General features: G+C 67.9%; 59 protein-coding genes and 1 pseudogene (1 of these 60 running past the window's edge). 41 read left to right on the forward strand and 19 right to left on the reverse strand.

The features are described from left to right. Positions 1–519: 519 nt before the first annotated feature. Positions 520–1113: an NAD(P)H-dependent oxidoreductase gene (locus tag AB0912_RS21765; RefSeq protein WP_366702156.1), complete on the reverse strand. Its 594-nt coding sequence runs from the start codon at positions 1111–1113 to the stop codon at positions 520–522. 154 nt (positions 1114–1267) lie between these two features. Between AB0912_RS21765 and AB0912_RS21770 the strand changes: the two genes are divergently transcribed. Together AB0912_RS21770 and AB0912_RS21775 are read left to right on the forward strand one after the other, a co-directional pair. Continuing rightward, the gene (locus AB0912_RS21770) at positions 1268–1645 is read left to right on the forward strand and encodes a helix-turn-helix domain-containing protein (protein WP_366702158.1); all 378 of its coding nucleotides are present in this window, start codon (positions 1268–1270) and stop codon (positions 1643–1645) included. 225 nt (positions 1646–1870) lie between these two features. Beyond that, positions 1871–2305, forward strand: a complete 435-nt coding sequence (locus AB0912_RS21775; RefSeq protein WP_366702160.1) for a PPOX class F420-dependent oxidoreductase — start codon at positions 1871–1873, stop codon at positions 2303–2305. Between the two features lie 63 nt (positions 2306–2368). Here AB0912_RS21775 and AB0912_RS21780 read toward each other — a convergent pair whose 3' ends face one another. The 4 genes from AB0912_RS21780 to AB0912_RS21795 all read right to left on the reverse strand — a co-directional run bounded on the left by AB0912_RS21780 (position 2369) and on the right by AB0912_RS21795 (position 5651). Then, positions 2369–2842 (reverse strand): DUF6640 family protein, encoded by a 474-nt coding sequence (locus AB0912_RS21780; RefSeq protein ID WP_366702162.1) that lies wholly within the window; start codon positions 2840–2842, stop codon positions 2369–2371. A gap of 247 nt (positions 2843–3089) precedes the next feature. Next, positions 3090–3515, reverse strand: a complete 426-nt coding sequence (locus AB0912_RS21785) for a hypothetical protein (protein WP_366702164.1) — start codon at positions 3513–3515, stop codon at positions 3090–3092. Between the two features lie 74 nt (positions 3516–3589). Continuing rightward, positions 3590–4207 (reverse strand): LUD domain-containing protein, encoded by a 618-nt coding sequence (locus AB0912_RS21790; protein WP_366702166.1) that lies wholly within the window; start codon positions 4205–4207, stop codon positions 3590–3592. 466 nt (positions 4208–4673) lie between these two features. After that, the gene (locus tag AB0912_RS21795) at positions 4674–5651 is read right to left on the reverse strand and encodes an AraC family transcriptional regulator (RefSeq protein WP_366702168.1); all 978 of its coding nucleotides are present in this window, start codon (positions 5649–5651) and stop codon (positions 4674–4676) included. Between the two features lie 353 nt (positions 5652–6004). Here AB0912_RS21795 and AB0912_RS21800 point away from each other — a divergent pair, with 353 nt between their 5' ends. Both AB0912_RS21800 and AB0912_RS21805 read left to right on the forward strand, forming a co-directional pair. Continuing rightward, the gene (locus AB0912_RS21800) at positions 6005–6901 is read left to right on the forward strand and encodes a dioxygenase (protein WP_366702170.1); all 897 of its coding nucleotides are present in this window, start codon (positions 6005–6007) and stop codon (positions 6899–6901) included. After that, the gene (locus AB0912_RS21805; RefSeq protein ID WP_366702172.1) at positions 6898–7971 is read left to right on the forward strand and encodes a maleylacetate reductase; all 1074 of its coding nucleotides are present in this window, start codon (positions 6898–6900) and stop codon (positions 7969–7971) included. Before AB0912_RS21800 ends, AB0912_RS21805 begins: the two co-directional genes overlap by 4 nt. A 143-nt stretch (positions 7972–8114) precedes the next feature. Here AB0912_RS21805 and AB0912_RS21810 read toward each other — a convergent pair whose 3' ends face one another. Then, positions 8115–8729 carry a TetR/AcrR family transcriptional regulator gene (locus AB0912_RS21810; RefSeq protein ID WP_366702174.1) on the reverse strand — a complete coding sequence of 205 codons (615 nt, stop codon included), beginning with the start codon at positions 8727–8729 and terminating at the stop codon, positions 8115–8117. 232 nt (positions 8730–8961) lie between these two features. On the opposite strand from AB0912_RS21810, the gene AB0912_RS21815 reads away from it, so the two are divergent. The 5 genes from AB0912_RS21815 to AB0912_RS21835 all read left to right on the forward strand — a co-directional run bounded on the left by AB0912_RS21815 (position 8962) and on the right by AB0912_RS21835 (position 13378). Beyond that, positions 8962–10035 carry an alkene reductase gene (locus tag AB0912_RS21815; RefSeq protein ID WP_366702176.1) on the forward strand — a complete coding sequence of 358 codons (1074 nt, stop codon included), beginning with the start codon at positions 8962–8964 and terminating at the stop codon, positions 10033–10035. 258 nt (positions 10036–10293) lie between these two features. Further along, entirely contained in the window at positions 10294–10782 is a 489-nt protein-coding gene (locus AB0912_RS21820) for an ester cyclase (protein WP_366702178.1), read from the forward strand. Continuing rightward, positions 10779–11930 carry an LLM class flavin-dependent oxidoreductase gene (locus AB0912_RS21825; RefSeq protein WP_366702180.1) on the forward strand — a complete coding sequence of 384 codons (1152 nt, stop codon included), beginning with the start codon at positions 10779–10781 and terminating at the stop codon, positions 11928–11930. The genes AB0912_RS21820 and AB0912_RS21825 overlap by 4 nt, the downstream gene beginning before the upstream one ends. Continuing rightward, the gene (locus AB0912_RS21830; protein ID WP_366702182.1) at positions 11930–12307 is read left to right on the forward strand and encodes a carboxymuconolactone decarboxylase family protein; all 378 of its coding nucleotides are present in this window, start codon (positions 11930–11932) and stop codon (positions 12305–12307) included. The genes AB0912_RS21825 and AB0912_RS21830 overlap by 1 nt, the downstream gene beginning before the upstream one ends. A gap of 261 nt (positions 12308–12568) precedes the next feature. Beyond that, entirely contained in the window at positions 12569–13378 is an 810-nt protein-coding gene (locus AB0912_RS21835) for an alpha/beta hydrolase (protein WP_366702337.1), read from the forward strand. A 201-nt stretch (positions 13379–13579) separates the two neighbouring features. Here AB0912_RS21835 and AB0912_RS21840 read toward each other — a convergent pair whose 3' ends face one another. Continuing rightward, positions 13580–15043, reverse strand: a complete 1464-nt coding sequence (locus tag AB0912_RS21840) for an FAD-dependent monooxygenase (RefSeq protein WP_366702184.1) — start codon at positions 15041–15043, stop codon at positions 13580–13582. A gap of 109 nt (positions 15044–15152) precedes the next feature. Between AB0912_RS21840 and AB0912_RS21845 the strand changes: the two genes are divergently transcribed. Further along, positions 15153–15776, forward strand: a complete 624-nt coding sequence (locus tag AB0912_RS21845) for a TetR family transcriptional regulator (RefSeq protein WP_366702186.1) — start codon at positions 15153–15155, stop codon at positions 15774–15776. Between the two features lie 310 nt (positions 15777–16086). Here the strand turns inward: AB0912_RS21845 and AB0912_RS21850 are convergent, their stop codons facing one another. Beyond that, a complete protein-coding gene (locus tag AB0912_RS21850) occupies positions 16087–16848 on the reverse strand; it encodes a GntR family transcriptional regulator (RefSeq protein ID WP_366702188.1) in 762 nt (253 codons plus the stop codon). Between the two features lie 132 nt (positions 16849–16980). Beyond that, on the reverse strand, positions 16981–17628 hold the full coding sequence (locus AB0912_RS21855; RefSeq protein WP_366702190.1) for a class II aldolase/adducin family protein: 648 nt from the start codon (positions 17626–17628) through the stop codon (positions 16981–16983). A 90-nt stretch (positions 17629–17718) separates the two neighbouring features. Between AB0912_RS21855 and AB0912_RS21860 the strand changes: the two genes are divergently transcribed. The 10 genes from AB0912_RS21860 (at position 17719) to AB0912_RS21905 (ending at position 27292) form a co-directional block, all read left to right on the forward strand. Further along, on the forward strand, positions 17719–18636 hold the full coding sequence (locus AB0912_RS21860; RefSeq protein WP_366702192.1) for a VOC family protein: 918 nt from the start codon (positions 17719–17721) through the stop codon (positions 18634–18636). A 112-nt stretch (positions 18637–18748) separates the two neighbouring features. Further along, positions 18749–19639, forward strand: a complete 891-nt coding sequence (locus AB0912_RS21865) for a VOC family protein (protein WP_366702194.1) — start codon at positions 18749–18751, stop codon at positions 19637–19639. Between the two features lie 29 nt (positions 19640–19668). Then, positions 19669–20532 (forward strand): alpha/beta hydrolase, encoded by an 864-nt coding sequence (locus AB0912_RS21870; protein WP_366702196.1) that lies wholly within the window; start codon positions 19669–19671, stop codon positions 20530–20532. Positions 20533–20660: 128 nt separating this feature from the next. Next, positions 20661–21056: a YciI family protein gene (locus AB0912_RS21875; protein ID WP_366702198.1), complete on the forward strand. Its 396-nt coding sequence runs from the start codon at positions 20661–20663 to the stop codon at positions 21054–21056. A gap of 8 nt (positions 21057–21064) precedes the next feature. Further along, complete coding sequence (locus AB0912_RS21880; RefSeq protein WP_366702339.1) at positions 21065–21982, forward strand: NAD(P)-dependent oxidoreductase; 918 nt, start codon at positions 21065–21067, stop codon at positions 21980–21982. After that, complete coding sequence (locus AB0912_RS21885; protein ID WP_366702200.1) at positions 21979–22884, forward strand: fumarylacetoacetate hydrolase family protein; 906 nt, start codon at positions 21979–21981, stop codon at positions 22882–22884. The genes AB0912_RS21880 and AB0912_RS21885 overlap by 4 nt, the downstream gene beginning before the upstream one ends. 175 nt (positions 22885–23059) lie before the next feature. Continuing rightward, the gene (locus AB0912_RS21890; protein ID WP_366702202.1) at positions 23060–23803 is read left to right on the forward strand and encodes a GntR family transcriptional regulator; all 744 of its coding nucleotides are present in this window, start codon (positions 23060–23062) and stop codon (positions 23801–23803) included. 11 nt (positions 23804–23814) lie between these two features. Next, positions 23815–24246 (forward strand): heme-binding protein, encoded by a 432-nt coding sequence (locus AB0912_RS21895; protein WP_366702204.1) that lies wholly within the window; start codon positions 23815–23817, stop codon positions 24244–24246. Positions 24247–24249: 3 nt separating this feature from the next. Further along, positions 24250–25992: a CocE/NonD family hydrolase gene (locus AB0912_RS21900; RefSeq protein ID WP_366702206.1), complete on the forward strand. Its 1743-nt coding sequence runs from the start codon at positions 24250–24252 to the stop codon at positions 25990–25992. Positions 25993–26194: 202 nt separating this feature from the next. Next, positions 26195–27292, forward strand: coding sequence for an LLM class flavin-dependent oxidoreductase (locus AB0912_RS21905; protein WP_366702208.1), 1098 nt, complete (start codon positions 26195–26197; stop codon positions 27290–27292). 159 nt (positions 27293–27451) lie between these two features. Here AB0912_RS21905 and AB0912_RS21910 read toward each other — a convergent pair whose 3' ends face one another. The 4 genes from AB0912_RS21910 to AB0912_RS21925 form a co-directional block, all read right to left on the reverse strand. Beyond that, a complete protein-coding gene (locus tag AB0912_RS21910) occupies positions 27452–27766 on the reverse strand; it encodes a flavin reductase family protein (protein WP_366702210.1) in 315 nt (104 codons plus the stop codon). A gap of 188 nt (positions 27767–27954) precedes the next feature. Further along, positions 27955–28962 (reverse strand): 4-hydroxy-2-oxovalerate aldolase, encoded by a 1008-nt coding sequence (gene dmpG / locus AB0912_RS21915; RefSeq protein WP_366702212.1) that lies wholly within the window; start codon positions 28960–28962, stop codon positions 27955–27957. Beyond that, on the reverse strand, positions 28959–29906 hold the full coding sequence (locus AB0912_RS21920; protein WP_366702214.1) for an acetaldehyde dehydrogenase (acetylating): 948 nt from the start codon (positions 29904–29906) through the stop codon (positions 28959–28961). Before AB0912_RS21920 ends, dmpG begins: the two co-directional genes overlap by 4 nt. After that, a complete protein-coding gene (locus tag AB0912_RS21925) occupies positions 29903–30703 on the reverse strand; it encodes a fumarylacetoacetate hydrolase family protein (RefSeq protein ID WP_366702216.1) in 801 nt (266 codons plus the stop codon). Before AB0912_RS21925 ends, AB0912_RS21920 begins: the two co-directional genes overlap by 4 nt. A 182-nt stretch (positions 30704–30885) precedes the next feature. On the opposite strand from AB0912_RS21925, the gene AB0912_RS21930 reads away from it, so the two are divergent. The 7 genes from AB0912_RS21930 to AB0912_RS21960 all read left to right on the forward strand — a co-directional run bounded on the left by AB0912_RS21930 (position 30886) and on the right by AB0912_RS21960 (position 38496). Next, the gene (locus AB0912_RS21930) at positions 30886–31602 is read left to right on the forward strand and encodes an IclR family transcriptional regulator (protein WP_366702341.1); all 717 of its coding nucleotides are present in this window, start codon (positions 30886–30888) and stop codon (positions 31600–31602) included. A gap of 213 nt (positions 31603–31815) precedes the next feature. Beyond that, the gene (locus tag AB0912_RS21935) at positions 31816–32073 is read left to right on the forward strand and encodes a hypothetical protein (protein ID WP_366702218.1); all 258 of its coding nucleotides are present in this window, start codon (positions 31816–31818) and stop codon (positions 32071–32073) included. A gap of 219 nt (positions 32074–32292) precedes the next feature. After that, positions 32293–32844 carry a TetR/AcrR family transcriptional regulator gene (locus AB0912_RS21940; protein WP_366702220.1) on the forward strand — a complete coding sequence of 184 codons (552 nt, stop codon included), beginning with the start codon at positions 32293–32295 and terminating at the stop codon, positions 32842–32844. Positions 32845–32989: 145 nt separating this feature from the next. After that, entirely contained in the window at positions 32990–35140 is a 2151-nt protein-coding gene (locus tag AB0912_RS21945; RefSeq protein WP_366702222.1) for a hypothetical protein, read from the forward strand. 151 nt (positions 35141–35291) lie between these two features. Further along, on the forward strand, positions 35292–36806 hold the full coding sequence (gene ahcY / locus AB0912_RS21950; protein WP_366702224.1) for an adenosylhomocysteinase: 1515 nt from the start codon (positions 35292–35294) through the stop codon (positions 36804–36806). A gap of 181 nt (positions 36807–36987) precedes the next feature. After that, positions 36988–37428, forward strand: a complete 441-nt coding sequence (locus AB0912_RS21955; protein WP_366702226.1) for a flavin reductase family protein — start codon at positions 36988–36990, stop codon at positions 37426–37428. A 60-nt stretch (positions 37429–37488) separates the two neighbouring features. Beyond that, positions 37489–38496 carry a hypothetical protein gene (locus AB0912_RS21960; RefSeq protein ID WP_366702228.1) on the forward strand — a complete coding sequence of 336 codons (1008 nt, stop codon included), beginning with the start codon at positions 37489–37491 and terminating at the stop codon, positions 38494–38496. A gap of 138 nt (positions 38497–38634) precedes the next feature. Here AB0912_RS21960 and AB0912_RS21965 read toward each other — a convergent pair whose 3' ends face one another. Beyond that, positions 38635–39384, reverse strand: a complete 750-nt coding sequence (locus AB0912_RS21965) for an SDR family oxidoreductase (RefSeq protein WP_366702230.1) — start codon at positions 39382–39384, stop codon at positions 38635–38637. Positions 39385–39457: 73 nt separating this feature from the next. Here AB0912_RS21965 and AB0912_RS21970 point away from each other — a divergent pair, with 73 nt between their 5' ends. Further along, on the forward strand, positions 39458–39805 hold the full coding sequence (locus AB0912_RS21970) for a MerR family transcriptional regulator (protein ID WP_366702232.1): 348 nt from the start codon (positions 39458–39460) through the stop codon (positions 39803–39805). Between the two features lie 13 nt (positions 39806–39818). On the opposite strand, the gene AB0912_RS21975 is transcribed toward AB0912_RS21970, so the two are convergent. The 3 genes from AB0912_RS21975 to AB0912_RS21985 all read right to left on the reverse strand — a co-directional run bounded on the left by AB0912_RS21975 (position 39819) and on the right by AB0912_RS21985 (position 43623). Then, on the reverse strand, positions 39819–41378 hold the full coding sequence (locus tag AB0912_RS21975; protein ID WP_366702234.1) for a serine/threonine-protein kinase: 1560 nt from the start codon (positions 41376–41378) through the stop codon (positions 39819–39821). A 477-nt stretch (positions 41379–41855) separates the two neighbouring features. After that, entirely contained in the window at positions 41856–42257 is a 402-nt protein-coding gene (locus AB0912_RS21980; RefSeq protein WP_366702235.1) for a nuclear transport factor 2 family protein, read from the reverse strand. Positions 42258–42690: 433 nt separating this feature from the next. Beyond that, entirely contained in the window at positions 42691–43623 is a 933-nt protein-coding gene (locus AB0912_RS21985; RefSeq protein WP_366702237.1) for a LysR substrate-binding domain-containing protein, read from the reverse strand. An 81-nt stretch (positions 43624–43704) separates the two neighbouring features. Between AB0912_RS21985 and AB0912_RS21990 the strand changes: the two are divergent. From AB0912_RS21990 to AB0912_RS22020, 7 genes and pseudogenes are all read left to right on the forward strand, one after another. Continuing rightward, positions 43705–43971 (forward strand): annotated as a pseudogene (locus AB0912_RS21990) (hypothetical protein); the annotation flags it as partial. A gap of 65 nt (positions 43972–44036) precedes the next feature. Further along, a complete protein-coding gene (locus AB0912_RS21995; RefSeq protein ID WP_366702239.1) occupies positions 44037–44708 on the forward strand; it encodes a 3-oxoacid CoA-transferase subunit A in 672 nt (223 codons plus the stop codon). Further along, a complete protein-coding gene (locus AB0912_RS22000; RefSeq protein ID WP_366702241.1) occupies positions 44705–45379 on the forward strand; it encodes a 3-oxoacid CoA-transferase subunit B in 675 nt (224 codons plus the stop codon). Before AB0912_RS21995 ends, AB0912_RS22000 begins: the two co-directional genes overlap by 4 nt. A gap of 196 nt (positions 45380–45575) precedes the next feature. After that, on the forward strand, positions 45576–46292 hold the full coding sequence (locus tag AB0912_RS22005) for a GntR family transcriptional regulator (protein WP_366702243.1): 717 nt from the start codon (positions 45576–45578) through the stop codon (positions 46290–46292). Between the two features lie 101 nt (positions 46293–46393). Next, the gene (locus tag AB0912_RS22010; protein ID WP_366702245.1) at positions 46394–47689 is read left to right on the forward strand and encodes an MFS transporter; all 1296 of its coding nucleotides are present in this window, start codon (positions 46394–46396) and stop codon (positions 47687–47689) included. Between the two features lie 49 nt (positions 47690–47738). Continuing rightward, positions 47739–49100 carry an acyclic terpene utilization AtuA family protein gene (locus tag AB0912_RS22015; RefSeq protein ID WP_366702247.1) on the forward strand — a complete coding sequence of 454 codons (1362 nt, stop codon included), beginning with the start codon at positions 47739–47741 and terminating at the stop codon, positions 49098–49100. Positions 49101–49105: 5 nt separating this feature from the next. Next, complete coding sequence (locus AB0912_RS22020; RefSeq protein WP_366702249.1) at positions 49106–49420, forward strand: DUF4387 domain-containing protein; 315 nt, start codon at positions 49106–49108, stop codon at positions 49418–49420. A 30-nt stretch (positions 49421–49450) separates the two neighbouring features. Here AB0912_RS22020 and AB0912_RS22025 read toward each other — a convergent pair whose 3' ends face one another. Continuing rightward, entirely contained in the window at positions 49451–50272 is an 822-nt protein-coding gene (locus tag AB0912_RS22025) for a helix-turn-helix transcriptional regulator (protein WP_366702251.1), read from the reverse strand. A 218-nt stretch (positions 50273–50490) separates the two neighbouring features. On the opposite strand from AB0912_RS22025, the gene AB0912_RS22030 reads away from it, so the two are divergent. Beyond that, on the forward strand, positions 50491–51228 hold the full coding sequence (locus tag AB0912_RS22030; protein ID WP_366702253.1) for an SDR family oxidoreductase: 738 nt from the start codon (positions 50491–50493) through the stop codon (positions 51226–51228). Between the two features lie 149 nt (positions 51229–51377). Here the strand turns inward: AB0912_RS22030 and AB0912_RS22035 are convergent, their stop codons facing one another. Continuing rightward, positions 51378–52244, reverse strand: coding sequence for an alpha/beta hydrolase (locus AB0912_RS22035; RefSeq protein ID WP_366702256.1), 867 nt, complete (start codon positions 52242–52244; stop codon positions 51378–51380). A gap of 107 nt (positions 52245–52351) precedes the next feature. On the opposite strand from AB0912_RS22035, the gene AB0912_RS22040 reads away from it, so the two are divergent. The 5 genes from AB0912_RS22040 to AB0912_RS22060 all read left to right on the forward strand — a co-directional run. Further along, entirely contained in the window at positions 52352–52831 is a 480-nt protein-coding gene (locus AB0912_RS22040; protein WP_366702258.1) for a CGNR zinc finger domain-containing protein, read from the forward strand. Between the two features lie 291 nt (positions 52832–53122). Continuing rightward, positions 53123–53683, forward strand: coding sequence for an SMI1/KNR4 family protein (locus AB0912_RS22045; protein ID WP_366702260.1), 561 nt, complete (start codon positions 53123–53125; stop codon positions 53681–53683). Positions 53684–53755: 72 nt separating this feature from the next. Continuing rightward, entirely contained in the window at positions 53756–54292 is a 537-nt protein-coding gene (locus tag AB0912_RS22050) for a MarR family winged helix-turn-helix transcriptional regulator (protein WP_366702262.1), read from the forward strand. A 180-nt stretch (positions 54293–54472) separates the two neighbouring features. Beyond that, positions 54473–54907, forward strand: a complete 435-nt coding sequence (locus AB0912_RS22055; protein WP_366702263.1) for a VOC family protein — start codon at positions 54473–54475, stop codon at positions 54905–54907. Positions 54908–55089: 182 nt separating this feature from the next. Beyond that, positions 55090–55337, forward strand: the 5' end (the start) of a protein-coding gene (locus AB0912_RS22060; protein ID WP_366702264.1) for a N(5)-(carboxyethyl)ornithine synthase. 916 nt of this gene lie beyond the right edge of the window; 248 of the gene's 1164 nt are visible here — the first part of the coding sequence; the start codon lies at positions 55090–55092; the stop codon falls past the right edge of the window.

Below are 55337 nucleotides of genomic sequence, written 5' to 3' on the forward strand. Positions count from 1 at the left end.
GGGTTGTGATGCTCGCCGACCGCGAAGACGTCGAAGCCGGCCTCCTCGGCGTGCACGGCGATCCGCATCAGCGCGTGGATCCGCTCATGCTCCGAGACGAGCACACCACTGACGGGGTCCCGCGTGATGTCACCGATGCTCGATATCCCGAACTCCATGCTCATGCCTCCGTGCAGTCAATACCAGTCAGATCGTTCATGGAGTTGAGGTCACGTGCTGTAAGGGACGGCTCGGGTGCGCGGCGCGCACCCGAGCCGGGGAAGTCGGTCTCGCTTGGTGAAGACGGCACGGCCGTCGACGTCGGTCCGGCTGACCGTCATGCGGAGCCGCGATGGTCAATGCGCCGTGGACGGCCCCTTCACCGGACACCTCGCCTGTGCCCGCGACGGCGGTGAACCGGCCCCTGGCCGTGGTCAGTCCCCAGAGGGTCTTGTGCCCGACCGAGACTGTTGTCAGATCGCTGTCCAATAGCCAATAGCGGTGGGCGCATCCTTCGCCTCCCTGTTCAGCCCCTTGCTTCTACTCCGCGGCGGGCCGCGCTGCGCGCAGCGTGTTGGCCCACCACACGAGATCGTCGAACATGGCGTCCACGGACGGCTTGATGCCCGCTTCGACGTCGCTGATCGGCCCGTTGAGACCGAAGGGGTGGACCTTGAACAGGTCACTGCCCGACAGGTACGCCGAGAACTTCGAGGGCACCATCTGCAGCTCGATACCGACATGACGGAGGTGCTGAATCGCGTTCGCGGCGCCGACACTGCCGTAACCGAACGCGGCGAACGGCTTGCGCACCCACTCGACACCAGCCTGGTCGAGCGCGTTCTTCAGCGCCGCGGTGATGGAGCGGTTGTACTCGGCGACCAGGAAGACGAAGCCGTCGTAGTTGCTCAGCGCCTGCTGCCAGGCCACCGCTCGGGCGTCGGCGCTGGGAACGTGCAGGTTCGAGCCGGCCTCGGCGAAGAAGGGCAGATCGAAGTCACGCAGGTCGAGCGTCTCCAGCACGAAATCCTGACGCTCCGCCGCTTGCTTGAGCAGCCACTCAGCGGGCTTGTCGGCGAAGCGCTGGGGGCGGGTGGAACCGATGACGAGAGCCAGGCGGGGGGACGTGTTCACTGTGCTTCCTCTGGTTTCAACTAGGTAGAAGGTTTCCTGTTGTAACCACGATGCCCCGACGGTATTCTCGCTGCAAGAAGGCACTTGTGACGCACCAGGTCACCTCAAGGTGACCGCGGCGAGGAGGAGTGCAGTGGTTGATACCCGAACCTCAGTGCGCGAGGAAGTAGGCAGTGAGACCTGCACCGCCATCGCCGACATGCTCGCTCGTGTCGGCGACAAGTGGTCGCTGCTCATCGTCAAGACGCTGGGCGGAGGCCCTTTGCGTTTCAACGAGTTGCGGCGCCGTATCGCGGGCATCAGCCAGAAGATGCTGTCGACGACGTTGAAGGTGCTTGAGCGTGACGGGCTCGTCGAGCGATCCGTGATCGCGAGCGTCCCGCCCCAGGTGACGTACGAGCTCACCGGTCTGGGTCACGAACTCCTGGGCCCGGTGAGCGAACTGGCGGAGTGGACCGGCGCCAATACGCCACGCATCATGGCCGCGCGCGCGGAGTACGACGCCCGAGCGGCTGCCGTCACAACGGACTGACTGCGCACGTTGGTTGAGTGCTTCAGTGCGGACGGCTGAGTGCCGCGTCCGTCCACTCTCTCCGCCGCGCTCCCGGGCTCACCGGTAGCCCGTGCCGGACGGTGGGCCCAACCGTCATCCCGGCCAGGCGGGGTATAGTCCGCTTCAGTTCCATGGGCGCGGCCGCTGCCACAGGACGGGCCCATGTGTTGTCCCGTTACTGGCACTCGGCTGACAAGGGAACCCATGAGCGTCTTCACCCCCACCGAGCAGGCATACCTCGACAGTCAACAGCTCGGCCGTCTGGCGACCATCGGCCCCGATGGGGCGCCTCAGGCCAGGCCGGTCGCGTTCACCTACAACCGTGAGCACGACACGATCGACATCGGGGGCCACAACCTCGTCGCGAGCCGTAAGTATCGCAATATCCAGGCTGACCCGCGTGTTTCTCTCGTCATCGACGATCTGGCGTCTATCACCCCTTGGAACCCAAGGGGTATCGAAATCCGCGGCACGGCCGAACTCCTCGCTGCCGAGCCGCCACAGCCGGGTTTCGACGCGGCACTGATCCGCATCCACCCCGTCCGTGTGCTCGCCTGGGGCCTGGACACGGACCCGTACGAGCCGCCGAACGCCCGCGATGTCACCGCCGGGCCGCCGAGGACTTCTGCCGCCGGCTAGTGTCCGCTTCGCGCATGAGGTCAGGCCGCACAGACCGCCTCGCGCGTTCCGGCGGCCTGGCGGTCACCGGCTCTTACGCCGCCGCGGTACGCGCGGAGCCGACAGCTCTTGCCTGCGCAGCCGTCGCCGTTCCAAGGCGTACCCGAGTCCCACGAGAGACAGCGAGGGGAAGGCGATGACGGCCTGCGGGAAGAACTGCTTGCCGGGCGGGTCGACGGCCCTCGAACCGGGGTAGGCGAGAGCGGAAATCTGTGTGACCCAGTACAGCGCGGCGGACAGGGCTCCGCTGTCCAGCGAGGCCCTGGCGGACGCGGTGGAATCGGCAGGGCGCCACAGTTGGAGGAGGGCGGCTCCGGCCAGTCCCGCGCCCAAGCTCATGGTTTGAGCGTTGTGGAACTTGGCGTGTGGCGGCCAGTTCGGGTTGTGGATGTGTGTCTCGTTCCAGTCCGCGACGTAGGGGCCCACACCGGCGATCACCGCCGGCACCGAAATCAGGATCTTGCCGAGGCTGATCCGGTTGGTGGTGCGTGAGGTCATAGGGTGGGGCTCCCGCCTCGTCGGTAGAACCTGATATCCGCGTAGCTGGTGTGAAGGCGCCGTAGGGCGGCGATCGTCGGACGGCGTCTTCGTCATCGGGGCACGGGTGTCCTGACTCTTCGCGAGCGCCACTCCCGGATGCCGGGGTGGCGCGCGACCGACGCAAGACGACCGGCCCGCTGCCCGTCCAGCCGGTCGTCTCGATCACCGGCTGGACAGGTGGTCACAGTGGTGGGTGGCGCTCCCGTCAGGGGATGTTCACACCGATTGAGTACGGGCCGCTGCCACTGATCGCCACCACCTCAACCCGGTAGGCGCTCGGCACACCGTTGTACGAGAGCGTCTTGTCGGCTCCCTGGCCGGACGAGGTCGCGACCGTCACCAGCCCGCCGGGCGCGAAGCGCTTGAGTACGAGATCGAAGTCCGCGGCGTTCGGGCCGTCCAGGCATACGTTGATCGTTCCCGGTTGGCTGGAGATGACATAGCTCCACGGCGTGGCCGTCCGGCCTTCCGCCAGCTGGCCGGACGCGGTGAAGGTGTAGTCAGCGCAGCCGGTCTGTGCCGCGGCCGTCGGCGAGGCTGTCGCCGACGCGGCGATGGCCGGCGAGGTGGTCACCAGGCATGCGGCCAGTGCGGCGACGCCCGCTATGGCGGTCAGCCGATAACTCTTCACAAGAACTCCTACAGCAGTCGATGGTCATCTCATGGACGGGGTGTGCGTACGGAGCCGGCTGGGGGGTCGCGGGATCAGAACCCGACCTGCCGGCGAATCAGCACCAGGTGGATACGGCCCGGCAGTTCCTGTCGGATCTCCAGGAACTTGCCGATGAAGCTGCGCTGCCCGTAGGCGGCCTGGGCCCGCACGTCCTCGAGCTTGAGGCTGTGCTCGACAATTCGGTCGCGAGCCGCCTCGATGTCGGGGACGATCTTCTGCGTGCCCGCTACCAGAATGACGTTCGGGGTACCCCAGGCGAATGACGCGAGCTGGCTGCCCGTGGCCGATGCGATGAGGACGGTGCCGTCGGTTGTGATCGCGTGGACGCTGCCGACGACGTATTCGGCCGCCCCGGAGATGGCCTTCATCTCCTTCTGCTGGGTCTGGTAGTCCAGCGCCATCATCTTGTTACGGGCCGAATCGTAAGGGCCGTTCGGGTCGTTGATGGCGGCCTCGATGCCGGTCTCCGTCAGCGTGACCGACGTATTCGTCATCACCGGCGAGCCCTCCGGGATCCGCTTCAGCACGCTCAGCCGAGCGGACTCGAAGTCGTCGACGACCTCCACGCTGAAGCCGTGCTCCTGGAGGGCGGCCACTGTCGCCTCAATGGTCTCTTCGTCCGGCAGCACCGTGTAATCGATGGCGGTCATGAGCTTCTCCCTTGATGGGCCTGGTGGTGGGCGAAGGGAGGGGTCGAGGGCCGTGCTCCGCCCAGCTAACGTAAACGGACTTTACCCCGATTAGGAGGGGTGGGCAACACACCTGGAGCGGCGTGCCGTGTGATGGGCATGCTGGGAGAGGCGCTGACCCTGCGCGCCGCGATCATCGACGTGCGTGGCGGGCGCGATGATCTGACACGCCAAAGGGAAGGGCCGTAACCGACCTCGTCGGCCGGTCGACCACGCCAAGTGGCCGGGGGAGCGGCCCGCGACCAGGCGCCTGTAGCCCGGGGGAGTCCACCTCCGCCGCAACCGCTCCCGCGCGGAACCGGCCAGGTCGGCACACCTTTATCGCCACACCCCCGGGGTCCCCGCACGGGCCGCGTATCGCCACCCCCCCCCGGGGTCCCCGCACGGGCCGCGTATCGCCCCCCGGGTCCCCACACGGGCCGCGAATCTAGCCGCCGGCCCTGGCCAGCGTCTCGGAGGGCGCGCTGCCGAAGCGTCGGCGGTAGAAGGAGGAGAACCGGCTCAGGTGGGTGAATCCCCACCGTCCGGCAGCCTCGGTGACTCCCGTGGCACCGGCCATGAGGTCGGCATGAACATGATCCAGGCGGACGTCGCGCAGATACGTCATCGGGGTCACGCCGAGATGTTCCCGGAAGCCTTCCTGGAGGCGCCGGGCGCTCACACCTGCCGCCTGGGCCAGGTCGCCGAGGGTGAAGGGGGTCTCGGGATGGGCGTTGATCAGGTCGACAGCCTTGCGCACCGTCCGCGGATAGGCGGGAGGCTGCGGGCGCAGTAGCGCTTCCGTGTAGTTGTGCGGCTGGGCCAAGAGAAGGCCGCTCACCAGGAGACGTTCGAAGTGGTGCCGCACCGGAGGCCGGCCGATCAGACCGCCGGCGCTGTCGGACTCGGCGATCAGAAGGTCCAGCGTACGGCGCCAACTGCGGCCCGGCGCCGTCGTCGTATCGAAGGTGAACGCGAACTCCAGCGGAGCGTGCAGCGGGCGGCCCAGGAGGGCCTGGAGTTCGCCCTCGACAATGCTGCGGTCGATCTTGATTCCCAGATGCCTCGCGTCGTGCTCGCACCGCACCAGCCGGTGCTGCTGGGTCGGTGTGAAGACCATGGCGTCACCGGCGGTCGCCACCATCTCCTGTCGTCCCGTGGCCGCTTCGATGGAGCCTCGGAGCACGACGTTGACGTGGTAGTGCGACGGCGTTCTCCCCGGGTCGACGCGGGTGCGCTGACCAAAGGTCATGAGGCCGATGGTGATGTGCTCGGTGCGCACGCCACGAAGTTCGCCGCCGGCGCCCTCGGGGCCCGACAGCGCGGTGACGTCCGCCGGATAGAACAGGTCGTTGAGGCGTTCGCGGAAATCCTCGAAGCCTGAATCGCGGCACAGCACGTGGCTCGCCAAGAGTGAGCGGCCCATGCGCCATTGTTATCCCCGACCCGCCCGCCCAACAAGGGGTGAACGCCGGACGGCGGCCGACCGCGGCCGGGCCGAGGGACTGTGGGGAGCGTCGTCACACGGCTGGCGGGCGCAGACCTCTGTCGGGCAAGGTCACTCGAAGATTCCTCACGGCTCATCGCACGGAGATTCCTCATGCCATCCGTACAAGCCGCGCGATGCGGCTGTCGGCCGCGCCCAGCGGATAGCGCCCCCGGCCGAGACTCCGTAGCGTTTCGGCGGCTTGTTCGTCCGGGCCTCCCTGGGACGAAGAGGAACCGCGTCGGCGACGCGTCATGAGGCCGAAGGGCACCCGTCACCACAGGAGGTATGGAATGCCCGGCACAGAAGCGACGAAGGCACTTACCGCGGCGGTCGTGGACAGCTTTCACGACACGCCGGACCCCCGGCTGCGCGAACTGCTCCAAGGGCTCGTCCGTCATCTGCACGGCTACGTCCGTGAGTTGCGTCCCACGATGAAGGAGTGGGAGTACGCCGTGGAGTACCTCACGGCCGTCGGGCAGAAGTGCGACCCCACGCGTCAGGAATTCATCCTCCTCTCCGACGTGCTGGGTGTCTCCATGCTGGTCGAGACGGTGAACGAACAGAGCGGCGGCACCGAGAGCACGGTCCTGGGGCCGTTCCATGTGGTGGAGTCGCCCAAGCGCGACAGCGGGGACAACATCGACCTCCTGGGCACCGGAACGCCCGGCGTCGTCTCGGTCCGCGTCATGGCCGTGGACGGCAGCCCGCTGGCCGGCGCGAACGTCGACGTCTGGCAGTGCAACGAGGACGGTTTCTACGACGTGCAGCAACCCGAGATCCAGCCGCTCGGCAATGGACGCGGCCTCTTCCGGACCGATCACGAAGGCCGCCTGTGGTTCCGCACCGTCGTCCCGAGCCACTACCCGATTCCGACCGACGGCCCCGTAGGACTGCTGCTCGACTCGACCGAACGTCACCCGTACCGTCCGGCCCACATCCACTTCATCGTGGAGGCCGACGGCTACCGGCCGCTGACCACCCACATATTCGTCGCCGACAGCCCCTACTTGGACTCGGACGCCGTCTTCGCCGTCAAAGAGAGTCTGGTCGTTGACTTCGCGCGGGTCGACGACGAAGAGGAAGCCCGGCGGCGCCAGGTCACCGCCCCGTTCCGCCTGGCCGAGTTCGACATCACCGTCGAGCCCGAGAAGAACGTCGAGCCCGAGAAGAACAAGGACGCCCGATGAACACCACGCTCGACTTCAGCTACCAGGCGCTCCCGATGCGCGTGGTGATGGGTATCGGAGCCCTCGACCGGCTCGCCGACGAAATCGACCATGCCGGCCTCAAGCACGTCATCGTGCTCTGTTCCCCCGAACAGCGCGCGCTCGCCGAGACCGTCGCCGGCCGCATCGGAGCGCGAGCGGCGGACATCCACCCCCACGCCCGGATGCATGTGCCCGCCGAGTCGGCGGCAGAGGCCCGCAGGCGAGCCGCGGAAGTGAACGCGGACGGCTGTGTCGCCGTCGGCGGCGGCTCGGCCATCGGCCTCGGGAAGATCGTCGCTCTCCAGCACGGCCTGCCCGTCATCGCCGTACCGACGACGTACGCCGGGTCCGAGATGACCCCGGTGTGGGGGCTCACGGAGAACGGCGTCAAGCGCACGGGACGCGATCCACGCGTTCTGCCGATCTCGGTGCTGTACGACCCCGCCCTGACCGTGACCCTTCCGACGGCCGCCTCCGTGACCAGCGGAATGAACGCGATCGCGCATGCGGTCGAGGCCCTGTACGCCCCGGACGCCTCCCCGATCATCGACCTGATGGCCGAGGAAGGCGTTCGGGCGCTGGCCGCCGCACTCCCCGACATCGTCGTCGACGGCACCGACCTCGACGCCCGCGCCCGTGCCCAATACGGCACCTGGCTGTGCGGAGCCTGCCTCGGGGCCACCACCATGTCCCTGCACCACAAGCTCTGTCACGCGCTCGGCGGCACGCTCGACCTGCCACACGCGCAGACCCACACCGTGGTGCTCCCGCATGCTCTCGCCTACAACCAGGACGCGGCGCCGAAGGCCGTGACCTCGCTCGGCCGGGCCCTGGGCAGTGGCGCCGATCCAGCCGCGTACCTGTGGGGGTTGGCGGGTCGGCTCGGCGCACCCCGGTCCCTCCGGGAACTTGGCATGGCGGAGAACGACATCGACCGGATCGTCCAGATCGTGCTGGCCAATCCCTACGCCAACCCTCGTGAGGTAACCGCCGAAGGCCTCAGCCGGCTGCTGCGCGCTGCCTGGTCCGGACAGCCCCCGGCCTCCTGAAAGCACCTTCATCACCCAGCGTCCGAAGGCCGAGTGCGTCGGCACCGCTCACGGCTACGGCTGGGAGATTCTCGGCGGATCGTCGGGCGGCCCAGCGCCTGGCCCCGCTGGGCCGCCCGACTGCAACTCCGAGCCTGGCACGATCAGTTGGACGTGAGCATGGGCAGCAACACCTGATCGACCAGCCTCTCCCGGTCCGCGGGGCCCGGCACGGCGCCTCCGAGCAAGGCCGAGAACAGCAACTGCGCCAGCGCGAGCGTGATGCAGGTGGCGACGTCGGCATCAGCTCGCAGCTCGCCCCGGTCGATCGCGCGCGCCGCGATCGCCTCGCCGATCGTCTTGTGGGTTCGCTGGAGGTGCGAACGAACCGCGTCGCGAAGACCAGGATGGTCACGAACGGCCCCGATCAGGCTGAGCAACGACACTTCGCCCTTGCCGTCCAGCGCTGCGGCCTGGGCGTCGAGGGTCTGCCTGAGGTCTCCCCGGAGACTGCCGGTATCCGGGATCTCCGGGACGTCACCCTCGCTTTGCCGACGGAGCGCCTCGGCGACTATCTCGTCCTTCGAGCGCCACCGGCTGTAGATGGTTTCCTTCGACGCGCGGGCCTTGGTCGCGATCTCGTTGACGGTCAAACGATCGAAACCGCCCTCGCCGACCAGTTCCAGTGCCGTCGCAAGGATGGCGTTCTCACGGTTGCGACCCCGGGCTGGGGAAGCGCCCGCGCGGGACGGGCGACTGGCGTCGTTCGGCGGAGTCATGGCCTCACTGTAAAGGAGCAACTTGCCGACGGGGCGGGGCGAACGGGTGTCCGTCGACGCGGTGAGCAGGGCTTTGCGGGTGGCCGGGCGCCGCCCCGAGCAGCGTCGCAGGGGCCGGCGGCGGCTTGACTGAAGTGTGACCTGCATCTCACTCCGCCTTTTCCGTACAGTGCCGTACGGTTATGGGATGGGGCAGTCGTTGGGTGGACGTGTCCCGGAGAGGATGACGACGATGACGACCGCGTTCGAGCCCGTCACGATCGGTCCGCTGGAACTCAAACACCGCATCGCGATGGCGCCCATGACGCGCAGCCGCGCGTACGGGCCCGACCGGAGCCCCACGGCGATGATGGCCGAGTACTACGCACAGCGGGCCGGTGCCGCTCTGATCGTCACGGAGGGGACCCAGCCGAGTGTCATCGGCCAGGGCTACCCCGACACTCCCGGGCTGCACAGCAGGACTCAGGTGGAGGCGTGGCGCAAGGTCACCGACGCGGTGCATGACCAGGGCGGGGTGATCTTCGCCCAGCTCATGCATACCGGCCGGATCGGCCACCCGGCGAACTACCGCGACAGACTCACCCCGGCGGCCCCTTCTCCGGTCCAGGCCGAGGGGCAGATCTTTACGCCCAAAGGTTTGGTGGATTACGTCGTCCCGCGTGAGATGACCGACGCCGATATCCGCCGGACGGTGGAGGATTTCGCCACCGCGGCGAGCAATGCGGTCGATGCGGGTTTCGACGGCGTTGAGCTGCATGGCGCGAACGGCTACCTCTTGCAGCAGTTCCTTGCGACCAACGCGAACCTGCGCACCGATCAATGGGGCGGCGGTCCCACGAACCGAATTCGCTTCACAGTCGACGTCGTCACCGCTGTCGCCGAGGCGATCGGGGCGTCTCGCACCGGTCTGCGTATCTCCCCGGCCAACCCGTCCAATGACATCAGGGAAGACGACTACACCCTGACCTATCCGCTGTTGGTCGACGCCCTGAACCCGCTCGGACTGGCCTACCTCCACGTGATGGAGACGGTGGCCCCCGAGTTCACGGCTGTCCTGCGGGCGGCCTGGACCGGCATCTTCATGCTGAACCCGGCGACCCCCGGGTCGCGCACCGGAGCCGGTCAACTCCGGCTCATCGAGGAAGGAGTGGCCGACATTCTTTCCTTCGGTCAGCTCTTCATCGCCAACCCTGACCTCCCGGAGCGACTCGCCGCCGGGGTGCCGCTCGCCGAGGCGGACTTGAGCAAGGCCTACGGCGGGGGTGCCGTCGGCTATACCGACTACCCGAAATACCAGCCGGTGTGAGGAGGCGGTGCCGGCCTCTTTCACGAGAAGCCAGTGGATGCCTTGTGGAAGTTCACGACAGGAACTACCGTGGTTCACACCGTGAAATACAGGCGACGTCGTCTGCACGGTGATGAGCGAATGCCGAGCGGATTCAAGGCTCGTGCGGACAGATCAAGCGAATCTGTCGAGGTTGTGTAGGCGCCCGGAGCGAAATCGGAAATTCAGCCAGCTCGGCGCCTGGAACCCATTGCTGCGTTCTAAGAGGTGAAGAAGTCAATGTCGACTGAAGACAACAAGCGTGCCTTCGTACGCATCGTCCGGGACGTCATCAACGCGGGCGACACAGAACTGGCCCGAGAACTCTTCGACGAGAATTTCACGGTCCGTCGCGGCGGTCTGCAGACGACGGCGAAACTGCTGACGTCCGAGACCACGGCCATCACCGGCGAGGGGATGTCGAGCCTCGACGGGTTCATCCGCGGGCTGGCCAGCATGCGCCGGGCGTTCTCCGACTTCAACCTCGACATCGACGAGTCGTCGCTGGTGGCCGAGGGGGACCAGGTCGCAGGCATCTGGAAGCTCGACGCCGTCCACAACGGGCCGTTCTTCGGCATCGAGGCGACAGGCGCGCGGGTGGTCATGGAAGAGGCGGGAATCATGCGGTTCGCGGACGGCAAGCTGGTCGAGGGCTGGTTCCTCGTGGATGAACTCGGGTTCCTCGCGGCGCTCGGGGCCGTCAAGGTGGACGCGGGGGTCAGCTCATGACAAGGCTTGACGACGGCCGGCAGCCGATGCGGTTCTCCATGTACGTGATCCCGCAAAGCCGGGGCGCGGACGATGACCAGGAGATCATCGAGACCCAGGTCGAGCACTGCCTGCGCGCCGACGAGGCGGGCTTCGACGCGGTGTATCTGACCGAGCACCACTTCAACGGCTTCAATACCTACGCCGATCCGTTCATGCTCGGCGCCCATCTCGCCGGGCAGTTTAAGCAGGCCCACATCGGCATCAGCGTCGCTGCCGTCCCGCTCTGGAACCCGCTGCGGCTCGTCGAGCAGTGCAACCTGCTCGACGTGCTCACCCGCGGGCGGTGCATCATCGGCCTCGCACCGGGCGGCAACCCCGCCGAGGCCGCCGGCCTCGGCCGCGACGCCTCGCAGCGCCACTCCTTGATGGAGGAGACGCTCGACGTGATGCTGCGCGCCTGGGACCACCCTGACGGCGAGAAGTTCGAGTACGCGATCACTCACGAGAAGGGCACGATGGCCGGCCGCGTCATGCCGGCATCCTTCCGGAGGCCCAGGCCGCTGCTCGCGCGCGCCACGCACACCGACGACACCATCGCCCGGGCCGGGCGGGAGGGTTGGCCGGTGATGTTCGGCCGCTTCGAGCCAACTGCCGGACGGGCGAAGGTCGATCTCTACCGGGCGGCCCTGGCAGAGGGCGGTCACGACGACGAGCTGGTGCGCGAATGCCTCGACTGGCTGGCCGTGACACAGATGATCCACGTCGCCGAGACCGACGAACAGGCCTGGGCCGAGGTCGAACCGGCGCTGGAGGCGTTCCGGTCCTTCGGCTCCAAGCCCAGCAAGGACGGGGCCGGCGACTGGGCGAAGGGTTCCTACCGCGGCGTCAGCGGCGATCGTGAGACCTTCGTCAACCAGGCTGTCACGGTCGGAAGTCCTGACACCGTCGCGGCTCGCCTTCAGGAGTTCGCCGACAACGGAGTGCCGCATGTGCGGACGATGTTCAGCTTCGGCTACGCGCCGCGCGAGCGGGTGGACCGTTCGATCGAGCTGTTCACCTCCGAGGTGATGCCGCGGTTCAGCCGCAGGCCGCTGGAGTACGACCTCCGCAAGGCGGACGACAAGGTCACCCTCGGGGCGAAGGCGTCAGCCGACGGAACGTACTGATGGCCGGCAGGCGAAAGGCCGTCACCGACCTGGAGCGCGCTCTCAAGGGTGAGGTCCTCGCGGGACAGCGGTTCGTCGCGGAGAACGATCCCGCGTACATGGAGCTGTTCGCCACGTTTCTGAGCGGCTCCTTCGGCCGGAGCGACAACCAGGTCGACCAACGGACGCGTGAACTGCTCATCATCGCGATCCAGGCGGTCCGGTGTGACCTGGACATCGTTCGCTCGCACATCAGGCGGTCCCTGGCCATCGGCACACCACCGAAGATGATCCTGGAGACACTCGAGATCGCCGGGCTGGCAGGGGGCGTTGGCGCGCTCTACAGCGGCGCCGCCGTGCTGGCCGAAGAGCTCCGGGAAGCGGGCCTCTCCCTCTAGTCCCACGACTGCATCAACTCACACGGCCACTGTTGGGCATGGGCTTCCACCCACTGCCCAACACGCCGTGCCTCGTCGCGTGGCCGGGCGCCGGCTGACGTCGAGGTGTGCGACCGGTTCGGTCCCACGCCGCTCACTTGCGACGGCACACCCGACTTCGCCGCCCATGAGCCCTCCGTACACCGACGGGGGCTTCGGCATGTCCCTCTGACTGGTTAGGAAGCGCATCGTATGAGCTGCGTAAGTCTCGACGGCGTTCGCATGAATTACCACGTGGCCGGGAGCGGCCCGGTGCTTGTCGCCCACCCCGGCGGTCCCGGTTTCGACTATGGGTACCTTCGTTCTCCCGAGTTGGAGAAGCACTTCACCGTGGTCTACGCGGAGCCCGTGGGCACGGGGTCGTCGGACACCCCAGCCGCCTATGGCCTGGACACCTACGTGCGCTTTCTGGGCGCACTGGTCGACCACCTCGGCGAGCCGCGGGTGCACCTGCTCGGCCACTCGCACGGAGGTTTCGTGGCCCAGCGGTATGCGGTGGACCACCCGGAGCGGCTGGCCAGTCTGATCCTCTATCACACCTCGCCGGTGGCAGGCTCAGAGTGGTGGGAGCACGCGATGGCAGGACTCAACGCCTACCCGGGGCTCTACCCGGACCAGCCCGAGGCCGCAGCCATCCCCGCACTGTTCCAGAGCGCGCTCGGCGCGGCCGACGACGAACAGATCAGTGCGCGGTTGCGTGCGGCTCTGCCGGTCTACTTCGCCGATTTCTGGGCGCGACGGGACGAGTTCGCCGGCTTCGTGGCCGGTGTGCGCATCTCCGCTGAGGCGGCCACCGCACCTGACTCCACTCCGTTCGACCTCCGCGACCGGCTGGGCGAGATCACCGTACCGACGGCAGTGATCGCGGGGCGACGAGACTTCATCTGCGGCCCGCGCTGGGCCGTGATGCTCCGGGACGGCATTCCCGGAGCCCGGCTGACCGTCCTCGAACACAGCGGCCACTTCGGCCACATCGAGCAGCCGGACCACTTCGCACGCGCGGTTGCCGATCTGCTTCGCGACGAATCCTGAGGTGGGTACAGCCGGCGCGGGGCGGGCCGGTCGTCGGTCAGGGGAGTGTCAGCGGTGACCTTCTCCAGCGGGCGGCCGCCGGCGTAGCCGCATGGCCGCCGGGACCGACGATGCCGGCTGGAGAGCTGACCGTCGTCGCGGAAGCGATGCCGCCGCGACGACCCGCCTCGCACTCCGCCGCGGTCCGGTACAACGGTCCCGCTACGCCTGATCGCTCGCCCACTCGGTGATCGCCGCACGCAGCTCCTCGTGCGACGGCGAGTCCGCGGCCCACGCGACATAGCCGTCCGGGCGGACGAGGAGTGTCGCGGGCAGCGTGCCAGCTGCAGCGCACACCCGCAGGCGCGGGTTCTCGGGGACGTCGACTTGCCCCTGTGTGACGAGAACGAACCGGCCGCCGCGGAGCGCCTCGTACACTCGCGCCGACTCGCCGGCCAGGCGTACGTCGGGGGCGCGGTGGCCGATGAGGGGATGCGCGCCGGGCGTCGCGGGGTACGCGATCGAGACGCCGCTGATCTTCAGCGCCATGCGCGCGCTCGGTGCGAACCGGCCCAGCGTCTTCATCACCGCTTTCAACACCGCGGCGCGGACGGGGCTGCCGCCCACCCGCGTGCCCAGTCGGATGATTCCGCCGGAGGTGCGCAGCGCCTGACGGCCGACCGGCCACCGCTCGTCGTGATAGCTGTCCAAGAGGGCGTCGGAGTCAGACCCGCGTACCACCGCCGCGAGCTTCCAGCCCAGGTTGGAGGCGTCCTGGAGCCCGGTGTTCATGCCCATGCCCCCGGCCGGCGAGTGCACGTGCGCGGCGTCACCGGCGAGCAACACCCGGCCCTGCCGGTAGTTCGGGGCCTGCCGCTCGTCACTGTGGAAGCGGGAGATCCACCGAGCTTCCGTCAGCCCGAAGTCCGTGCCGAGAACACGCTTCAGGGTGCCGCGCAGCTCCTCCACCTCGACCGGGGCGTCATCCGCCTGCTCTTTGCGCGGGTCCCAGGTGATCGCCCGGAACCAGCCGTCGCCGAAGGGCACCAGGGAGGCCAGGCCATGCTGGTTGGTGTCGACAGTGAGCAACTCGCGCGGGGAGTCCTTGAACCGCACGTCCGCCAGGACCACGGAGCGGATCACCGAGTCGCCGGGGAAGGGGATTCCCAGCAGCCGCCGCACGGCACTGCGGGCCCCGTCCGTACCCACCGCGTAGTGCGCCTGGTACTCCCCGCCGTCCGCGGTACGGGCCAGCACGCTGTCCGCGTCTTGCCGAAGCTCGCTCAGCTCGGCGCCGCGCACGATCCGAACGCCGGCCTTGACGGCGCGCCGCTCCAGCAGGTGTTCCACCCGGTACTGAGGGGTGATCAGTGTGAACGGGTAGCGGCTGGGCAGCTTCGCCATCGTCACCTTGATCGCACCCATGATCCGTACACCCTTGAGTGGTGTGCCGAGTGTGACCAGCTCGTCGGCCAGCCCGCGGGCGTCCAGCACCTCCAGGGTGCGGGGGTGTACGGAGATGGCCCGGGAAAGGTTGGCGTCCGCCTCGGGTCGCCGCTCCAGGATGGTGACCTCCACACCGGCTTCGGCGAGATCGCCGGCGAGCAGCAGTCCGGTCGGACCGGCGCCGACGACCAGTACCTCTGTCACATTCCTCGGCGCGGCGGGTTCGGTCGGGTTGTTCATGGCTGCCCCCAGGCTTGGCCCGTTATAGGCGTCAACAATCGTTGACCTGGCCTCGAACGTAACTCCGCCCCCTCATTGTGTCAACGGCTGTTGGCCTACACTTGTTGTCATGAACCACGCCGCCCCCCGCCGCTCGGACGCGACCCGCGCCGCGATCCTGTCCGCCGCCCGCGAGCGCTTCGCCGCCGACGGGTACGAACGAGCCACCATCCGCTCGATCGCCGCCGACGCCCGCATCGACCCGGCCATGGTGATGCGCTACTTCGGTACCAAGGCCGGGCTGTTCGCCGCCGCGGCCACTCTCGACCTGCAACTGCCTGACCCCGCGGCGATCCCCCGGGACTGTGCCGGCACCGCGATCGCCGCGCACTTTCTCGAGCGGTGGGAGAACGACGAGGCGCTGGCCGCCATGCTGCGTGGCGCCGCCACCAACGACTACGCGGCCGCGGAGGCCCGGCGCGTGTTCACCGACCAGGTCCGTCCCATGGTCGCGGGACTCTGCCCGAATCCCGAAGAGGCGACCATCCGGGCCGCGTTGATCGACTCGCAGTTGCTCGGCATCGCGCTGAACAGGTACCTCCTGCGGCTGCCGCCGATCGCCGCCCTCTCGCGAGCGGAGATCGCGGCGTGGATCGGCCCCACCATCCAGCGCTACCTGACGGGGCCGCTGCCCTCCGACGACTCCGAACCGTTCACCACCCCGCCGCAGGCGGCACCGGACCCGGCGTCGTGACGCCGAAGCAGGTCAACCCGGACGCGCAAGGGAGCCTGTTCGGCGGCGGGCGGCCAGCGGCCGGCAGCAACCGCTGCTCATAGTCCGCTCACCGGCCCGGTATTTCGGACAGCCCCGGGCCGGTGAGCTTTCGACCGAAGCGGACGTGCCGGGCTCGGCGACCGCGTGGTCCTCCGGCCGGGTGGCCGGCGTCGGTCCTCCGCGCGCTGTCCACCATCGATGGGCGGACGGCCCGTTGTCACCGCATGACCAGACCCGGCACGAACCGGCACCCGACCTACCCGCACACGACCTTCTCCACTGCCATCCCTTAGGTGGTGGCGGCCGGTGTGTCGTCGGCTGCGCCGACCAGGAGCAGGGCGGCGTGGATCGCGGGCGCGCCTCGGCCCGGGGCGATGTCACCTGTGACGCGGAGGGCGGTGCCGGCGAGGTGTCGGGCGATCAGCACCCCGCCCGTGACGGAGTCTCCGTCACGGACTGCCTCGAGGATGGCGATGTGCTCCTTCTGGCGGGTGTGGAAGTCGTCATGGTGGTGGTGCTGGTGCAGTCGGATGTAGCGCTCGCTCTGCTCCACGTAGGAGCTGATGGTGCGCAGCACGACGGGGCCGCATTGGCTGACCAGGAGGCGGTGGAAGCCTCGGTGGGCCACCGCCCAGCTCGCGAGGTCCCCGGCACGGTAGGCCCGTTCCATCTCGCGGAGGTTCGCGTTGGCCTCTCGGTTCTGGCCGCGCGTGAGGTTGCCCGCCGTCAGCCGGACGCCGAGCGCTTCCAGCGTGATGCGTGCCGCGTAGAGGAGTTCGAGGTCGGCCGGGTCAAGCCCGACGACCCGGCTGCGCTGATTGGGCTCGGCCGAGACGAGGCCTTCTTCCTGCAACATGCGGAAGGCCTCGCGCAACGGCGTCCGGCTGACCGCGAAGATGCGCGCCAGCTCCGCCTGCTTGAGCTCCGTACCCGGGGGCAGGACCCCATCGACGATCAGTTCGCGCAAGTGGGCGTGGATGAGCACGGAGGTCTGCCGTGGGTCGGTGATACGCGGCCCGGGGCGTCCTTGCAGCAGTTCGCCAACGGACATCTCCGCACACCCCTTTACCCTTTTGCTTTGCCATTCTGAGTTCTTCAGAGTGTACGCAGTATCCCCGCTTGCAGGAGAGCGGGACGGTGTAGGTCCCACCGGGGGAATCGGACAGCGTGGGGAGTGCCTGAATCACTGCTGTGCGGGGGCCGCGCGAAGGTGGTCCCACAGTCGCGGCAGCAGGGTGCCCGCGGGCGCCTGCCAGGCGGAGACCTCCTCGGCGGACAGGGTTTGCGGTGATCCCGTCGCTGTGGCGCGCAGCCAGGTGTCGCACCTGGCCTCGACGAGCCACATACGGGCCACCGCGAGCCCGGGCGAGTCGCCGACGGTGACAGCGCCGTTCCCGCGCAGGAGTATGGCGGAGCCGGTCCCGAGCGTCGTCGCTGCGGCGTGCGCGAGCTGCGGGGTGCGCAGCAGCAGGGGCACCGGATGCACCGGAAGGCCGGCGCCCAGCCAGCAGGCCTGGCCGTGAAGAGCCGGCACCTCGCGGGTCACGGCGGCTGCGGCGAAGGCGGAAGGGGGCATCGCCCGCGCGATCGCCCGCACGTCGGGGCGCTTGCGGTAGATCTCCAGATGGACCCACGCTTCGGGAGGTACGTCGGTGGGCAGGGAATCGACTCCGAGATCGATCTCACGAAGGTCGTTCACTGTGATGGTGCCGAGGGCGGCAGGAGAAGTGATGGTCACCGTGTTGGCCACCCTCCTCGACACATGTCCGAAGGCTGTCACCAACCCATGGCGGGCGAGCGTGTGAGCGGCCACGACGAGTTCGTCCTGCATACAGGCCTCCTCAAGGAATCTCCTTCACAGGGTCTGGTAGTAGCCACCCCGCGGAGGTAAAGTGTATGCAGTTTTTCTGAGAGGGGCGCCATGATCACCGGACTTCACCACTACGCGCTGCAAGTGCCGGACCTTGAGGTCGCCGACAGCTTCCTCAACGACTTCGGCCTGGAGACGGCAGACAAGGACGGCACGCTTGTCGCCAGTTGCGCGGGACGCGACCAGGAGCAGGTCCGCCTCATCAGGGCCGACGAGAAGCGTCTCCATCACGTCACCTTCACCGTCGCGCGGGGCCGGACGGACGCGCTTCGGGAGCGTCTTGAACGCGCGGGCACGGTCGTGCTGCCGGAGCCCCCGGCCGGTACAACCGGCGAGGGACTGTGGGTCCTCGATCCGGACGGCACACCTGTCCAACTGATCGAGCAGGATCCCGTCCTCGCCCGGCCGGTCGCCGGCGTACCCATGAACATCGGTGCGGAACACCGCCGCGTCGGGCGGCGCTTGTGGACCGAGGTCACCCAGGACACGATGCCCCGGCGACTCGGTCATTCGCTGCTCTTCACCGCCCAGCCGGAGGCGATGGAGGCGTTCTACACGACCGTTCTCGACCTCCACGTCAGCGACCGCATCAAGGGACTGGTCACCTTCCTCAACGCGGGTCCCGGGGATCACCACGTCTTCGGCTTCATCCGCAGCACCCACCGCGGCTTCCACCACGCGAGCTTCGAGGTCCCCTCGATCGACGCGATCGCGCTGGGAGCCGACCGGATGCGCTCGCGTGGCCGGGACGAGGGCTGGGGGCTCGGACGCCACACCGTGGGTTCCAACTTCTTCCACTACAACCGCGACCCGTGGGGCTCCTGGATCGAGTGGTTCTCCGACATCGACCAGATCGACGACAGCTGGGTCGCCCAGGACTTCGAGGTGCCGCCGCACCTGTGGGGAGCGCCGCCGCCCCCCGAGTTCCTCCAGAACCACGAGTCGTCGGCGCCCGTGATCCGTCCGTGAACGAGGAGCCAACGATGACCAGGGATGTGAAGAAGGCCTTCGCCGAGATCGACACTCTCGACCCGCGCGGCAGCCTTGTCCGACACCTCACCCACTTCACGCCGGTGTGCTCATGATCGAGTTGACCGATATCGCGTACGTCCGTTCCGGCGTGGCCGACCTGGAGGGTGCCACGCGATTCGCCACCGAGATCGTCGGTCTGGAGCTCGCCGAGAAGACGGAGGACGGCGTCGCGCACCTTCGCGCCGACCACCGCCATCACTGCCTCGCGCTTGTCCAGGGCACCTCCGGCGTGCTCGCGTCGGGATTCGAGGTGGCCGACTCGGACGCCCTCGCGCTCGCCGAGACCGAGCTGGAAAGCCGGGGGTTCCGGGTCACTCGCGGCTCCCGCGAAGAGGCCCGCTCGCGGCGCGTGCGCGATTTCGTCGCGTTCGACGATCCGTTCGGCAACCGCCTGGAACTCGCCAGTCACCAGGAGACGGTGGTCCGGCCTGTCGCGTTCACCCGGCCGGCCGGCATCACCGAGTTCGGCCACCTGTGCCTGGACGCCCCGGACGTACGCGAGGCGTACCGCTTCTGGAACGGGACCTTCAACGCGCGCGTCTCCGACTGGATCGGTGACGCGGCCTGTCTGATGCGCATCGACCCGGTGCACCACAAATTGGCGGTCTTCAGAGGCGACGAGCCAGGGCTGTGCCATATGAACTTCCAGGTCGAGTCGATGGACGACGTCTTCCGTAGCTGGCACTTCCTGCAGGATCACGACGTCCAGATCGAACAGGGGCCGGGACGTCACCCGCAGTCGACGGCGATCTTCCTCTATTTCCTCGGCCCGGAGGGGTTCACCTATGAGTACTCCTTCGGGGTGCGGCGGATCGAGGACGAGGCCGCATGGCGTCCTCGTACCTTCGATCCGAACGAACTCGGCTCCATCGACATGTGGCTCGGGCCAACCAAACGGGTTTCGACCCAGCGCCAAGCCGTCGCCACCCCCGTGCGCTGACGCGCACCGAACCACCGCCTGGAGACCCAATGTCCGTCAACCTAGCCACGACCACCGTGGACGTCGCCGGTGTCGCCACCACCCTCATCGACACCGGCGAACCGGCCGTCGACCAGGGGCATCCGCCCGTACTCCTGCTCCACGGCTCCGGGCCGGGAGTCACCGCCACGGCGAACTGGCGCGCCGTCATCCCGACGCTCGCGCGGACACGGCGCGTGCTCGCGCCCGACCAGCTCGGCTTCGGGGGAACGGCGACAGGGGAGGCCCGGCAGTTCGGGCGCGCGGCCTGGACCGGGCACGCCGAGACGCTCCTCGACACGCTGGGCGTTGACAGCGTCGACGTCATCGGCAATTCCATGGGCGGCGCGATCGCGCTCTCGCTCGCGCTGGCTCGTCCCCGCTCTGTGCGACGGATCGTGCTCATGGGGCCGATGGGCGTCGCGATGACGCTGCCGACCGGCCTCGACACGGTCTGGAGCTACTCGCCGGACCCCGAGAACATGCGGCGCGTCATCGACCTCTTCGCCTACGACAAGTCACTGATCACGGACGACCTGATCCAGTTGCGCTATCAGGCAAGTCTCGAGCCCACGGTACGGGACTCGTGGGCCGCGATGTTCCCGCCGCCGAGGCAGCGGTGGGTGGACGACCTGTCGCTCAGCGGTGTCGAACTCGCCGCGGTGGAGCAGCCGGTACTGATGGTGCACGGTCGTGACGACCGAGTGGTGCCCTGGCGCGATTCCAGCGAGCCGCTTCTGGCGGCGCTGCCCGACAGCAGGCTGCATCTGCTCTCCGGCTGCGGACACTGGACCATGATCGAGAAGACCGCCGACTTCCTCGGAGTCGTTGGCGCGTTCCTCGACGCGGGGCGCGGCGCCGGCCAGTCGGACTGACGGCGATCGGCGGCGGGGGAGAGGCCCGGGACGGCCTTCCCGCTGTCCGCCGTTGCCCCTCCCACGGCTGGTTACGGTCGGCGTGGGACCCCGAACACCCTTCGGTACCGGACAATGGCGGCCCTAAAGTGGATACACATCAGGACGCGAGTGCTCACACCTCGTCGTCTGCCGACCGGCTCCTCGGCCAGGACTACTGGCTCGTTTGGTCAACGCCGAACGAAGGTGTCACGGCGGACCAGGTAACGGAATTCGTCGACGAACACCTTGAATGGCTGCTGGGACTGGAGCGGGAAGGCGTCGTGTTGTGTTCCGGCCCGCTCCTTTCCGGACCGGGCACAGCGCCCGGATCGGGGGTGACCGTCCTGCGCGCCGACGATGAGGAAAGCGCTCGTGCGCGGGCTTCGGCGGATCCGTTCGTCGTCCACGGCCTCCGTACCTTCACGCTGCACCGCTGGCGTTTGAACGAGGGCAGTTTGCAGGTGCGGATCATGCTGGGCGCCCGAACCTTCGAATGGAAGTGAGGCAGCTAATGAATGCAGCAACGCCCCCTGAACGGCGGTCAGTCGGTGTGATCGGACTCGGCCGGATGGGACTGCCCATCGCGCAGAACCTGCTCGAACGCGGCTTCGCGGTGATCGGCTACCGGCGCAGCGGTTCGCCCGAACTGAAGAGCGCGGGCGGCGTGGTCGCGGGCAGCCCGGCCGAAGTCGCCGCCGGCAGCGAGGTGTTGATCTCCATCCTGCCCGACATCGCGGCCGTCGAGCAGGTCGTCACGGGCCTCGACGGGATCCTCTCGGCACTGCGGCCCGGCACGGTGCACCTGGAGATGAGCACCGTCGACGCCGGCCGGAAGCGCCTTCTGCGCGATGCCGTACGGAAGCATGGTGGCGACCTGCTCGACGCTCCGATCAGCGGAAGCCCCGGAATGGTGCGCCCGCGCCGGACAACCGTCTTCGCCTCCGGTGAGGAAGCGAGCATCGAGCAGATCCGCGATGTGCTCGACGCGGTGGCCGGATCATGGGTCAACACCGGCGAGTTCGGCAACGGCGCGACGATGAAGTACATCTCCGGCATGCTGATGGCCAGCCACACCGTTGCGGCGGCCGAGGCCATGGTGACCGCGCGCCGTGCGGGCCTCGACCTCGAACTCGTACAGCGCACCCTCGACAACTCGATCGCGGGATCGGCCCTCCTGGCGCAGCGGGGGCCCGTGATGCGTGAGCGGTCGTGGGTGCCGGCCCCCGGGCCGGTGGAGACCCTCCACGCGATCCTTGAGCAGGCCGAGAAGTACGTCGGCGCGCTCGGTCTCGTCGCGCCGGTGTTCGCCGCCAGCAAGGAAGTCTTCGACAATGCCGTCGCCGACGGTTGGTCCGAACTCGACATCGCCTGCGTCCACGACCAGATCGCCGGTCGGCAGGCCCTCGACGGCACCGGAGGTGTCGCGTGAGCGGGATACAGACTCCGTCCTGGTCGCTGGCCACTTGTCGCGACGGTGCCGGGGCCGCGTCGCTGGCGGTCCTTCTGGAGGACGGTACGTTGCTGGCCGCGCCCGAACTCAAGCGGTGGGACACGATGCTGGACCTGCTTGACGACTGGGCCACGGCGGAACCCGTGCTGAGGCGGCTGGAACTGGAAGGCGTGCCATCCGTCAACGACGTGGGTTTGGTCGCTCCCCTCCGTTACCCGCGCAAACTCATCTGCGCCGGGGTCAACTACCGGCGGCACATCAAGGAGATGGGTGCCGACGTCCCCGCCGAGGGATGGCATCCCTTCTTCTTCCTCAAGCCCCCGACGACGACGGTCATCGGCCCCGCCGACCCGCTCACGGTCCACGACCGGGAGCGCACTCGATACGACTGGGAGGCGGAGCTCGCCGTGGTGATCGGCCGCGGCGGCCGGGCCATCCCCGTGGAGAGCGCGCTCGACCACGTGGCGGCGTATGCCGTCGCCAACGACGTGACCGCGCGGGCTCTCCACAAGCGGACCGCCGTGCCGGCCGCGCCGTTCGTCTACGACTGGGTCGCCTCCAAGGCCATCGACGGATCCTTCCCGATGGGCCCCGGGCTGACCCCTGCCTTCCTGGTACCCGACCCGCAGGACCTGCGACTGAGGCTGTGGGTCAACGGCGAGCTGCAACAGGACGAATCCACGGGGGACATGATCTGCTCGGTCGCCGAACTGATCGCCGCGGCAAGCCAGGTCATGACCCTGGAACCGGGCGACGTGATCGCGACAGGCACCCCGTCGGGCGTCGGAGCCCCGCGAGGACGTTATCTACGCGGCGGCGACGTGGTCCGCGTGTCCATCGACGGCCTCGGTTCCATAGAGAACACCGTCCAAGAACCGTGACATGAAAAGGGGGCGCCGCGCCCGGACGTGTTGGTCGCGGGCCGCGCTCCCATGGCGGGATCGGTCAGTCCGCACAGCCATTCCAGGTTCACTAAGTGTGGACACTTGACGGCTGAAATTTCTGTCGACACACTTGAAGTGTCGTCACTGTCTACCGAATGGGGAGTCAGGGGCCATGGCTGACCGAGTAGTCCAGACGGCGATCACCACTCAGGGCGCGCCGGTATCCGGGAAGGCGGCCGTCGACCTTGTGCACGACCTGTTGCGCAGGCAGATCCTGGAGGGTCGGCTCGCGCCGGGCGCAGTGGTGTCCCAGGCTCAGTTGGCCCGAGACCTCGGAGTCAGCAGGTCTCCCGTGCGGGAGGCGTGCCGCCTGCTGGAGAGTGAGGGGCTGGTCGACGCCCGGTACAACTACCGCGTTCAAGTGGCCGACTTCTCGTTGGCGGACCTGGAGGAGATCTACGCTTCCCGGCTCGTCCTGGAGACGCTGGCCGTGAGCCTGAAGCTGCCGAAGCTCTCCCAGGCCGACTTCACCGAAATGAACGAGGCGCTCGGGGAGATGAGGGCCGGCGCCGCGGAGCGGGACTACGACCGGTTCACCATTCCCCACGACCGGTTCCACAGGTTCCTGTTCATCGACTTCGGCTACCGCATGTCGCGGCAGATCGCCCGGCTGGTCGACCACGCGCAGCGATACAGGCGGGTCTACACCACGCAGACCCCGATGGCATGGGACGTCGTGCTGGCGCAGGACACCCGGATCCTGGGGGCGATCAGGAGCGGCGACTTCACCACCGCCACCGAGGAACTGGCACGACACCTGGCCTCCACGGCGCTGGCCATGATCGCCCTCATCGATCCGGGATACGAACCGCTGCTGGTGAGGGCCGCAATGAAACAAGTCTGCAGAGATGGGTGAGAGGTACTCGAATGGACACCACAGCCACCTACGATCGGCCGACGATCTCCTACGCCACCGCGAGCCGGCTCGTTGCCGCCGGGGTGCGGGCGGCCGGCGACAGCGGTGTTCGGGCGAGCATCGTCGTCACCGACATGACGGGTGAACCCGTCGCGACCGCCCGCACCGACGGAGCGGGGATGCTGAGCATGACCGTTGCCGCGCACAAGGCATGGACGGCGGCGATGACGGGGCAATCCACTGAGGACGTGCACGCGTTCGTGGCCGCGGATCCCGGCGCGGTCCTGAGTATGCCCGCGGTTCCCCGGTTCACCTTGGTGCCTGGCGGCTTCCCGTTCGTCAGCGGCGGCCGGCCGGTCGGAGCGATCGGTGTGAGCGGCGGCAGCAGCGCGCAGGACTCGGCGATCGCGCGAGACGCGCTCGCCGAAGTGGGCGAGCTGTAAGCCGTGTACGCCACAACGTGGCGGACATCCCCCCGCGAGTTCGGTGTCATCGTCGAACGGCACGTCCGCATTCCCGTGAGTGACGGGGTCACACTGGACGCGGACATCTACCGGCCCGACGCGGTCGGCACCTTCCCGGCGCTGCTGGGCATACACGCCTACGACGGGGCCATGCAGAGCACCCCCGCGCGGCCACGTGCCATGAACGGAGAGAACGCGCAGGCGGAAGCCGGAGACCCCTACTACTACGCCCGCCGCGGCTATGCCCACGCGATCGTCAACGCCCGGGGCACGGGCGCCTCGGACGGAAAGTACACACACTACGGTCCGCAGGACGTCGACGACGGCGTCGCGATCATTGCCTGGCTCGCTGAGCAACCATGGTGCACCGGCGGTGTCGGACTCTTCGGCGCCTCGTACTTCTCCGTGGTGGCCAAACAGATCGCGGCGCGCAACCCCCCGGCCCTGAAGGCGGTGTTCGCCCCCTTCGGCTACACCGACTTCTATCGGGACAAGTTCTACCACGGCGGAATCCTGGCCCGGACGTTCCTCACCTCCTGGAGCAGACATCTGGCCGGAGTGCGCGTGGAAGGCTGGAGCAGAGAGCACCTGGGCACCGAGGAGTACGAGCGACGGCTGACGAACCTGCGAGCGGATGCGGACATCATGGCGGTGCCCGAACTCGCCGCCGCCCTCGCTGCCCCGGACGCCGGCCCGAACCCCCTGATCGTCGACGTCCTGATGAACCCGCTGGACGGCCCGTACTGGCACGAGCGCAACCCCGACCTCGACGCCATCCGGGTGCCGATCGTGCTGGGCGCGTGCTGGAGCATGTACGGCCTGCACCTGCCCGGCGAGTTCCGCGCCTGGAGCCGCGTCCAGGCGCCGAAGAAGCTCATCGTCGGCCCTCCGGTCTACCTGGACCGGCCGATCTACCAGTACGCCGCGCAATCCCTGCGCTGGTTCGACCACTGGCTCAAGGGCAACGACACGGGATACCTGGACGAGCCCCCTGTCCAGCTCTTCTTGCCCGGTGACACCGGCTCCTGGCTCGACGCCGACGAATGGCCACTGCCGGACACACGCTGGCACTCGTTCTTCCTGCACTCCGGCGGCCTGCTGTCCGAGCACGAGTTCTGGCCCTACGAGGGGGCCACCAGCTACCAGGACAACCTGTTCAACGAACGGGGAGCAGTCACCTTCACCACCCCGCCGCTCGTGGAGCGCACGGAGGTGGTGGGACCGGCCACCGTGACGCTCTACGCGGCCACTACCGACGACGAGCTGTTGCTCTTCGTCAGCCTGTGGGTGGTCGACACCGACGACTCCCGGCACATACTGACGCGAGGGTGGCTGCGCGGCAGCCTGCGAGAGGTCGACGAAGCGGCGTCCACACCGTGGCTGCGCGAGCACACCTTCACCGCGAACAAGCCCGTCGTCCCCGGCGAGGCGCACCGATACGAGCTGTCTCTCACCCCCACCGCCCACGTCTTCAAGCCGGGGCAGCGGGTGCAGGTACAGATCAGCTCGGCCGACACGGACGAGACGGGGACGTTCCTGGACCTGCTCGCACAGGGCCACCTCCTGCGCCGGCACCCCTCATGGGTCAGCGTCCTGCACGACGCCGACCACCCCTCGGAGCTAGCTCTCCCGATCCTCAACGGCAACCGCATCGGCACCTATCTGTCGGGCGGCGTCCGCGCACCCCGTCCGGGCGGGCAGCCGTCCGGACGGGACGGATGGTGAACCACCGACCTGGCGGCACCCGCGTTCCGGCCCGCCGTGTCCTCAACAGCGTTGCAACGTGCTGGAACGGTGCCTCAGCCGTCCGAAGCAGTGGCACGGCATCGCTACCCGCAACGGCACCCCGACTCTCAACAGGCCGCCGTCACCCTCGCTTCACTCCCGATGCGGGCGTGACATTCGCCGACAACCCCTAGGAGTAGCGATGATCACCCCCTGGCTCTTCGACATCTTCAACTATCCCTGGTCCACGGACGCCAAGCAGTTCGACGCCGCGGCCTGCCAGGAGCTGTACGACTGGCACTTCGAATCCTGGGTCCTGGCCGAGGAGGCCGGATTCGAAGGCACCTTCTTCAGCGAGCACCACTACACGCCCTACAGCGTCTCTCCCTCGCCCAACCTGCTCGTCGCCGCTCTCGCGCGGCGCACCAGCAGGATGAGGCTGGGCGTCATGGCGAACATCGTCCCGATGCACAATCCGCGCCGGCTGGCCGAGGAATTCGCCATGCTGGACTACCTCACGAACGGCCGCCTGGAGATCGGACTCGGACGAGGTATCGACGAGCGGGAGTTCGCGCGGGAGGGAATCCCGATGGACGAGACCCGGCCCCGGTTCGAGGACGGCCTGAAGCTCATTCACGAGATGTCCGCCGAGCCGGTCTTCACGCACTCCAGCCCGTACGCCTCCTTCGAGAAGACGTCGATGTGGCCGCAGGCGCGGCCGGGACGGTCCAAGCCATGGATCACCGCGCTGAGCCCGGCGACCATCGACTGGTGCGCCCAGCAGGGATACCGGATCTCCACTGCCTTCCAGCCGACCAGCAAGCTGCGCGAGGTGCACGACACCTATCGGGCGGCGGCGCGGAAGGCGGGCCACGCCTCCGGCCCCGAGACGGTCATGGCGTTGCGGAACGTCTTCGTGGCGGAGACGGACGAAGAGGCACGCGCGATAGCCGAACCGGCCCTGAACCACATGTTCGGGCTGTTCAAGGAAGCGATCGTGTGGAACGACCTGGAGAACGTACCCCAGGGGTACTCCTCGGAGTTCTACCAGTCGTTCTTCCGGCCGTTCGCCGGAACGGGACCGGTGGACTGGCAGACACTCGTGGACCTGGGCATCTTCATCGTCGGCTCCCCTTCCACCGTACGGGAATCCCTGATCAAGCAGGTCCATGATCTCGGTTCGTCGAACATTCTGATGTGGGGATCGTTCGGCACCCTCACCAGGGAGCAGACCCTCTCCTCCTACGAACTGCTCGGCCGGGAAGTGATCCCCGCCCTCCGTGAAGAGTCCGTGGACTGACCCACGGCACCGCGCCGCCGGCCCGGCACCCGAGGCGTGAACGTCCCTCGGCGTAGCCGTAACCGCTCCCGTGACTCGTTACGCCGTATCGCCCGCCCGTGCAGCACGGGCGGGCGATACGGCGTAACGAACCGACGGAGCCTGAGTTCGGCAGAGGGCCTAGCCGTTGCCCGCGCCGCTCGGCAGCAGTTGCCGGAACTCGCTCAGATCGCGCGCGATGTCCGTGTGTTCCTCCGCCAGCACGCTGATCCCCACACGCGGTGCGGCCCGCAGAATCGGCCAGGTGGTGGAGGTGTGAGCGACGCGCACCGAGACCAGCGGCGGGGTGAGCGAGACGCAGGTGAACGCGCTCGCTGCCAGTCCCACCGGCGTGCCGTCGACGTGTGCGCACAGGGCGGTGACGCCACTTGGGAACATGGCGTACGCGCGGCGCAGCGCCTCGGGCGTGAGGATGTCGTGGTCTGTCTCGGTCATAGGGTCACCTCTGAAACGTATCGGTGCCGACGGATTCGACTCGCGGGGTCTGCCTCGGCGGCGAGTTCCGCCGGTGGACCGGCCACCGCCCCGTGGGGGTGGTGGCGTCGGCACGGATGACGGGGCCGGCGCGGTGTGCTGACCTCCGAACTCGCGCGATGTCCCCCGACTCGCCGGACGTGCGCAGATCACTGGCCTGCGAGGTCCAGCGCGATATCCGTGATCATGTCCTCCTGGCCGCCGACCATCTTGCGCCGGCCGACCTCCACGAGGATCGAGCGAGTATCGAGGCCGTACCGCTCGGCGGCGATCTCGGCGTGCCGGAGGAAACTGGAGTACACACCCGCGTATCCGAGCGTGAGTGTCTCGCGGTCGACGCGCACTTCGCGGTCCTGCAACGGACGCACCAGGTCGTCCGCCGCGTCCATCAGCGGGAACAGGTCGCAACCGTGCTTCCATCCCTGGATGTCCGCCACCGCGACGAACGCCTCCAACGGGCAGTTTCCGGCGCCCGCGCCCTGCCCCGCGAGAGACGCGTCTACACGGACCGCGCCGCTCTCCACCGCCACCACACTGTTCGCGACGCCGAGTGCGAGGTTGTGGTGGGCGTGGATGCCCATCTCCGTCTCGGGGGCGAGGACGTCGCGGTAGGCCTGGAAGCGTGCGCGGACGTCGGCCATGGTCAGTCGGCCACCCGAATCCGTCACGTACACGCAGGACGCGCCGTAGGACTCCATCAACTTGGCCTGGCGGGCCAGGACCGCGGGTTCGGCCATGTGGGACATCATCAGGAAGCCGGCGACGTCCATGCCGAGATCCCGCGCGGCGGCGATGTGCTGGGCGGAGATGTCGGCCTCGGTGCAATGGGTGGCGATCCGAACCGAACGGATGCCGAGACGATGCGCCTGCTTGAGGTCGTGGACGGTTCCGATGCCGGGCAGCAGCAAAGTGGTGGGGATCGCGTTCCGCGCGGCGTCGGTGACGGCCTCGATCCATTCCCAGTCGGTGTGCGCGCCCACACCATAGGTGAGCGAGGAGCCGGACAGGCCATCCCCGTGTGCGATTTCGATCGCCGCGACGCCCGCCGCGTCCAGTGCGGAGGCGATGGAGCGGGCCTGCTCGACGGAGTAGCGGTGTCGTACCGCGTGCATGCCGTCCCGCAGGGTCACGTCCTGAATGTAGAGAGGACTGGTCACTTGGCCGGCACCTCCTTCTTCTGATGGGCCGCGACCCGCTCGCCGGTGCGCAGTGCCGCGGAGGTCATGATGTCCAGGTTGCCCGCGTAGGAGGGCAGGTAGTGCGCGGCTCCCTCCACTTCCAGGAAGGCGGAGACCTTCCAGGCCGTGCCCTCGCGTTCGTTCGGCGGGAAGAGACCGCGCTGGGAGTCGCCGACCGGCACGGGGTCGAACTGCACCTCCTGCTTGAGCCGGTAGCCCGGGACGTACTCCTGGACGCTGCGCTCCATGGCGTGGATGGCGTCGCGCACCTTGTCGGTGTCGCAGTCGGAGACGAGGCAGTAGACCGTGTCCCGCATGATCAGGGGAGGTTCGGCCGGATTGAGGACGATGATGGCCTTGCCCCGGGTGGCGCCGCCGACCTTCTCGATGGCGGAAGAGGTGGTCTCGGTGAACTCGTCGATGTTGGCCCGGGTACCGGGACCCGCGGAGCGCGAGGAGATCGACGCGACGATCTCCCCGTAGTGGACCGGAACGACCGAGTCGACGGCGGCCACGATCGGGATGGTGGCCTGGCCCCCGCAGGTGACCATGTTGACGTTGGGGGAGGAGAGGTGTTCGTCGCCGTTGACCGGGGGGACCACGTAGGGGCCGATCGCCGCCGGTGTGAGGTCGATCAGCGTGCGACCCAGCGGACGGAGCACCTCCTCGTGGCGCCGGTGGGCGCCGGCGGAGGTCGCGTCGAAGACGATCTCGACATCATCGAATTCTGGCATCCGGACGAGGCCGTCGATCCCCTCGTGCGTGGTGGCGACCTTGAGGCGCCGGGCGCGCCCAAGGCCGTCCGACGCCGAGTCGATGCCGGCCATCGCGACAATCTCCAGGCTCTCCGACAGCCGCAGCACCTTGATCATGAGATCGGTGCCGATGTTGCCAGAGCCGATGACGGCGACTTTGGTGGTCACTGGGCAGGGCCTTCCTGAGCGAAGCGGACACGGACGGAACCGAGCCCCGAGATACGGGCCTCGAAGCGGTTCCCGGGTACCGCCGGGACCATCGGTCCAAGAGCGCCGGTGAGGATCACGTCACCTGCCCTGAGCGAGTCACCCATCTCGGCCAGAGCGCCGGCCAGCCACACAGCGGCGTTGAGGGGGCCGTCCAGGCAGTCGGCGCCGGTGCCCGAGGAGACCTTCTCCTCGTCGCGCAGCAGCGTCATCGTCACCTGCCGCAGGTCGAGGCCGGAGAGCGGAACGGGAGCGCCGCCGAGGACGAAGAGCCCGCTGGAGGCGTTGTCGGCGATGGTGTCGGTGATGGTGATGTCCCAGTCGGCGATCCGGCTGTCGACGATCTCCAGGGCGGGCAGCGCGAAGTCCGTGGCGCGGATGACGTCGGCGATGCCCGGCTCCGGCACATCAAGGTCGGTGCCGAGCACGAGGGCCACCTCCGCCTCCACCTTCGGCTGCAGCAGCCGGCCGGCGGGGATGGTGCCGCCATTGGGAACGGCCATGTCCGACAGCAGGGCACCGAAGTCAGGCCGGTCCACCCCCAACTGCGCCTGCACCGCGGGGGAGGTCAAGCCGATCTTGCGCCCGACGATCCGGCGTCCGCCGCCCAGTTTCCGCTCCACATTGAGGCGCTGCACGGCGTACGCGGCGCCGACGTCATGGGGAGGGAGCCGGTCACGCACCGGCGATACCGGCTTGCCGGAGCGTTCGGCTTCGGCCAGGAGATCGGCGGTCTCACTCACCGCGCGGGAAACCATGACGGACAACCTCCGGAACGGGTTCGAGGCTGGAGGAAAGACGGTTGGTTCGTTGAGGCAGGTATAGACGGGGGCGTGCCGGGCATCAAGGAACGTTCCGCCACGTGGAACAAACGCGCCCGGGCCAGCTCCTTCCGTGTCAGGCTGGAGCCGTGACAGGGAACGACACCGCGCACGGCAACATGCTCGACAGAGCGATATGGCTGCTGGACTGCTTCCGCCCGGAGGGCGGCAAGCGCCGTCTGTCCGACCTGGCCGCACGGACCGGACTGGCCAAGAGCACCACGCACCGGCTTGCCGCCGATCTGGTGCGTCTGGGGTTGCTCGAGCGTGTCGGGCGCGAGTACCAGCTCGGCGGTCTGCTCTTCGATCTCGGCGGCCTGGTGCCGCGCCGTCAGGATCTGCGGGAGGTGGCGCTCCCCTTCCTCCAAGACCTGTACGAGGCGACCCGAGAGACCGTCCACCTGGGCATCCGGGAGGACTGGTCCGTGGTCTACCTGGAACGCATGCACGGCCACGAAAAGCTTCCCCTGCCCTCCAGAGTGGGCGGCGCCCTGCCGCTGAGCTGCACCGGCGTCGGGAAGGCGTTGCTCGCGTTCTCCCCTGGGGAGGTGACCGAGGAGCTGCTGGCCGGTCCGCTGCCCCGTCTCACCCCGAACTCGGTGACCGATCCGGTCCGTCTCCGCGCGATGCTGGGCCAGGCCCGGCTGGCGGGCCTGGCCTACGAAGAACAGGAAGCGGTGCTCGGAGTGAACTGCGTGGCGTCCCCCGTCTTCGCCGCTGACGGCACGGTGGCCGCAGCCGTTTCGGTGGCGGTTCCCGTAGCCCGCTGGAATCCGGCCCAGCTCGGCGCGGCCGTACGCACCGCGGCACTGGGGCTGACCCGGGCACTTCGCTGACCTTGCCGAGGCCGCGCTTGCCGCGGTTGACGTTGCCGAGGCCGGCCTTGCCGCGGCTGACTTTGCCGCCGCCGGCCTCGGAGAACCGGACCGTACGGGCGCGGATTGTCCGCCGCAACCAACCTCTGGGGCATATCGCTGGGGGCCGGCACATGGGCCCGCCCCGGGGACAGGTCCTAGCGTGGTGTGCGTCGAGCGTACTGGAGGTTCGCTGTGGACAGCCCGGTCAGTCCGTTGCTTCAGGAACTCACCCGCATCGAGGACCTCATCCGCGTACGGGAGGCCCAGAAGAGCGCGCGAGAGGCCGCTCTGGAGGGCGAACTCACCAGTTTGCTCGCGGAGATCAGGAGCCTGCGCCAGGCGGTGGCGCACCTGCGGGTCAGCCGCGGGCCACTGCCCGCGGATCTGTACCCGGTGGTCGCTCGGGCGATGGCGGAGAGCGGCGCCACACCGGAGGCCGTCGACCGCTGACCGGCGGCCGGCCTCTCCCGGCCCCACCACGCGCCCTCGGCACCGGGCTCTTCAGCGCCGGGGGAACGCCTTCCGCCGTGCTCTCGTCGGAGGCGGCGGTACTTGCGATACGCGACCGGAAGCGTATCGACGGGGGGAGGACGTCTCTTGAAGAGCACACCAAGTGTCCCGCGGGCCGACGGACCGGGCAGATCTTCCGCCCCGGGCCGGCCGCGCGACATGAGCCGTGACGTGGCGATCCTCGACGCGACGCTGTCCTTGCTGACCGAGATCGGATACGACCGGTTGTCCATCGAGGCGGTCGCGGCCCGCTCCGGTGCGGCGAAGGCGACCATTTACCGCCGGCACCGGGACAAGGCCGCCCTCGTCGCCGCCGCGGTCGAGTACCGCTCGCGTGCCGCGCCGCCCGAGCCGGCCTCGGACGACCTGCGCGAGAACCTGCTCGGGCTCGTCACCTGGCTGGCGCGACAGATCGCCGAGCAGGAAGTCGGGCTGCTCGGGGCGCTGTTCGCCGGCATGCGCCGCGACCCGAGGCTCGCCGACGAGATGCGCCGCATACTGCGCCGCGACGGGGCCGGGTTGACCGATCACTCGCTGCGCAAGGCGATCGGGCGCGGAGAGTGCCTAGCGCCCCAGGCCGCCGCGCTCTTCGCCGAGGTCGCCCCGGCCGTGATCGCGCACCGACTTGTCGTCGTCGGCGAGCGGTGCGACGACCAATTCTTCAGGCATCTCGTCGACGACATCCTTCTGCCGCTGCTGCGCGGCCGGTAAGGCGGCCTGCACGAGACGGACTTGGCAAGACCGCTCTCCTCGGCACAACCGGCGTCCTGAACGATGTCACCGTCGACCACCTCGGCTGCGTGCCCGCGGAGCAGGCCATGGGCCGCCGCACGCGCGAGCCTCGTAGGTTGATGAGTTGACTACCCGCCAAGAGCGGCTCCGATCATGGCGGCGGCGCGAGGCGACCGGCCATCTGCCGGCGGCTGGATTCGCCGAGCGGTGTATTCGCGGCACAACGACCACGGCCCCGCATTGGGGCGCCACCCTGTGGTCTCGGATGGTCGCCGATGCGAACCTCGATATGTCAGCACGGTTCGCAAGAGTCGTGGGGCAGTGGGCGATCGTTCTTTACCGAGCCGGGCTTCCCGTGCTGGCTTCCCGAGCCGCCTTCCCGAGCCGGCTTCCTGAGCTGAAGACTCTGGGCGGAGAGCCACGCCTCAACGAGAAGGTGGGTGATGGAAATGCGCGGAACCCCACGGTTCAGTCGATCCGCTCGCCTCCGGCCCATTACTCGCCGTATCCCGGCCCGGACCGGAATCACGCCGCGCAATCCGCCTGCGGCGGTCTTCCGCAGGCCGGCGGCGAGTTCGTGCGGACGACGGGGGTGCGTTTGTCACGCGGACAGGGCACCGGCGCGGCCGATTACAAGGCGCGGATGCCGGCCGCACGGGTGCCATTCTTCATGGCTTCGGCTTCGCGCGTGGCATTCCGCGGATCCCCGAGCGCCCCGGCACGCCGCGCCGGGACCCGTGTTCCGGGACGACAGGTAAGGGGATTGGGCATGCTGGTTGACCTGCGACCGCACGCACGACTGCGGGGCAAGAAGCCACTCGACGTCGCGGCCTCACTCGTCCCGGTGGTGGAGGCGCTCACTGCGGACACCGACACGGACCTGGCGAAGGTTCGCCTTGTCTGCGACTGGGTGCAGTACAAGGAGAGCTTCCGCGACGTCGTCGAGGTCCGCCCGATCCTTGGGCGCGCTGCCCGTCCCACCGGCACCGACCCGGTGCCCATCCCGTCGAACGTCCGCGTGGACGACCTCGAAGTGGCGGTCGACGTCCGGCGCAGTGCGGATGTCGCCCTGCGCGAGCTGGCCGCGGCGCGGCTGCGCGAAGTCTTCGCCGGCGGCACATCCCACCGCACCCTCCTCGAGGACTGGGGGCCGGGCAGCCAGAGCTGCATCTGGGACTTCAACTCCCGCTATTGGGCCGACCTCGAACGCTGGGAAAGGTCCACCGGCCGTGGTTACGAGCAGGCGCTGCCGGGAGGCGAAAGCGACGCCCGCAACGCTGACGGCGCGCGCGACCTGATCCGCGACCTGTTCGCGATCTGGGACCCACTGGCGGATTCCGGCGCACTGCCTGAAGAGCTTTACGTTGTCGAACTCGGCGTCGGCAACGGCGGCCAGGCGAGAACATTCCTGGACGAGTTCCGACGTCTCGATGAGGCGCACGGCCGCGGCTACTATCAGCGTCTGCATTACCTGATGTGCGACTACTCCCAGCATGTGCTGAACCTGGCGAAGGAGACCGTCGCCGACCATCTGCGGCGAGTGAGTCTGTTCGCCCTCGACGCCACCCGGCCGCTGACCTCTTTGGGTTTCCTGAAATTCAAGGTCTTCCTGGTCTATATCTCCAACGTCTACGACAACCTTCCCACGGACGAAGTCGCCCAGATGGGTGGTGTCACCTACCAGGTCCAAACCCGTGCCTACCTTCCGGACAATGCCTGCGAGCCGATCGCCGAGCGGACACGCACCGAAGTCGGCCGGGTTCCCGGACTCGTGAGAAAGCTCCTGCGACTGGGCCCCGCGCTCTTGGCCGAGGCACTTCCCGCCCACTTCGACCACGTGCACGACGCTGTCATGTTCTGGCGGGACGTCTGGTCCGCCATCCGTCTGGAAGAGCGCTACCGGCCCTTGGCCGACCTCGACACCTACGAACTCGCGGAAGGGGTCAGCGGCGAGACGCTGCGGCCCCTGCTGGAATCCGGTGCCGATGTGCGCATGCACGTCAACAACGACGCGCTCGCCAGCTTTGTGCAGAGCCTCAAACTGCTCCACCCTTTCGGCAAACTGGTCTGCCACGACCTCTTCGTGACGGATCTGGACGCCTACCGGAACAACTTCCGTGGGCCAGGAAAGTACGACGGCTCAGTGGTCAACTGGGTCAACGGTCCGCTGCTGGCGCATGTCGGACGCCGTCACGGCTTCGACGTCACCTACACCCGCTTCGGCCACCGCACCGCCGGGAACATCGTGACGATGACAGCGCAGGTGAGGGATTGACGACGGCCATCCCAGCGGCGCGGACGCCTCCATCGTGCGCAACGAACCGGCCCCGGCAAGCACACCCTTCGTTGTCGACCGCCAAGACCTCCAACACCTCCCACACCTCCAAGACGACTGATCCATAAGGACAACCGAGGAGTACACCACCATGACCAGTCAGACCCACGAGACACCCGTCGGCACCGCCGAGCGACACCAGACCGTGAACGGGCTGGACTTCGCCGTGGCCGACCTGGCCTTGCACGAGTTCGGCCGCAAGGAGATCCGGCTCGCCGAACACGAGATGCCGGGGCTGATGGAACTACGCCGCGAGTACGCGGGAACCCAGCCGCTGCGGGGTGCCCGGATAGCCGGTTCACTGCACATGACCGTACAGACCGCGGTCCTCATCGAGACCCTGGTCGCCCTGGGAGCACAGGTTCGCTGGGTCTCGTGCAACATCTTCTCGACCCAGGACCACGCGGCCGCCGCCACGGTCGTCGGCCCCGCAGGCACTCCTGAAAGGCCGGCGGGCGTCCCCGTCTTCGCCTGGAAGGGCGAGAGCCTGGAGGAGTACTGGTGGGCCACGGAGCAACTCTTCGACTTCCGTGACGAGGCGGGAAACCTCGTCGGTCCCAACATGATTCTCGACGACGGCGGCGACGCGACTCTGCTGGTGCACCTGGGTGTTGAGTTCGAGAAGGCGGGCGCCGTACCGACCCCCGAACCCGACGACCCGGCCGTGTCCCACGAGTACCGCATCACTCTCGACACCCTTCGCCGCTCGCTGGCGGCCGATCCCGGCAGGTGGACAGCCGTCGCCGCCGCCATCCAAGGTGTCACCGAGGAGACCACCACCGGCGTCCACCGCCTCTACCAGCTCGCCGAACAGAAGCAGTTGCTCTTCCCGGCGATCAACGTCAACGACTCGGTGACCAAGAGCAAGTTCGACAACAAGTACGGCATCCGGCACTCGCTGATCGACGGCCTCAACCGGGGCACGGATGTGCTGATCGGCGGGAAAGTCGCGGTGGTGTGCGGTTTCGGCGATGTCGGCAAGGGAGCTGCCGAAGCCCTCGCCGGTCAGGGAGCACGGGTGATCATCACGGAGATCGACCCGATCTGCGCACTCCAGGCGCTACTTGAGGGCTACCAGGTCGCCCGCCTGGAGGACGTCATTTCCAGGGCTGACATCGTCATCACCACCACCGGAAACAAGGACATCGTCACGCTGGATCTGATGCGCAGGATGAAGCATCAGGCGATCCTGGGCAATGTCGGCCACTTCGACAACGAGATCGAGATCGCGGAGCTCGAACGCGCCGAAGGCATACTGCGTAACACCATCAAGCCGCAGGTCGACGAGTGGGTGTTCCCGGACGGCCACTCCATCATCGTGCTGGCCGAGGGCCGGCTGATGAATCTCGGCAACGCGACAGGCCACCCCTCCTTCGTGATGAGCAACAGCTTCTCGAACCAGGTGATCGCACAGATCGAACTCTTCACCCGGCACGAGGAATACGGCAACGACGTCTACCGGCTGCCCAAGATTCTCGACGAGAAGGTGGCGCTGATCCACGTCCGAGCGCTCGGCGGGGACCTCACCGAACTCACCGCCGATCAGGCCCAGTACCTCGGTGTTCCCGTCGAAGGCCCCTACAAGCCCGAGCACTACCGCTACTGAGCGGGAGGCCGCAAATGCTCCTCCGGCACACCGGCACACCGGCAATCCGGCAATCCGGCACCGTGGTCAGGGGCGGATGACCGGTCGCGGTGCGTTGCTCAGCTTTCGGAATCTGGAAGGCAAATCCATGACAACCACGCAACTGACCGACGCAAACATTCCCGACCTCTTTCGCGGAGTGATGGCAGGGGTCTGTACCCCGGTCTCGGTCGTGACCACCCTGGACGGAAAGCGGCCTCACGGCACCACGGTGAGTGCCTTCGCCTCCCTGTCCATGGAACCGCCCATGGTCCTGATCGCGTTGGACCGTGAATCCAACCTGCTGCGCGTCCTGCGTCGTAGCGGCCGCTTCGGACTCAACGTACTCGGCGTCCAACAGACGGCCTGCGCCAACGCGTTCGCCCGCAAGGGCGACGACAAGTTCACGGGTATCGACTGGATCGAGGACAGCGGGGTCCCGCGCATCGCGGACGTGCCCGGCTGGCTCGCCTGTGAGGTGGAAGACCTCGTGTCGGGCGGGGACCACGTCGTCGCCTTCGGCCGGGTCCGCGCGGCACGGACGGCGCCGGGTGCTCCGCTCACGTATCACCAGCGCGGTTTCGGAACGCACAGCGCGCTGTGAAGACGGAGCGTTCGCGCTCTCCCGGAGACGGGCCGCCGTGTCTCGACGAGGAGGCTGGTCATGGCGCGCAGGATCGACAGCGAGTTGCTGTTGGTGGGGAGTCTTCCCCTGGCTTCCCGGCGGGAGGCGGCGACGCCCGGAGGGGAGTTGTATCGGGGTTTGTCATTCGCCTCGCCGGGCGGCGAGGCGGGTGTCATGGTGACGTGGGCCGCTTACGACCACGCGTCGCTGCATCAGCCGCGGCACGATGTGGCGATCATGGGTTCGGGGGCGGAGTCGCAGCGGCCTATGGGTCGACAGGCTGGGCCCGCGGCTTGGGAGGGAACCGAGGGACCGAGGTATGAGAGATGGCCACCGATCGACCAGGCGATCGCCTCGTACGGGACCTTCTGCCGGCTGCGTGATACCGGGCTCATCCCACGGCACCTACGGTTTCAGGTGGCAGTGCCGCTCCGCACGAGCTGTACGGCCGCGTTCGCAGACAGTGTTGAGCGGGACCCGGAGACCAGGGATGCGGTCTACGAGGACCTGTTCACCCGGGAGATCCGCCGTCTCACTGCGGCCATTCCACCGGGGGACCTCGCTCTTCAGCTCGACATGGCGTGGGAAGCGCCGGACAGGGAGAGCATGACCGGGCGGGCGGACAACGGCGACCGGTTGGAGCGTTTCGTCGGTCCGCTACGGCGCCTCATGCCACTCGTGCCACAGGAGACCCCGCTCGGCCTGCATCTGTGTTACGGCACTCTCCCGGTCGGGCAGGTGCACGAACCACGAGACCTGCGGTGGCTGGTCAAGATGGCGAACCACGCCGCCGAGAACGCGGGCCGCGTCCTGGACTATCTCTATCTGGCGGGCCCGCCCGACCCACGCAGTGCAGACAGCGACTTCTACGCCCCGCTGGCAGACCTGAAATGTCCCGACACCAGAGTGTTTCTGGGGATCGGCCTCCCGGCGGACGGGGCGGAGGGGCTGCGCCGCCGTCGGGGCCTCGCCTCGGCCTTCATCGACGACTTCGGTGTGGCCATGTATTGCGGTGCAACGCGGAAGCCAAAGCAGCACGGATCTTGAGTCCGTCACGCGAACCATGGACTGCTTCTTGCGCCGGGCCGGGCCGGTCAACTGGGCCTGAAAACAAGCCGCCTTGACCGGCACTCCCAAGCATCCTGGTCAGACCCTGGCCGCCTTGTGGGCGCAGGGAGGAACTGATCAGATGACGCCGGCGCGGATCGCGTCGTACAGGTGGGTGGGATCCGCGGCCAGTGACTTCTTGACGTGTGCGCTCCAGTCGTCGGAGAGCACTTCGGCTGTTCCCGCCTCGATCCCGTCCAGGCCCGCACGGACGGGGACGTCTGGGTCACCCTTTGGTCCGCTGTAGGAGGCGCTGAAGTCGGTGTCGACCGCTCCCAGGTGCAGACCGGTCACGAGCGTGCCTTGCTCGGCAAGCTCCAGTCGCACACCGTTCGTCAACGCCCACTGGGCCGCCTTGCCGACGTGGTAGCCGTTGTTGCCCGGGGCGGCGTGCCAGGACTGTGCGGACAGCACGTTCAGGATCGCGCCGCCCCCGTTGGACGCGAGTACCGGGGCGAACGCTCGCACCACGGACAGCGTGCCCCAGAAGTTCGTCTCCATCTCCGCGCGTACGGCGGCCAGGTCGGCGGTGACGAGGTCGGTGAAGTGGGTGACCCCGGCGTTGTTCACCAGGAGCGTCACATCACCCGCCGCTGCGGCCGCGGACCGGACCTCCTCCTCGTCAGTGACATCCAGCCGCAATGACGTGACGCCGGCCAGATCGACTGTCTCTGGACGCCTGGCGGTCGCGTACACACGCGCCGCGCCGCGATCAAGGAGGTGCTGGGCGAACCGTCGGCCCAGTCCTCGATTGGCGCCGGTCACGAGCGCGACCGCGCCCTCGATCCTGAGGCCGACCGGTGAATGGTTGGTGATCGGTGTAGTCATGTGGAGTACGGTAAAACCTACCGTCCACGTGAGGGGCAAGTCGTTTGTCCAGGGCTCTACGGAAGTGGGAAGCATGCGCATCGGAGAAGTCGCCCGGCGCTCCGGAGTGAGCGTCCGCGCACTGCGCTATTACGAAGAACAGGGACTTCTTACGCCCGGCCGCAGCTCCGGGGGCCAGCGCGAGTACACCGAAGACGCCGTCGGCCGGGTTCGCGTCTTCCAACAGCTTTACGCCGCAGGTTTGCCCAGCAGTCGCATCGCGGAACTGCTCCCTTGCATCGACAGTGACACCACCACCGACCACCAGTTGGCCATGCTCCAGGCGGAACGCGACCGCATCAGGAAGCAGCGCGATCACCTCACCGCGACGCTCGCCCGCCTCGACAATCTCATCAAGGCCGCCGACGACCGCCGAGCCTGAGCAACCAGTGCTCTCAGCGCCGACGCGTGATGCTCACCTCCACCTTCAACGCTCCCTTGTTGTCCTGAGAGCAAGGCCCTGTGGCGTCATTGATACTCAGCTGCAGGGTTCCACTTGTGGATGCCTGAAACGTGAGATTGTCCTTGACAGAGCGGACAGGGCCATGCGGTTTGCCGGCGATACGCGTCAGCAGTGTGCCAAACGGTGCATCGGGGTCTACTTTGCAGGATTTGGCCCCGCCCAGTGACGTGTCCGTCGCGGTGTCATAACCGGCGGGTCCAGTCATCGGCATGTTTCGGTGGTCGACCGTCCATTTGCCCGCTATGAATCGCACGGTGACCTGGTCTCCTGGCCGGAGAGCAACATCGGATGCCTTCTGCCAACCGAGGGTCGACTCGACATCTACTGCGTTGACGGTCGCCGTCCCCGGGGCGCTGCTGTGCGGCAGCGCACCGGTGAGGAACAAGCTGCCCACGGCTCCCGCTGCCAGCGTCACTGTCCCAGCCAGGACCGGCCATGCTCGTTTCGCTCGTGCCGACCTGGACGGGTTCTTCGGGCCGGCCCCGACTGAGGTGGTGTGCACGGTCGTTGGGGTGAAGTGACTGGCCGTGACCTCGTGCGCCTCGTGCCTCGTCAGGGTGTCCGCGTCGGCCACCGATTGCGAAGGTCTGGGCACGCCCGCGGTCGGCGGCGGAAGCGGTGGGCTGTCCTGCTCTCCCTCAGCGACGTCTCGTAGGGCGGCACGCGCATCGGCTATGGAGGGGCGGTCGTGCGGCGACTTGAGTAGCAGCGACTCGACGATCGGGCGCAGCGGCCCCAGCCGTTCCGACAGGGCGGGTTCCTCGTACGCCACCGCGTGCAGCGTTGCCGGCTGCCCCGACTTGCGGAAAGGGGAGTGTCCTTCGCAGAGCGCGGAGAGGGTCGCGCCCAATGACCACAGATCTGAAGCCGGGCCGATTTCGGTTCCCGTCACCCTCTCGGGCGCCATGTATTCCAGCGAGCCGATCAGTTCGCCGGTGGTTGTCAGGGATTCGCCGTCGTCCAGGGCGGCGATCCCGAAGTCGGTGAGGACAGCATTGTCGTCGCGGCGCAGCAAGACGTTGGCCGGTTTGACGTCACGGTGTACGGCGCCTGCCGCGTGCACGGCCTCCAAAGCGTCAAGCAGTTGGAGCCCGAGGACGGCGGTGTGCCGTGGCGAGAAGGGGCCGGCCTCGGCGATGCGGTGTGCCAGGGAGGGTCCTGCGACGAGCTCCATCATGATCCACAGCCGACCCCCGGACTCCACCAGGTCGTAGACGCCGATGACGTGCGGGTGTTGGATGCGAGCAACCGCGCGTGCCTCACGGGTGGCGCGGCGCACTCGTATTCGCTGTTCCTCGTCGCTGTGGGCGACGATGTGCAGCACCTTGGCGGCGACGGGGCGGTCCAGTAGTTCATCGTGGGCCCGCCAGACCGTGCCCATGCCGCCTTTGCCGAGGATCTCGTGGAGCAGATACCGACCGGCGATCAGTTGATCTACATGGTTTCCGTTACGCGTCACCGGCTGGCCGTTACCGTTTTCTGCAGGTGCCACGTACTCTCCTGCGTTCCTAGCGCTTCGGGCGCTCGTGGTGGTTGTTCGGTTGAACGGTGCTCAGCATAACTGCTGCGCTATCAACTGCCGTGCCCACCACCCGGCTTGGCTTCTTGAAGCTGCCGGCAACCTTGGTGCCGGATCGAAGGCCAGGTGAGAGCCGGTGAGCCACACCATGCAAGCCGCCGCCTGGCCGCCCCAGGTCATGGTTTACCAGAGTCCCTGTCCGGCGAACACCCACAGCCCTGGGTGTCCCTGCATGGCCGGTAAACCGACACACCATGCGTGGGCAACTCTCGCTTGCCGGTGTCCACAAGCGCGCACATCTGCCTAGGCAGATGGGTGATCGTCCTCACACCAGAGCCAAAACCCAGTCTGTCGACCGCCGCCCCCGCCGCCGGCGGTCACGGGAACGTCGTCTGCACGCCCCATCGTTGGCCGAACTCTCCCCGGTCAGGATCTCGCGGGACGATCTGCTTAGGGGACCGGTGTACTCTCTTGCGACTCGGCCTGGATGGTGGAGACCAGTTGCGAGAGGTCGATGTACACACGTAGCGAGGTGACTTGTCCCTCGGCGTTGCGGTCGAGGACGGAGACGCACGGCGTCGGGACGGTGCTGCCTCCGTGTGTCGTGTAGTGCGCGGTCGCCTCCACCACGGCGGTGTTCCCGTCGTTGAGCTGCCACTGATTGTGGACCTCGTGGCGCAGCCCGCTGATCGTTGCCCAGAACCCTCCGATGGCCCCGCCGATCGCATCCCGGCCGGAGGCCGGGGGGTTGTTGGCGAACACGATCTCGGCGTCTTCGGCGTGCCGTGCCACGTACGCGTCGAGTCGCATGGCGTCGACGTCGGCGAAGTAGTCGGTGATCCAGTCGGACATGGTCGTACCTTTCGGAGAGGGGATCAGACGGTCACGCCGTTGGTGATTCGCCGTAGGGCATTGAGCGCGGAGGTGGCAGCGACGTGCCGGTCATCAGGTCGGTGCGCGCTTGCTCTGATGTGGCGTGGCCACTCGCGCCGGCCGGTCCGGTCCGATCAACCTGGAGGCCACCCGTTGGTTGGGCCCGGCTCGCGTGTCCTAAGTAGTGCATACACTTTTTGGGGTTGTCAACCTACCGGCAGATCGGTGCCGGTATCCTGCACGGCCCGTCGTCGGGGAGGGGCGGTGGGCACGGGACCCCGCGTTCAAGCCCCGCGGTTCTCGCTGCGCGCCGGTGTGGGGAGCTTGCTTTCGAGCCGACGATGAACCGGCTTCCTTAGCTGCCTGCCTGCCTGCCTGCCTGCCCGCCTGCCCGCACAGCGCAGTTGCCGCCTCAGCGCTCCCGGCCCTCACCTGCGTCGGACCGCCGCGAACGTAGGCTCGTACCGCGCACGCATTCCTCGATCACTGCGGCAACCTGGGCCGTGGCGGGGGAGTTGCGGTCCGTCCGGCGGGCCAGGAGAAGGTCGACGGATTCCGTTTCCGTCAAAGGTACGTACGTGACCCCTGCCAGGCTGAGGCTTCGCACTGACTGCGGGACCAGGGCTACACCATGTCCCGCCGCCACGAACACCACCAACGTCGCCGTCTCGCTGACCTCTACGAGAGGTGACGGCGTGAAGCCCGCGCGTCCGCACGCGGCAAGCACCCGGTCATACATTGACGAGCGAGCCTGCGAAGGGTGAGTCACGAAAGGTTCGTCGGCCAGGTCGCGCAGGTCCACTTGGTCTTGGTATGCGAGCGGGTGGTGGGAGGGGAGCACGGCTACGAGAGGTTCGGAACGCAATGGTGTGATGTGGATGCGTTCGCTGGGCGCCGCCTTGCGAACGAGCACGAGATCGTATGTGTCTTCGAGCAGGCCCTCGACGAGTCGAGGGGCAAGCACTTCACCGTGCAGTTCCATAACGACTTTGGGGAGTCGTGCTTTGACGGTGCGTGCGACCTGTGGCAGGACGTCATAGGTCGCCGAGCCGATGAAGCCGACGGACACGCGGCCGGCCCGCCCTGCTGCCAGCTCGCGCATATGGAGGCGAGCGCGTTCCTCTCCCGCGACGAGTGCGCGGGCGTGGTCGGCGAGTTGGCAGCCCGCCTCAGTCATCTCGACGCGCCGCGTGGTCCGGTTGAACAGCGTGATGCCGAGTTCCGTCTCCAGTTGCTTGATCTGCTGGGACAAGGCCGGCTGCGCGATGTGCAGGCGGGCAGCGGCACGCCCGAAATGGCACTCTTCCGCGATTGCCAGGAAGTATCGGAGCTGACGAATCTCCATCAAGCATTTGTAGCACGTGCTTATGAATCGATAAGAATTATGTGTTGGACCTTATGAACCCCTCACTCCTACGGTGAGGGAGTGACTGACAGCCACGTGTACGCGGCCGTGAGAACCCCCTTCGGGCGGGGCTCCGGAGACTTGGTGGATGTGCGGCCCGGCGATCTCGCGGCGCCGGCCATCACCGGGGCACTCGCCACGGCACCCGCGCTCGACCCGGCCGAGGCCGACGGCCGGCGGCTGGTCGACGAGCGGATGCCCAAGGAGTGGGCCGCTTCCCCGGGCGAGGCGAACGAGCGGCTCGCCGATCGATTCGGCGTATCTCGCGAACGGCCGGACGCCTTCGCGGCCCTGTGCATCGGCGTCGCCCAGGCACTCGCCCTTGGACTGGGGAACGTGGCAGGGAGCCGGGGATGAGCGCGCGGCTGTGCTTTCACGCGGACGAAGCCGTCGACGGTATCCAGGACGGCTCGACCGTGCTGATCGGCGGATTCGGCATGGCCGGCATGCCAGTGGCTCTGATCGACGCGCTCCTGAGGCAGGGCGCCGGCGATCTCACCGTGGTGTCCAACAACGCGGGAAACGGCGAAACCGGACTCGCCGCGCTGCTCGCCGCAGGGCGCGTCCGCAAGGTGATCTGCTCTTTCCCGCGGCAGGCGGACTCGTGGGTGTTCGACGCGCTCTACCGAGCCGGCAAGGTGGAACTGGAGGTGGTGCCGCAGGGAAACCTCGCCGAACGGATCAGGGCCGCGGGCGCCGGTGTCGGAGCCTTCTACTGCCCCACCGGAGTGGGCACACCGCTGTCCGAGGGGCGGGAAACCCGCGAAATCGACGGTCGCACCTACGTACTGGAGTACCCGATCAAGGGCGACGTGGCGCTCATCGGTGCCCACCGCGCCGACCGGATGGGCAACCTCGTCTACCGCAAGACCGCCCGCAACTTCGGTCCGGTCATGGCAACCGCGGCGACCATGGTGATCGCGCAGGTGCGCGAGATCGTCGAGGTCGGTGACATCGATCCCGAGACGGTCATCACCCCGAGCATCTACGTCGACCGAGTGGTGGAGGAGGCGGAGCGGGCGTGAATCCGACCGGGCAGACGCCACAGCGCGGCGTCCCCCTGGACAAGCACGACATCGCGGCTCTGGTGGCCCGGCAGATCCCGGACGGCGCGTTCGTCAACCTCGGCATAGGTCTGCCGACGCTCGTCGCCGACCATCTGTCACCTGGCTCCGGCGTCGTGCTGCACACCGAGAACGGCATGCTCAACATGGGACCCGCCGCCCAGGAAAGCGCCATCGACCCTGACCTGACCAACGCGGGAAAGGTGCCCGTCACCGAGCTGCCCGGAGCGGCCTACTTCCACCACGCAGACTCCTTCGCCATGATGCGCGGCGGGCATCTGGACATCTGTGTCCTGGGCGCCTACCAGGTCTCCGCCGGGGGAGACCTGGCGAACTGGCACACCGGGGCACCTGACGCCATTCCCGCCGTCGGCGGTGCGATGGATCTGGCGATCGGAGCCAAGCAGGTGTTCGTGGTGATGACGCTCTTCACCAAAGACGGCAGGCCGAAGCTGGTCCCGGAATGCAGCTACCCTCTCACCGGCCTGCGGTGCGTCGGGCGGGTCTTCACCGACCTGGCGGCCTTTGACATCTCGCCCCAAGGGGTCGTCGTGACGCAGACCTTCGGCACCACCTTCGACGAGCTCGCGGCACGGCTGGATGTACCCCTGCTCGATGCCTCCAAGTCATAGGACGTGAGCGGCAGTCGGCAGCGCTGATCCTTGTGCCGGAGTCGTCTTCGCCGAGCGAGGGCCGGCTCCGACCACGCCCCGTGACGCGCGGATGCCGTCAGGCGATCGGCGTGCTCGATTGGCATGGCCACCCACCGCGCCGACGGGAGGCACGGGATCACTTGACTATTTGCTATAGCAGGCTCACTCTTGTGGCATGAGCAAAGGCGTCCTCAACCCGGTGGACACGACGTCGTTGGCCGATCAGGCGTACCGGCGGCTGCGCGAGGCGATTGCCGAAGGCACCCTGCGGCCAGGTGAGAAGATCACCGAGCGGGACCTGGCGGCCCGCCTCGGAGTGAGTCCCACCCCGGTCCGTGAGGCGCTGCGTCAGCTGGTACACGAGAAGGTCGTCGAGCGTGCCGGGCCGCGATCCCTGCGCATCGCCGATCACTCGCCGGCCGCCCGATTGGAGATCGTCGAGGCCGAAGTCCGTTTGTCGGCGCTCATGGCGCGGCTCGCTGCCCGCAACGCCACGGCCATTCAGCTCGCCGCTCTGGTCGGGATCCTGACCCAGGCGGACGATCTCGTCGCCAGTATCGAGGAGTCTGTCGCCGAGCACGGCCCGGAAGCCGATGTGGCCGAACGGCTCGCCTCCGTATTCCACTTGGTGCGTCTGTTCCACCGCCAAGTCGAGGAGTGCGTGGGTAACCCCGTCCTCGAGGGGCTGCTCAATCAGGCGCGGGCTTTCAGCGACGAGGAGCGGCTCGACTTGACCATCCGACTCGCGCCCGAGCGGGCGGCCGACTTCCGCGGCCGCTATCACGAGCACCACGAGCTGTTGGACGCGCTCCTCGAACGGGACGAGGTCCGAGCCGAAGAGCTCGCCGCCCATCACCATCGCGCGGCCCTCATCCAACTCTCCAGTAACTGACTGCCACGCTGTACTGGTAGTCGTCCAGCCTCCAGAGCAGTGGGCTGCGTTGCGGGTTCGGCGTCTTCCACTTGCTATAGCATGTAGCGCAAGGAGTCGTTATGCCGCCCGACTTCCCGACCGACACGGACGCGGCTTTGGCCCGTATGCCCATCGCGGGTGACCGGATGAACCGCAGCGCAGTGCTCTGGGTGACCCTCGCCGTGTTCGCACAGGAAGCCGTCTGGAACTTCTACGACGCCCAGGTCCCCGAGCAGTTGCGGCACTACTTCGGCTCCGCCGGCGTGGTCGGACTGATCATGGGCTTGGACCACTCCTGGGGAATCTTCACCCAGCCGTGGGTCGGTTTCCTCTCCGACAGGCTTGTCCGACGCCGCGCGGGACGGTGGCCGATCGTCATGGCGGGCGCAGCGATCGCCACAGTGCCGTTCGTTCTCATCCCCTGGGCGACGAGCCTACCGGGACTGCTGGCATGTGTGGTCGGCTTCGCCGCCATCGCCAATGCCTTCAAAGGCGTCACCGAAACCCTGATTTCCGACTACGTCGTGCCATCCAAGCGCAGCAAGGCCCAGGGCTTCATCAAAGCGGGGGTAAGCCTGACCATCATCGTCTCGTCGCTGATCAGTCTTTTCGTCGTCGACCGAAGCCTTCGGCTCGCGTTCGCGATACCTCCCCTGCTCATGCTGGCCATGATCGGCCTGTCCTGGATGTTCCTGGGCCGGCATCACGCCGCCGCGGTGCTGCCCGACGACCAGGCCGAGCCGGGGCCGGAGCCGGAGCCGGAGTTCGCGTCGCCACGCGATGTCGTCAAGGACGCGCTGCGATCTCCGTCGAGCCCCACGCTGATGCTGATGGTCGGCATCTTCTGCTTCGCCGGCATGTGGTCGGCGTTGCGACAGCTGATGACCTCGTACGGCACCCAAGTCCTCGGCCTCGCCCGTGGCGACGCCGGGGGTCTCACCCTCCCGGGAGCGGTCGCCTTCCTGGTGTGTGTGCTACCGATCGCCTTTGCCTCGAACCGACTTGGGCAGTTGCGTGCGATGCGCTACGGCGTTGGCTTGTTCATCATCGGGCTCCTCTTTGGGTTCACCGTTCAGACCGTCATGGGGACGATCGCCTGCATGGTGCTGTGCTCTCTCGCGTACGCCTCCTTCGCGGTCAACGCTCTTGTCGCTCTGTGGAACCTCGCCCCGACCCAGAAGGTGCTGGGCACCTACACCGCTCTGTACACCATCGCCTCGGCCTCCGGAATGGCGCTGGGCCCGGCGATCCTCGGCACCAGCGTCGACCTGACCAGTTGGAACTACATGCTGTTGAACGCGGCGGCCTTCGCCGGCGTCACGTTCCTCGTCTTCACTCGACTTGCCCGCCGCGGCGTTGACCGCGCCTCCGTTTGAGCCCCCATTGACTTCCATCCCGTATGCGCGGGACGAAAGGCCCTTTCTCATGGAACTTCGCATTCTCGCCCCAACGGGCGCCCTCGGCGCCGGCTTTGACGCCGACGCCTTCGCGCGCGGTATCGCTGCCCAACCGGATGTGATCGCCTGCGACGCCGGTTCGACCGACTCCGGGCCCGCGGCGCTCGGTTCAGGGGTGCCGAAGCTGTCCCAGCAGGCCGTCACCCGCGACCTGCGGCTGCTGCTGAAAGCCCGAGACCGGCTCGGCGTGCCGCTCATCATCGGCTCGTGCGGCACCTCGGGGCGCGACGTCGGCGTCGACGGGGTCGCCTCGATCGTCCGCGGTATCGCCACCGAGGAGAACCTCCACTTCAAGCTCGGCTTGATCTACTCGGACCAGCCCGCCGAACGCCTCCAGGATCTGTACGACGCCGACCGCATCCAGCCGCTCGAGTACGCCCCCGCCATCGACCGGGAACTGTTCACCCGCAGCCACACCGTCGCGATGATGGGAGTGGAGCCGATTCAGCGGGCGCTGGCCGACGGATGCGACGTGGTGCTCGCCGGACGCGCCAGCGATACAGCGCTGTTCGCCGCGCTTCCGCAGCTGCGCGGTGCCGACCCCGGACTGACATGGCACATGGCCAAGACCATCGAATGCGGCGCCGCCTGCGCGATCCCGGCGTCAGCCAACGGGCTCCTGGTGACTCTCCGAGACGACCACTTCGAGGTCACCACCCTCGTCGAAGGGACTCGCCTCACTCCACGATCCGTCGCCGCTCACACCCTGTACGAGAACGCCGACCCGTTCCACATCGCCGAGCCCTCCGGAGTCCTGGACACCAGCGAGGCGACGTACGAGGCGGTCGACGAACACACCGTCCGCGTGCGCGGTGCTCGGTACCTCCCCGCCGACGGCTACACCAACAAGCTCGAAGGCGCGGAACTCGTCGGCTACCAGACAGTCATCTTCGGCGCGGTCCGCGACCGTATCGTCATCGACGCTCTCCCCAAGCTCCTGCCCCTGGCCAAGCAGTACTTCGAGGCGAAGATCCTCGATGTCTTCGGAGGGGAAGTCGACCCCGCCTCAGTCGACATCGACTACCGCCTCTACGGCGCCGGCGCCGTACTCGCGGGCAGTGAGCCCGAGGCGCTCACTCCGCGAGAACTCGGGGTGCTGATCACCGTCACCGCCGGCGATCAGGACACTGCCCACGCCGTCGCCACGTTCGTCGCACACGCCAGCAGTCACCTGCCGATCGCGGAGTACGACGGTCTGGTCTCCACCCTCGCCTACCCCTACTCCCCACCGGAGATGGACCGAGGACCGCTCTACCGCTTCACCCTCAACCACGTCGCCACCGGCGTCACTCCCACCGAACTGTTCCGTACCGTGACCGAGGAGCTGTAATCCACATGGCCACTCTGCTCGACTTCTGTTCCCTGGTGCGCTCGAAGAACGCGGGGCCCTTCACGCTCACCTTCGACTTCATGTGCCATGACCAGGCGGCCTACGACTCCCTGGTCTCCACCCGCTTCCTCAGCGAGGAACTCTTCGCCGCTCTCTACCGGGCCGACCCGGATCAGATCCGCGTCGTCCATCACCCCCTCGCTCTCGCGATCAAGGTCTCCCTTCCGCGCCCCACCGTGCAGGGCGACATCCACGACGCCGACTGCTACGCCGGCCAGCAGTACGCCCCGCTCATGGACATGCACGTGGCTTCGGCGTGAGCGGCGGGCGCCACCGGCTTTCCGCTTCCTTCACCGGTCACGGGTACGCCCCGCGCCGGACGGTTCGCTGCTCTCGAAATAGACCACCAGTGTCTGCTCCGGCTGTTCGGCCAGGTGGAACGCGGTGTACGCATAGTCGATCGCTCCCCGCCGCGGGTGCCGCAGCAGTTTTCGGCCGCTGTGCCGGGCCTGCACCTCGTACTGGGGCCACCAGTCCCGTACTTCGGGACTGGCTTCGTGCAGTTCCTCGATCAGTCGGGTGTACCGAGGGTCGCCGGAATGGCGTGCGGCGAGCGTCCGAAGCCTGCCGAGCAGGCCACGTGCCTCGGGTTCCCAGTCGACCAGCACATCCCTGGCCACCTGTTCGAGAAACACCCAGCGGACGAAGTTGGCCGGGCGGTCCCCGCCGGTGATGAGCTTCGGAAACAGCTTGTCGGCCGCCGAGTTGTGACTGAGGACGTCGTAGTTGCCGTCGATGATGTACGCCGGGTTCGGCTGGAGAAGCAGCGGGACGGCACCCGCCTCGCCGGTGAGGGGCTCGCGTTCCTCGGCTTCGGCCACCGTCGCGTGACCGGCCAGCTGGAGGAGATGATCGCGTTCGTACCGGTCGAGTCGCAGCGCCGCGGCGAGTGCGTTCAGCACTTGTTCCGAGGCGCGGATCTCCCGCCCCTGTTCCAGGTACGTGTACCAGGTGGCGCTTATTCCGGCCAGCAGGGCCAGTTCCTCCCGGCGAAGTCCGGGTGTGCGGCGGCGGCCGGTCTGGGGCAGCCCCACCTCGGCAGGGGTCAGACGTTCTCTCCGGCTGCGCAGGAACTCACTGAGCTGACGGCGTTGGTGCGGCTGTGTAGACATGGCTCATGGCACCTCTGGTTCCAGAATAAACACGGTCTGGATACCAGGCTAAAGCTGTCGGAGAGTGGTGAGTGAACACAGGCCGCGGCACAGCTGACGGCCTTCACAGTCACACCGGTACCCGGCCGGCCAGAGCGCGACGGCTCGCGGACACGTCTCCAGCGCCCGTTGCGGCCAGGCATTCGGGCCGAGGTGCCGAGTACGGAGAGGACGGCCTCATGTCCGGTATCAAGGACAAAGTGGTGGCGATCACGGGAGCAAGCGGCGGCATCGGTGAGGCGACCGCGCTGCTGCTCGCCGAGCGCGGCGCGCGTCTCGTCCTGGGCGCGCGTCGGACCGACCGCCTGGCGGATCTGGTGGCCCGGATCGAGAAGACGGGTGGAGCGGCCGTGCAGATCCGCACTGACGTGACCCGCCGGGAAGACCTGGAGGCCTTGGTCGCGCTGGCCGGTGAGCGGTTCGGCCGGCTCGACGTACTCGTCGGCAATGCGGGCGTCGGCACGATCTCTCCGCTCGACGATCTACGTGTCGAGGAGTGGGACCACATGGTCGACGTCAACGTCAAGGGAGTGCTGCACGGGATCGGCGCCGCGCTGCCGGTCTTCCGGGCGCAGGGCGGCGGCCACTTCATCACGACGGCCTCCACGGCCGCGTTTCGCGTCGTACCCACCATGGCGGTCTACGCCGGCACCAAGTTCGCGGTCCGGGCCATCTGCGAGGGACTGCGCCAGGAAGCCGGCGACTCGGTGCGGGTGACCACCGTCTCACCGGGCGTGACCGCGACGGACTTCGCCGAGGCGTCGAACAACAGCCAGGTCAGGGCGGAGATCACGAAGATGCGGGACCGTATCGCGATTCCGCCCGACGCGATCGCCCGGGCCATCGCCTTCGCGATCGAACAGCCCGCCGCGGTCGACGTGAACGAGATCGTCGTCCGGCCCACCGCCCAGAGCTGACCTGCCCGCCCCTCCGGCCGGGGGTCCGCCCCTCCGGCGCCGGGCATCCGCGCCCCCGAAGCCGCTCCGCGGGACCTCATGCCACCCACGGGCCTGTGGACCGCGGGTGGCACGCCCGAGCGGAGACGACGGACGCCGCACGGCCGGGCCTATCCCAGCACCCGCCCGAGGAAGCCGCGCATGTAGCCCGCGACGACGTCCAGGTGGCTCTCCAGCAGGAAGTGACCGCCGTTGACCAGATGCACCTCCGCGTCCTTGGCGTCGCGCGCGAAGGCCCGCGCGCCCGCCGGGCCGAAGATCTCGTCGTTGCGGCCCCATACTGCGAGCACCGGGACCTGCCTGGTGCGGAGGAATTCGTGCAGCAGCGGATAGAGCGGGCGGTTGTTCTGGTAGTCGCGGAACAGCGCCAGCTGGACCTGGTCGTTGCCCTCGCGGGAGACGAGGGCGAAGTCGTGCTCCCAGGTGTCCGGGCTGACCAGGCTCGGGTCGGGCACACCGTGCACGTACTGCCAGCGGATGGCGTCCAGGCCCAGCGCGGCGCGGACGGCGGGTTCGGTCTCGGGGCCGGGGTCGGCTCCATAAGCCCAGACGTCGGTCCAGAACGACTCGACGAAACCGTCCTCGTAGCCGTTGCCGTTCTGGGTGACGACGGCGGAGATCCGCTCGGGGTGCTTGAGCGCGAGGCGCCACCCGATGGGGGCGCCATAGTCCTGGACGTAGAGGGCGTAGCGGTCCAGGCCCAGTTGGTCGAGCAGTGCCGACGTCAGTTCGGCGAGGGCGTCGAAGGTGTACGCGAAGTCACCCGCGAGCGGGGCGTCGGAGTGACCGAAGCCGAGGTGGTCCGGCGCGATGACGTGGTACTTGTCGGCCAGCAGCGGGATGAGTTCGCGGAACATGAACGAACTGGTCGGGTAGCCGTGCAGCAGGACGATCGCGGGGGCGTCGGCGGGGCCGGCCTCACGGTAGAAGATCTCGTGGCCGTCGACGGTGGCGGTCCGGTAGCGCACCAAGCTCATGTCTAACCCCTTTGAGTGTTTGCTACGGTTAGGTTTGTCATGCAAGCACGGATGGGCTAACCCGTCAAACGGCACTATCTGGTTAGAGAGGGAGGGGGTGGCGACCGATGGACGCGCTGCTGGACCTGCTCAACAGCAGGCCCTTGGTCAACGGTGAGGAACAGGACGCGCTCGGCGACCCGGCCGAGGGCAGACGCTGGGCACGGGAGCACGGTGGCGAAGGCAGCCTCGCGGAACTGACGCTGCTGCGAACGACGCGGGACATCCTGCGGGACATCGTGTGCGGGGAAAGCTCGCCCACCGCGTTGAGCCCGCTGCTTGAAGGCGTCCGCCAGGTCCCCGAGATCACCTCAGCGGGCCTTCAGTGGGTGGTCGAGACGCCCCCGCACGCCCGACTGGCCGTCGAGGTGGTCCTCGCCTGGGCCGCCACCGAGAAGCAACTGCCGGGCCGACTGCGCCCCTGCGCCAATGAAGAGTGCCGACTCTTCCTGCTCGACCGAAGCCGGGCGAACCGTGCTCGCTGGTGCTCGATGGCCGTCTGCGGCAACCGCGCGAAGGCACGTCGCCACTACGAACGCACCCGCTGACCGTCGCCCCACGCGGGCGTTCCCGTAAACGGCCCCGCCCGGAGAGATACCCGATTTCAAGGAAGAGGCGCCGGGGCAGGGTGATCCCGGACGGGGCGACGGCATCGCTGCCCGCCAGGAGAGGATTGCCGAGTCGTATCGGACAGCTATCAGGTCGTAACAGCCTCACACCGCCATAGATCGCGAAGACCTGCGCCCATGATGAATCGGGCTGGAAGAGGCCGGATTCGACTGCCGTTGGGGCGTGCGAGGCTGCCTGAGTCCCGCCGTACGAATCATCGGAGTCCCGGTATGACGACCCCTTCCCCTCTGACAGCCGCGGAATGGCGCGCGTTCCTCAGCGACTACAACACCAAGCTCATCAACTCGGACGAGGTCCGTGAGGCTGTCGAGGAACGTCGGCAAGTCATCAGCAAGGAGCGGCTCGAGGCAGGGTGGGCCGGTGCCGAACCCGCGAGCGAGGAAACGCTGGTGGCCGCCGAAGAGCGGCTCGGGGTGCGGCTTCCTCCTTCGTACCGGAACTTCCTCAGCGCAAGCGACGGCTGGGAGTACATCGGGGACGTCGACCTGCTCCGGGCCGCGGAAATCGGTTGGTTCGCCGACCACGACGAAGGCGTTCTCGAAAAATGGTCGGACGTCGACTTCTTCGCGGACTATCTCGCCGTACTCAGGCGGTGTCTGCTGATCGGCAGCGACAACGGCGGCAGTGGCTGCTACTGGCTGCTGCACGCGGACAGCGTTGGGGCGGCCGGTGAGTGGACCGCGTATGAATGGTGGCCCGGTGACGGTGAGGTCCCCGAACCGTACGACCACTTCGCCGACATGGTGCGGAAATCATTGCACTTCTCGTAGCAGAGAGCTTTGTTGGGGCCAATGGCGGATAGTCGACATCCTTGATCATCGGAAGCAGGAGGGCCATCGGGTATGACGGACGACACCGATCCCGCCGGCCTCCTCCCGCCCCGGCTGGGGTACTTGGTCAGGAACGCCTACCTCGACCTCGCGGCCCTGACGGCGAAGGCGCTGGAGCCCTACGGTGTTCATCCGAAGGAACTCGGTGTGCTCTCGGTGATCGCGGCGGACGGCGCCGAGCGCTCGCAGAACGAGCTGGCCTCGGCGGTCGGCATGGACCGTACGACGATGGTGGCCGTCATCGACGAACTCGAAGGGCGGGGGCTGGTGGAACGCCACCGCAGCGCGCGGGACCGACGCCGGAACGTCGTGACCCTCACGGACGCCGGTGCCGTCTGCCTGCGGGACGCGGACCGGGCGCGGGTGGAGGCCGAGGAGGCGTACCTCGCTCCGCTGCACGCCGGCGGCGCACGAGCACTGACCGACGCGTTGCGTGTGCTGAACAACGCTCACCTCGGCTTGCGCGGCACGCCCCCGCCGCCCGCGCCCCAGCCGACGGCCGCCGCAGGACACTCCGTCACGGCCGTCGGCGTACCCGCCGAAGCCTGAGGCGCCCGGAGCGGCGTCCGCGCCGCGCGGTGTCACCGGCGCCGCAATCCGCAACTCCTTGAGCTGGAACGGGAATTCGGTACGACGGCGTGTTCTGCCGAACAGTCTGTAGGGGTACGGCGCACGCACCCGGCATCAAACCCGTGGAGATCGCCAAGGGGTCCCCTCTAGGATGGCCCGATGCCGTCGATCAAGCAGTTCCAAGTGACCTTCGACTGTGCGGAGCCCGAGCGCGTCGCCCGATTCTGGTGCGAGGTGCTGGGATATGTGCCGCCGTCGCCGCCCGAGGGGTTCGCCACCTGGGACGACTACAACCGTTCCCTGGCCCCCGAGGAGCGGGATTCGTGGTTCGCGTGCAGTGACCCCTCGGGTGCCGGCCCGCGCCTGTTCTTCCAGCGCGTGCCCGAAGGCAAGGTCGTCAAGAACCGGCTGCACCTCGACGTGCGGGTCGGCACCGGCCTGGTCGGTGAGGAACGCCTCGCCGTGCTGGAGGCCGAGTGCGCGCGCCTGACCAAGCTGGGCGCGTCGCGCGTACGGCTGCTGGTCGCCGACGAGGAGAACGAGTCGTGCCTCGTGATGCAGGACGTCGAGGGCAACGAGTTCTGCCTCGACTGAGCCCTCACGAACCGGCGATGCCCCGGTGACCGGAAGATGACCATGGGGTCCGACGAGGGCGGGACCGGAGTACGGTGGCAGTACCGAGCGCACCTCGCACGCCGTCATCCGTTTCGGCGTCGCCCTCGGGGAACGGCAAGGGCCGGAGCGTCACGCGTCCGGCCGGAGAAGAGCCGCCCCACATGAGTCTGATGAGTCTCGGAGTACTCGCCTCCTCCCGCAAGGAGAACGAGTTCCGGCTGCCGCTGCACCCGCACCACCTCGACCGGATCGCCCCGGACGTACGCGAGAGGATCTTCCTCGAACACGGCTACGGCCATCGGTTCGGCATCGCCGACGACGCGCTGCGACCACTCGTGGCGGGCCTGCGCACCCGCGAGGAACTCCTCGCGGAGTGCGACATCATGCTGCTCCCCAAGCCGGTGCACGA

The organism is Streptomyces sp. NPDC007084 (assembly GCF_040703595.1).
Classification (GTDB): Bacteria; Actinomycetota; Actinomycetes; order Streptomycetales; family Streptomycetaceae; genus Streptomyces.

Excerpts from the sequence above, each read along its gene's own strand:
- AB0912_RS22010 (WP_366702245.1), top strand. The coding sequence starts at position 46,394 with ATGCCGCCCGACTTCCCGACCGACACGGACGCGGCTTTGGCCCGTATG.
- AB0912_RS21825 (WP_366702180.1), top strand. The coding sequence starts at position 10,779 with ATGACAAGGCTTGACGACGGCCGGCAGCCGATGCGGTTCTCCATGTAC.
- AB0912_RS21850 (WP_366702188.1), bottom strand. The coding sequence starts at position 16,848 with ATGTCCGTTGGCGAACTGCTGCAAGGACGCCCCGGGCCGCGTATCACC.
- AB0912_RS22005 (WP_366702243.1), top strand. The coding sequence starts at position 45,576 with ATGAGCAAAGGCGTCCTCAACCCGGTGGACACGACGTCGTTGGCCGAT.
- AB0912_RS21845 (WP_366702186.1), top strand. The coding sequence starts at position 15,153 with ATGAACCACGCCGCCCCCCGCCGCTCGGACGCGACCCGCGCCGCGATC.
- AB0912_RS21880 (WP_366702339.1), top strand. The coding sequence starts at position 21,065 with ATGAATGCAGCAACGCCCCCTGAACGGCGGTCAGTCGGTGTGATCGGA.
- AB0912_RS22050 (WP_366702262.1), top strand. The coding sequence starts at position 53,756 with ATGACGGACGACACCGATCCCGCCGGCCTCCTCCCGCCCCGGCTGGGG.
- AB0912_RS21860 (WP_366702192.1), top strand. The coding sequence starts at position 17,719 with ATGATCACCGGACTTCACCACTACGCGCTGCAAGTGCCGGACCTTGAG.
- AB0912_RS22020 (WP_366702249.1), top strand. The coding sequence starts at position 49,106 with ATGGCCACTCTGCTCGACTTCTGTTCCCTGGTGCGCTCGAAGAACGCG.
- AB0912_RS21855 (WP_366702190.1), bottom strand. The coding sequence starts at position 17,628 with ATGCAGGACGAACTCGTCGTGGCCGCTCACACGCTCGCCCGCCATGGG.
- AB0912_RS21805 (WP_366702172.1), top strand. The coding sequence starts at position 6,898 with ATGAACACCACGCTCGACTTCAGCTACCAGGCGCTCCCGATGCGCGTG.
- AB0912_RS21830 (WP_366702182.1), top strand. The coding sequence starts at position 11,930 with ATGGCCGGCAGGCGAAAGGCCGTCACCGACCTGGAGCGCGCTCTCAAG.
- AB0912_RS21870 (WP_366702196.1), top strand. The coding sequence starts at position 19,669 with ATGTCCGTCAACCTAGCCACGACCACCGTGGACGTCGCCGGTGTCGCC.
- AB0912_RS21810 (WP_366702174.1), bottom strand. The coding sequence starts at position 8,729 with ATGACTCCGCCGAACGACGCCAGTCGCCCGTCCCGCGCGGGCGCTTCC.
- AB0912_RS21775 (WP_366702160.1), top strand. The coding sequence starts at position 1,871 with ATGAGCGTCTTCACCCCCACCGAGCAGGCATACCTCGACAGTCAACAG.
- AB0912_RS21790 (WP_366702166.1), bottom strand. The coding sequence starts at position 4,207 with ATGACCGCCATCGATTACACGGTGCTGCCGGACGAAGAGACCATTGAG.
- AB0912_RS21815 (WP_366702176.1), top strand. The coding sequence starts at position 8,962 with ATGACGACCGCGTTCGAGCCCGTCACGATCGGTCCGCTGGAACTCAAA.
- AB0912_RS21780 (WP_366702162.1), bottom strand. The coding sequence starts at position 2,842 with ATGACCTCACGCACCACCAACCGGATCAGCCTCGGCAAGATCCTGATT.
- AB0912_RS22025 (WP_366702251.1), bottom strand. The coding sequence starts at position 50,272 with ATGTCTACACAGCCGCACCAACGCCGTCAGCTCAGTGAGTTCCTGCGC.
- ahcY (WP_366702224.1), top strand. The coding sequence starts at position 35,292 with ATGACCAGTCAGACCCACGAGACACCCGTCGGCACCGCCGAGCGACAC.
- AB0912_RS21895 (WP_366702204.1), top strand. The coding sequence starts at position 23,815 with ATGGACACCACAGCCACCTACGATCGGCCGACGATCTCCTACGCCACC.
- AB0912_RS22040 (WP_366702258.1), top strand. The coding sequence starts at position 52,352 with ATGGACGCGCTGCTGGACCTGCTCAACAGCAGGCCCTTGGTCAACGGT.
- AB0912_RS22055 (WP_366702263.1), top strand. The coding sequence starts at position 54,473 with ATGCCGTCGATCAAGCAGTTCCAAGTGACCTTCGACTGTGCGGAGCCC.
- AB0912_RS21910 (WP_366702210.1), bottom strand. The coding sequence starts at position 27,766 with ATGACCGAGACAGACCACGACATCCTCACGCCCGAGGCGCTGCGCCGC.
- AB0912_RS22035 (WP_366702256.1), bottom strand. The coding sequence starts at position 52,244 with ATGAGCTTGGTGCGCTACCGGACCGCCACCGTCGACGGCCACGAGATC.
- AB0912_RS21980 (WP_366702235.1), bottom strand. The coding sequence starts at position 42,257 with ATGTCCGACTGGATCACCGACTACTTCGCCGACGTCGACGCCATGCGA.
- AB0912_RS21960 (WP_366702228.1), top strand. The coding sequence starts at position 37,489 with ATGGCGCGCAGGATCGACAGCGAGTTGCTGTTGGTGGGGAGTCTTCCC.
- AB0912_RS22030 (WP_366702253.1), top strand. The coding sequence starts at position 50,491 with ATGTCCGGTATCAAGGACAAAGTGGTGGCGATCACGGGAGCAAGCGGC.
- AB0912_RS21890 (WP_366702202.1), top strand. The coding sequence starts at position 23,060 with ATGGCTGACCGAGTAGTCCAGACGGCGATCACCACTCAGGGCGCGCCG.
- AB0912_RS21800 (WP_366702170.1), top strand. The coding sequence starts at position 6,005 with ATGCCCGGCACAGAAGCGACGAAGGCACTTACCGCGGCGGTCGTGGAC.
- AB0912_RS21970 (WP_366702232.1), top strand. The coding sequence starts at position 39,458 with ATGCGCATCGGAGAAGTCGCCCGGCGCTCCGGAGTGAGCGTCCGCGCA.
- AB0912_RS21985 (WP_366702237.1), bottom strand. The coding sequence starts at position 43,623 with ATGGAGATTCGTCAGCTCCGATACTTCCTGGCAATCGCGGAAGAGTGC.
- AB0912_RS21995 (WP_366702239.1), top strand. The coding sequence starts at position 44,037 with ATGAGCGCGCGGCTGTGCTTTCACGCGGACGAAGCCGTCGACGGTATC.
- AB0912_RS22045 (WP_366702260.1), top strand. The coding sequence starts at position 53,123 with ATGACGACCCCTTCCCCTCTGACAGCCGCGGAATGGCGCGCGTTCCTC.
- AB0912_RS21940 (WP_366702220.1), top strand. The coding sequence starts at position 32,293 with ATGAGCCGTGACGTGGCGATCCTCGACGCGACGCTGTCCTTGCTGACC.
- AB0912_RS21835 (WP_366702337.1), top strand. The coding sequence starts at position 12,569 with ATGAATTACCACGTGGCCGGGAGCGGCCCGGTGCTTGTCGCCCACCCC.
- AB0912_RS21840 (WP_366702184.1), bottom strand. The coding sequence starts at position 15,043 with ATGAACAACCCGACCGAACCCGCCGCGCCGAGGAATGTGACAGAGGTA.
- AB0912_RS21965 (WP_366702230.1), bottom strand. The coding sequence starts at position 39,384 with ATGACTACACCGATCACCAACCATTCACCGGTCGGCCTCAGGATCGAG.
- AB0912_RS21820 (WP_366702178.1), top strand. The coding sequence starts at position 10,294 with ATGTCGACTGAAGACAACAAGCGTGCCTTCGTACGCATCGTCCGGGAC.
- AB0912_RS22015 (WP_366702247.1), top strand. The coding sequence starts at position 47,739 with ATGGAACTTCGCATTCTCGCCCCAACGGGCGCCCTCGGCGCCGGCTTT.
- AB0912_RS21925 (WP_366702216.1), bottom strand. The coding sequence starts at position 30,703 with ATGGTTTCCCGCGCGGTGAGTGAGACCGCCGATCTCCTGGCCGAAGCC.
- AB0912_RS21795 (WP_366702168.1), bottom strand. The coding sequence starts at position 5,651 with ATGGGCCGCTCACTCTTGGCGAGCCACGTGCTGTGCCGCGATTCAGGC.
- AB0912_RS21905 (WP_366702208.1), top strand. The coding sequence starts at position 26,195 with ATGATCACCCCCTGGCTCTTCGACATCTTCAACTATCCCTGGTCCACG.
- AB0912_RS21865 (WP_366702194.1), top strand. The coding sequence starts at position 18,749 with ATGATCGAGTTGACCGATATCGCGTACGTCCGTTCCGGCGTGGCCGAC.
- AB0912_RS21930 (WP_366702341.1), top strand. The coding sequence starts at position 30,886 with ATGCTCGACAGAGCGATATGGCTGCTGGACTGCTTCCGCCCGGAGGGC.
- AB0912_RS21955 (WP_366702226.1), top strand. The coding sequence starts at position 36,988 with ATGGCAGGGGTCTGTACCCCGGTCTCGGTCGTGACCACCCTGGACGGA.